General features: G+C 37.0%; 54 protein-coding genes and 2 pseudogenes (2 of these 56 cut by a window edge). 52 read left to right on the plus strand and 4 right to left on the minus strand.

Annotated elements, in window-relative coordinates:
- The 4 genes from IGK01_RS14175 to IGK01_RS14190 form a co-directional block, all read left to right on the plus strand.
- Window positions 1–307, plus strand: the 3' portion of a protein-coding gene (locus IGK01_RS14175; RefSeq protein ID WP_438840875.1) for an ATP-binding protein. Its footprint begins 2,189 nt before the window's first position; 307 of the gene's 2,496 nt are visible here — the last part of the coding sequence; its start codon lies off the left edge, out of view; it ends in the stop codon at window positions 305–307.
- 17 nt (window positions 308–324) lie between these two features.
- On the plus strand, window positions 325–2,832 hold the full coding sequence (locus tag IGK01_RS14180; protein WP_438840876.1) for a hypothetical protein: 2,508 nt from the start codon (window positions 325–327) through the stop codon (window positions 2,830–2,832).
- Between the two features lie 5 nt (window positions 2,833–2,837).
- Window positions 2,838–5,036, plus strand: coding sequence for a TraM recognition domain-containing protein (locus IGK01_RS14185; RefSeq protein ID WP_438840877.1), 2,199 nt, complete (start codon window positions 2,838–2,840; stop codon window positions 5,034–5,036).
- Window positions 5,037–5,651: 615 nt separating this feature from the next.
- Complete coding sequence (locus IGK01_RS14190) at window positions 5,652–6,368, plus strand: hypothetical protein (protein WP_438840878.1); 717 nt, start codon at window positions 5,652–5,654, stop codon at window positions 6,366–6,368.
- Window positions 6,369–6,621: 253 nt separating this feature from the next.
- On the opposite strand, the gene IGK01_RS14195 is transcribed toward IGK01_RS14190, so the two are convergent.
- A complete protein-coding gene (locus IGK01_RS14195) occupies window positions 6,622–6,765 on the minus strand; it encodes a competence inhibitor ComI (RefSeq protein ID WP_066026087.1) in 144 nt (47 codons plus the stop codon).
- A gap of 221 nt (window positions 6,766–6,986) precedes the next feature.
- On the opposite strand from IGK01_RS14195, the gene IGK01_RS14200 reads away from it, so the two are divergent.
- The 20 genes from IGK01_RS14200 to IGK01_RS14295 all read left to right on the plus strand — a co-directional run bounded on the left by IGK01_RS14200 (window position 6,987) and on the right by IGK01_RS14295 (window position 22,181).
- On the plus strand, window positions 6,987–7,454 hold the full coding sequence (locus IGK01_RS14200; protein ID WP_438840879.1) for a hypothetical protein: 468 nt from the start codon (window positions 6,987–6,989) through the stop codon (window positions 7,452–7,454).
- Between the two features lie 550 nt (window positions 7,455–8,004).
- On the plus strand, window positions 8,005–8,529 hold the full coding sequence (locus IGK01_RS14205; RefSeq protein WP_438840880.1) for a hypothetical protein: 525 nt from the start codon (window positions 8,005–8,007) through the stop codon (window positions 8,527–8,529).
- Between the two features lie 62 nt (window positions 8,530–8,591).
- On the plus strand, window positions 8,592–8,933 hold the full coding sequence (locus IGK01_RS14210) for a hypothetical protein (RefSeq protein ID WP_438840881.1): 342 nt from the start codon (window positions 8,592–8,594) through the stop codon (window positions 8,931–8,933).
- A 102-nt stretch (window positions 8,934–9,035) separates the two neighbouring features.
- Window positions 9,036–9,464, plus strand: a complete 429-nt coding sequence (ssb, locus tag IGK01_RS14215) for a single-stranded DNA-binding protein (protein ID WP_438840882.1) — start codon at window positions 9,036–9,038, stop codon at window positions 9,462–9,464.
- Window positions 9,465–9,532: 68 nt separating this feature from the next.
- Window positions 9,533–10,291: an N-6 DNA methylase gene (locus IGK01_RS14220; RefSeq protein ID WP_438840883.1), complete on the plus strand. Its 759-nt coding sequence runs from the start codon at window positions 9,533–9,535 to the stop codon at window positions 10,289–10,291.
- Between the two features lie 78 nt (window positions 10,292–10,369).
- Window positions 10,370–11,080 (plus strand): DNA/RNA non-specific endonuclease, encoded by a 711-nt coding sequence (locus IGK01_RS14225; protein WP_271523577.1) that lies wholly within the window; start codon window positions 10,370–10,372, stop codon window positions 11,078–11,080.
- Window positions 11,081–11,508: 428 nt separating this feature from the next.
- A complete protein-coding gene (locus IGK01_RS14230) occupies window positions 11,509–11,958 on the plus strand; it encodes a JAB domain-containing protein (protein WP_010736452.1) in 450 nt (149 codons plus the stop codon).
- Between the two features lie 39 nt (window positions 11,959–11,997).
- Window positions 11,998–12,411 carry a Cas9 inhibitor AcrIIA9 family protein gene (locus IGK01_RS14235; protein ID WP_438840884.1) on the plus strand — a complete coding sequence of 138 codons (414 nt, stop codon included), beginning with the start codon at window positions 11,998–12,000 and terminating at the stop codon, window positions 12,409–12,411.
- Window positions 12,408–13,736, plus strand: coding sequence for a PcfJ domain-containing protein (locus IGK01_RS14240; protein WP_347082652.1), 1,329 nt, complete (start codon window positions 12,408–12,410; stop codon window positions 13,734–13,736). Before IGK01_RS14235 ends, IGK01_RS14240 begins: the two co-directional genes overlap by 4 nt.
- 167 nt (window positions 13,737–13,903) lie before the next feature.
- Window positions 13,904–14,068, plus strand: a complete 165-nt coding sequence (locus tag IGK01_RS14245) for a hypothetical protein (protein WP_271525124.1) — start codon at window positions 13,904–13,906, stop codon at window positions 14,066–14,068.
- Window positions 14,061–14,318, plus strand: a complete 258-nt coding sequence (locus IGK01_RS14250; RefSeq protein ID WP_347082650.1) for a hypothetical protein — start codon at window positions 14,061–14,063, stop codon at window positions 14,316–14,318. Before IGK01_RS14245 ends, IGK01_RS14250 begins: the two co-directional genes overlap by 8 nt.
- A gap of 95 nt (window positions 14,319–14,413) precedes the next feature.
- Window positions 14,414–14,767: a hypothetical protein gene (locus IGK01_RS14255; protein WP_438749059.1), complete on the plus strand. Its 354-nt coding sequence runs from the start codon at window positions 14,414–14,416 to the stop codon at window positions 14,765–14,767.
- Window positions 14,768–14,906: 139 nt separating this feature from the next.
- Window positions 14,907–15,203, plus strand: a complete 297-nt coding sequence (locus IGK01_RS14260; protein ID WP_438749057.1) for a hypothetical protein — start codon at window positions 14,907–14,909, stop codon at window positions 15,201–15,203.
- Window positions 15,204–15,575: 372 nt separating this feature from the next.
- Complete coding sequence (locus IGK01_RS14265) at window positions 15,576–15,830, plus strand: type II toxin-antitoxin system RelB/DinJ family antitoxin (protein WP_271525121.1); 255 nt, start codon at window positions 15,576–15,578, stop codon at window positions 15,828–15,830.
- The gene (locus IGK01_RS14270) at window positions 15,820–16,095 is read left to right on the plus strand and encodes a type II toxin-antitoxin system RelE/ParE family toxin (RefSeq protein WP_347082646.1); all 276 of its coding nucleotides are present in this window, start codon (window positions 15,820–15,822) and stop codon (window positions 16,093–16,095) included. The genes IGK01_RS14265 and IGK01_RS14270 overlap by 11 nt, the downstream gene beginning before the upstream one ends.
- A 570-nt stretch (window positions 16,096–16,665) precedes the next feature.
- Window positions 16,666–17,028: an LPXTG cell wall anchor domain-containing protein gene (locus tag IGK01_RS14275; RefSeq protein ID WP_438749053.1), complete on the plus strand. Its 363-nt coding sequence runs from the start codon at window positions 16,666–16,668 to the stop codon at window positions 17,026–17,028.
- Between the two features lie 11 nt (window positions 17,029–17,039).
- Window positions 17,040–17,882, plus strand: a complete 843-nt coding sequence (locus IGK01_RS14280; RefSeq protein WP_438749051.1) for a WxL domain-containing protein — start codon at window positions 17,040–17,042, stop codon at window positions 17,880–17,882.
- A gap of 93 nt (window positions 17,883–17,975) precedes the next feature.
- A complete protein-coding gene (locus IGK01_RS14285; protein ID WP_438749114.1) occupies window positions 17,976–19,055 on the plus strand; it encodes a DUF916 and DUF3324 domain-containing protein in 1,080 nt (359 codons plus the stop codon).
- The gene (locus IGK01_RS14290; protein WP_438840885.1) at window positions 19,048–21,660 is read left to right on the plus strand and encodes a WxL domain-containing protein; all 2,613 of its coding nucleotides are present in this window, start codon (window positions 19,048–19,050) and stop codon (window positions 21,658–21,660) included. Before IGK01_RS14285 ends, IGK01_RS14290 begins: the two co-directional genes overlap by 8 nt.
- A gap of 167 nt (window positions 21,661–21,827) precedes the next feature.
- Window positions 21,828–22,181 (plus strand): DUF7006 family protein, encoded by a 354-nt coding sequence (locus IGK01_RS14295; RefSeq protein ID WP_023523770.1) that lies wholly within the window; start codon window positions 21,828–21,830, stop codon window positions 22,179–22,181.
- 288 nt (window positions 22,182–22,469) lie between these two features.
- On the opposite strand, the pseudogene IGK01_RS14300 reads toward IGK01_RS14295, so the two are convergent.
- Window positions 22,470–23,789 (minus strand): annotated as a pseudogene (locus IGK01_RS14300) (IS4 family transposase).
- A gap of 687 nt (window positions 23,790–24,476) precedes the next feature.
- Here IGK01_RS14300 and IGK01_RS14305 point away from each other — a divergent pair.
- The 6 genes from IGK01_RS14305 to IGK01_RS14330 all read left to right on the plus strand — a co-directional run bounded on the left by IGK01_RS14305 (window position 24,477) and on the right by IGK01_RS14330 (window position 31,729).
- The gene (locus IGK01_RS14305) at window positions 24,477–24,791 is read left to right on the plus strand and encodes an LPXTG cell wall anchor domain-containing protein (protein WP_438749043.1); all 315 of its coding nucleotides are present in this window, start codon (window positions 24,477–24,479) and stop codon (window positions 24,789–24,791) included.
- A gap of 16 nt (window positions 24,792–24,807) precedes the next feature.
- Window positions 24,808–25,623 carry a WxL domain-containing protein gene (locus IGK01_RS14310; RefSeq protein ID WP_347082642.1) on the plus strand — a complete coding sequence of 272 codons (816 nt, stop codon included), beginning with the start codon at window positions 24,808–24,810 and terminating at the stop codon, window positions 25,621–25,623.
- An 84-nt stretch (window positions 25,624–25,707) separates the two neighbouring features.
- A complete protein-coding gene (locus IGK01_RS14315) occupies window positions 25,708–26,736 on the plus strand; it encodes a DUF916 and DUF3324 domain-containing protein (RefSeq protein WP_438840886.1) in 1,029 nt (342 codons plus the stop codon).
- A gap of 13 nt (window positions 26,737–26,749) precedes the next feature.
- On the plus strand, window positions 26,750–29,317 hold the full coding sequence (locus tag IGK01_RS14320) for a WxL domain-containing protein (RefSeq protein WP_438770946.1): 2,568 nt from the start codon (window positions 26,750–26,752) through the stop codon (window positions 29,315–29,317).
- 562 nt (window positions 29,318–29,879) lie between these two features.
- Window positions 29,880–31,358 (plus strand): helix-turn-helix domain-containing protein, encoded by a 1,479-nt coding sequence (locus IGK01_RS14325; RefSeq protein WP_438770945.1) that lies wholly within the window; start codon window positions 29,880–29,882, stop codon window positions 31,356–31,358.
- 20 nt (window positions 31,359–31,378) lie between these two features.
- Complete coding sequence (locus IGK01_RS14330) at window positions 31,379–31,729, plus strand: DUF7006 family protein (RefSeq protein WP_438770944.1); 351 nt, start codon at window positions 31,379–31,381, stop codon at window positions 31,727–31,729.
- Between the two features lie 420 nt (window positions 31,730–32,149).
- Here the strand turns inward: IGK01_RS14330 and IGK01_RS14335 are convergent, their stop codons facing one another.
- Entirely contained in the window at window positions 32,150–33,469 is a 1,320-nt protein-coding gene (locus IGK01_RS14335) for an IS4 family transposase (protein WP_438840887.1), read from the minus strand.
- 155 nt (window positions 33,470–33,624) lie between these two features.
- Here IGK01_RS14335 and IGK01_RS14340 point away from each other — a divergent pair, with 155 nt between their 5' ends.
- From IGK01_RS14340 to IGK01_RS14365, 6 genes and pseudogenes are all read left to right on the plus strand, one after another.
- A complete protein-coding gene (locus IGK01_RS14340; RefSeq protein WP_438840888.1) occupies window positions 33,625–33,828 on the plus strand; it encodes a hypothetical protein in 204 nt (67 codons plus the stop codon).
- 483 nt (window positions 33,829–34,311) lie between these two features.
- The gene (locus IGK01_RS14345; protein ID WP_438749110.1) at window positions 34,312–34,674 is read left to right on the plus strand and encodes an LPXTG cell wall anchor domain-containing protein; all 363 of its coding nucleotides are present in this window, start codon (window positions 34,312–34,314) and stop codon (window positions 34,672–34,674) included.
- Window positions 34,675–34,685: 11 nt separating this feature from the next.
- Complete coding sequence (locus IGK01_RS14350; RefSeq protein WP_438749108.1) at window positions 34,686–35,528, plus strand: WxL domain-containing protein; 843 nt, start codon at window positions 34,686–34,688, stop codon at window positions 35,526–35,528.
- Window positions 35,529–35,621: 93 nt separating this feature from the next.
- Entirely contained in the window at window positions 35,622–36,683 is a 1,062-nt protein-coding gene (locus IGK01_RS14355; protein WP_438749106.1) for a DUF916 and DUF3324 domain-containing protein, read from the plus strand.
- Window position 36,684: 1 nt separating this feature from the next.
- Window positions 36,685–39,123 carry a BspA family leucine-rich repeat surface protein gene (locus IGK01_RS14360; RefSeq protein WP_438770949.1) on the plus strand — a complete coding sequence of 813 codons (2,439 nt, stop codon included), beginning with the start codon at window positions 36,685–36,687 and terminating at the stop codon, window positions 39,121–39,123.
- A 171-nt stretch (window positions 39,124–39,294) separates the two neighbouring features.
- Window positions 39,295–39,612 (plus strand): annotated as a pseudogene (locus IGK01_RS14365) (DUF7006 family protein); the annotation flags it as partial.
- Between the two features lie 28 nt (window positions 39,613–39,640).
- Here IGK01_RS14365 and IGK01_RS14370 read toward each other — a convergent pair.
- Window positions 39,641–40,216, minus strand: coding sequence for a recombinase family protein (locus IGK01_RS14370; protein WP_430395223.1), 576 nt, complete (start codon window positions 40,214–40,216; stop codon window positions 39,641–39,643).
- A gap of 239 nt (window positions 40,217–40,455) precedes the next feature.
- On the opposite strand from IGK01_RS14370, the gene mazE reads away from it, so the two are divergent.
- The 16 genes from mazE to IGK01_RS14450 form a co-directional block, all read left to right on the plus strand.
- Window positions 40,456–40,686, plus strand: a complete 231-nt coding sequence (gene mazE / locus IGK01_RS14375) for a type II toxin-antitoxin system PemI/MazE family antitoxin (protein WP_195514590.1) — start codon at window positions 40,456–40,458, stop codon at window positions 40,684–40,686.
- Complete coding sequence (locus IGK01_RS14380) at window positions 40,686–41,027, plus strand: type II toxin-antitoxin system PemK/MazF family toxin (protein WP_347082397.1); 342 nt, start codon at window positions 40,686–40,688, stop codon at window positions 41,025–41,027. Before mazE ends, IGK01_RS14380 begins: the two co-directional genes overlap by 1 nt.
- Before the next feature lie 250 nt (window positions 41,028–41,277).
- A complete protein-coding gene (locus IGK01_RS14385) occupies window positions 41,278–41,508 on the plus strand; it encodes a hypothetical protein (RefSeq protein ID WP_438749101.1) in 231 nt (76 codons plus the stop codon).
- Between the two features lie 109 nt (window positions 41,509–41,617).
- Window positions 41,618–41,848, plus strand: a complete 231-nt coding sequence (locus IGK01_RS14390; RefSeq protein WP_347082401.1) for a hypothetical protein — start codon at window positions 41,618–41,620, stop codon at window positions 41,846–41,848.
- A gap of 61 nt (window positions 41,849–41,909) precedes the next feature.
- Entirely contained in the window at window positions 41,910–43,163 is a 1,254-nt protein-coding gene (locus IGK01_RS14395; protein WP_438749097.1) for an efflux RND transporter periplasmic adaptor subunit, read from the plus strand.
- On the plus strand, window positions 43,150–43,833 hold the full coding sequence (locus IGK01_RS14400; protein ID WP_347082405.1) for an ABC transporter ATP-binding protein: 684 nt from the start codon (window positions 43,150–43,152) through the stop codon (window positions 43,831–43,833). Before IGK01_RS14395 ends, IGK01_RS14400 begins: the two co-directional genes overlap by 14 nt.
- Window positions 43,834–43,839: 6 nt before the next feature.
- Window positions 43,840–45,072 carry an ABC transporter permease gene (locus tag IGK01_RS14405; RefSeq protein ID WP_438749095.1) on the plus strand — a complete coding sequence of 411 codons (1,233 nt, stop codon included), beginning with the start codon at window positions 43,840–43,842 and terminating at the stop codon, window positions 45,070–45,072.
- A gap of 12 nt (window positions 45,073–45,084) precedes the next feature.
- Window positions 45,085–45,741 (plus strand): response regulator transcription factor, encoded by a 657-nt coding sequence (locus IGK01_RS14410; RefSeq protein ID WP_430608579.1) that lies wholly within the window; start codon window positions 45,085–45,087, stop codon window positions 45,739–45,741.
- Window positions 45,738–47,096 carry a HAMP domain-containing sensor histidine kinase gene (locus tag IGK01_RS14415; protein ID WP_438749092.1) on the plus strand — a complete coding sequence of 453 codons (1,359 nt, stop codon included), beginning with the start codon at window positions 45,738–45,740 and terminating at the stop codon, window positions 47,094–47,096. Before IGK01_RS14410 ends, IGK01_RS14415 begins: the two co-directional genes overlap by 4 nt.
- A 2,586-nt stretch (window positions 47,097–49,682) precedes the next feature.
- Window positions 49,683–50,903 (plus strand): helix-turn-helix domain containing protein, encoded by a 1,221-nt coding sequence (locus IGK01_RS14420; protein WP_137073115.1) that lies wholly within the window; start codon window positions 49,683–49,685, stop codon window positions 50,901–50,903.
- Window positions 50,904–50,965: 62 nt separating this feature from the next.
- Window positions 50,966–52,432, plus strand: coding sequence for a helix-turn-helix domain-containing protein (locus tag IGK01_RS14425; protein ID WP_074802072.1), 1,467 nt, complete (start codon window positions 50,966–50,968; stop codon window positions 52,430–52,432).
- A gap of 86 nt (window positions 52,433–52,518) precedes the next feature.
- Entirely contained in the window at window positions 52,519–52,668 is a 150-nt protein-coding gene (locus tag IGK01_RS14430) for a hypothetical protein (RefSeq protein ID WP_175401372.1), read from the plus strand.
- Between the two features lie 371 nt (window positions 52,669–53,039).
- Complete coding sequence (locus IGK01_RS14435) at window positions 53,040–53,363, plus strand: LPXTG cell wall anchor domain-containing protein (RefSeq protein ID WP_137073116.1); 324 nt, start codon at window positions 53,040–53,042, stop codon at window positions 53,361–53,363.
- Window positions 53,360–54,187 (plus strand): WxL domain-containing protein, encoded by an 828-nt coding sequence (locus IGK01_RS14440; RefSeq protein ID WP_137073117.1) that lies wholly within the window; start codon window positions 53,360–53,362, stop codon window positions 54,185–54,187. Before IGK01_RS14435 ends, IGK01_RS14440 begins: the two co-directional genes overlap by 4 nt.
- A gap of 69 nt (window positions 54,188–54,256) precedes the next feature.
- Entirely contained in the window at window positions 54,257–55,294 is a 1,038-nt protein-coding gene (locus tag IGK01_RS14445) for a DUF916 and DUF3324 domain-containing protein (RefSeq protein WP_137073118.1), read from the plus strand.
- Between the two features lie 13 nt (window positions 55,295–55,307).
- Window positions 55,308–57,671 carry the 5' portion of a WxL domain-containing protein gene (locus IGK01_RS14450; protein ID WP_224434988.1) on the plus strand. It continues 2,652 nt past the right edge of the window, so the window shows 2,364 of its 5,016 coding nt (coding positions 1–2,364); the start codon lies at window positions 55,308–55,310; its stop codon lies off the right edge, out of view.

Genomic DNA, 57,671 nt, shown 5'->3' on the forward strand with positions numbered 1-57,671 from the left:
TTTTTCTGATACGGATAATGAATCCATGAAAGAGCTGATTTCTTATAAGTTTGCTTTTCGTCCCAATGACGAGGAACAACAGAAAAAAGTGTTGTCCTTTTTCGGAATGCAGCTCAATCAGAAAAACAAGGAATTAATTCATTCTCTTGTTCAAGGAACATGCCTTTTTCAAGATCATATGGGAAGAAATCAAGCCATTGCCATTGATGTATTGTTTGCCGAGTGGATGGAAGCGATCAAAACGACGGATACCTCAGATGAAGGAACGCAACGCGCATTAGCGTTGGAACAGGATAGTCATTTTTAAGAGAAAGGAGAAGATGAATGAAGAAAAAGTGCTGTTACATGGTCTTTTTACTCGTGACTTTACTCGGTATTAGTGGCTCAAGTCCCTTACAAGTAGAAGCGAGAGAAGATGTCATGTACGTGGCTATTAGTGAGGAAAAGGGCTTCCCTGTTATAAATGAACCTGGTACCGATGATAAAGATGAAATCTATCGACGTTATGAAGATAACTCTTTTTCATTAATGAATAAAGAGTTCAAAAGTTTAAATAAAATCAATGAATTTCGTCAGAATCTCGATTCCATGATCAAAAATTGGATATGGTCGGCAGCTTCAGCTACCGGTCGCTTTAACGCCCGAATGGTGAAAGGGCTGTTCTCATTAGATTTAGCGACACAAATCAAAGCCCCCTTTCAAGAACTATCATTAGATCTTGCGGATTCATTAAGCAATGTCGCTACTACCTTTGGTATTGTCATGGTGGCATTATTTATGGTGATTAAATACGCCATGAGTGGTCGAATAATGGATTCTGTCAAAGTTTTCCTTTTGGCGATTTTAACAATGACTTCTTTCGCTTTTTTCAGTGATCCAAAAGGCAATGATGTTTTCTTTGATGCCGTGATTTCTATCGATCACCAACTAGAAAAAGCATTAGCTGGTGTGAATCCAAATTTTAAGCCGGAAGGACAAACAAAATTTGTTCCAGGTCAAAATGCGGGTGAATCAGGCGGAGAAGATATAGATAGTTTGGCGAATCGGCTCGCAGCGGAAGTCTTTTACAATAATGTCTATATTCCCTATCTCTATATGCAATACGGAACCGCAAATGAAACGGAAATCAGAGAAAAAAGTATTGAATACAACGGTAAAACGTTTGATCGTATTGGGGCGCTATTGGATAATGATTCGGCTTCAGAAGCGCAAGTTTCGTTTGTAGAAGACATTACAGACTATGAGGTAGATGAGCTTGGAAATACAAACCCTATCTACACCAATGCGAATCGTTGGGCAACACTCGCCTTTTTATACACCTTAACCAATCTCTTACAGTTTGTGATCTACGTGTCATTAGGAATCGTGCGCGTCGCCTTTCAGTTCTTATTGATTGCGATTCCGGTCTTTCTACCGATTGCGTTACTGTTTTCGATGATCGTCAACGGAAAAGATATCTTAGGGAGTTATTTTAAAGGACTAGGAACGATCATGTTTATTAAGGGTGGTATCAGCTTATTAATGGTCATTTTCATGAGTTACGTCACATTAGCCTATAGTGTGATGAATACCCATAGCAATGATCCCTTGGATCGAGTGATCGTGTTTATTGCTTGGATTGTCGCTCCTCCCTTCCTCTTTGTTTTTCGGCGATTCTTAGCGGTTGTCTTTACTCCTGGTCCTTATGCAAGCAAGCTTACGCGAATGAGTATGGCTTTACGTCATCCAATTCAAGCCAATCGTCAAGCTTCGCATGAGAAAGCACAACAGCGAGCAGCTCTTCAAAATCAACGTAAAGCTGCACAGGAACGGTATAAAAAGAAACAACAAGAAGAAGAAGGTAATGGTTCTTCTAAAAATGATTTAAACAAAGTAAAAGGAAGTAACAACCTAAAAAGTTCTCGTAGAAATGACCGGAATCAGAAACTAGATGGAAACCAAGGCGACAAAAATGTAAAAGAAAATGGAGAAACGAAGAACGAGAAGGAAGACAAGGATTTAAATCAAGCGAAAAATGGACTTACGGACAAGAACTCGATCCGTGCGACTAGGAAAGAAAAACCAGAAGATCAGTCTAGCGAAGACAAGGATCACTCACTAAAGGCTGGGAATAAAAACACCGCTCCAATGAGTGACAAACGAACCAAACGTACGATAAAAAGTGATCCAACGAATCAATCGGCGAGCATTGAACCAGAAGCTTCTAACCAAGAGTTGAAGAAACCACCTCGTGGACAGGAAGAGTCAGAAAAACGAACGAAGCGGTCAGAACCAAGCAATCAATCAGTCGCCGATGAACAGGATTTGAATTCTAAGGGGGCAAAGGTCAATCGTCCGTCTGTTAATTCAGTGAAAAAACCACTGTCTGAGCAACGAAAACAACGACAAAATCAAGCGGATTCTTTGGAAAAAAACAAGCAAAATGGAGCGTCTGTTTCTGTAGGTGATCGACAAATTGACCCTTCAACAGGTGAAATCTTATCGGATTCTACTGCTAAATCCCAAGGGGAAACGGCACAGACGGTTCAGTCGGTCTCTTCTGGGGCAAGTAAGAAACGAAGCGAACGAGGGAACCAGTCAGGTTCTCGGACTGAACTAACGAACAAGAATAACCAAGGAAACTTATCATCAAGTAATGAATCAGGTGCTAGTAAAGCCACGCGTCCAAGTGAACAAACGACACAATCGGTGAAGCAAGTGAAGAAAACCAACGTGTCAAAACGAGGGAACTCTACTCAACCGAAGTCGACAAAGAAATCGAAAAGACAAGCGAAAGTAACTGAAGCAACGAAGGAAAATAAACAAGAAGTTCGTCAACCAAGGAGGAAATAGATGAAATGAGTATATGGAATCAAGGAGTATTTGATGCGACTTTTTCCAATAATTCTGCACCTACTGGTGGTGGCTCCCAAGAACCAAATGGAAAGCTTAGTCAGTTAACACTGGTTCTTACTGGTGTCTTATTACTCTTCTATCCGTTCACATTCGTGGGGCTAATTCCTTTTGGTGGATTGTATTGGATGAGCTGGAAAGAGAAGAAACAACACTTAGGTAGACGTGAGTATGTGCCATTTTTTGAACGTTTCTTAAAGGTGTCTTCTCTGATCTATGGGAGTAGTTTTGTACTCAATTTACTGTTGGCACTCGCACTAAATCCACGTGCGTATCTTAGCTGTTACAATTTATTTCCACTTAATTTCTTGCCAACAAAACTGCCATTTACATTGGGCAGTTTTGTGGTTCTATTACTTGGTGGACTCACACAATGCGCTTTTTTATGTGTCGTCGTGGGATTTGTCAGTAAACGAAGTGTTCGTTCGATGGACGAAGAATTTACTAAACTTCGAAATAGTAGAGAATACCAAGAGCGAAAAGAGCGGAAATTTGAAGTGGCAAAAGAGGAGCAACGTCGATTTAAGGAAGAACAGGAACAGCTCAAAGAACTAGAAAATGAAGAAAATAATAGTCATAGAGAGCGAAGAAAGAAGAAAATAGATGCGAACCATTCAGGAGATTTATTGGTGGGTGTAGATGAATTTGGTCATCGAATGACCATGGATTTTTCTGAACTCAACCAACATGCGACCTTCAGCGGAACGACCGGAAGCGGGAAAACAACCTTGAATATGATCTTTGTGGACTATGCGATTGCGCATAATATTCCGGTACTTTACATCGATGGGAAAGGCGCAAAAGATACGTTAGAGTCAATCCAAACGATCGCAAAGAAGTATGACAAGCAGGTCAAAGTCTTTAGTGATACGAATAATGTTCGCTACAATCCGATCAAACATGGTAACAGTGTCATGGTTCGTGATCGACTAATCACACTTGCGGAAACGGAGAGTGTCTTTTATTCAGGGGCAGCTAAGTCGCTTATTCAAGCCACCGTTCAGTTTTTGGACCTGTTTGAAATCGATCGAACGTTGCACCAATTATCGGAACATTTCTTACCAAGAAATGTTTTGATGCAGTTTTTGAACGTCCAATTGGCAATCAAAGAAGACCTTCTTTTTATGGCGGTAGAAGAAAAGGAAGAGAAGAAAAAGAAAAAATCAACGAAGAAAAAAGAGACTAAAGACAGTGAGAATGACGAGGAGCAACGGAAGAAAAATCGGTTAGAAGAATTAGATGTTGATGCAGAAACAACTATCGAACCTGTCGGAGAAACGCTAATTGAAATCAATCCGGAACACTTGCCGTTAGAAGATTTGTATTATCTTATCCGTCGATTTCGGTATCTTCTTCCTGAAAAACAAAAAGAAATGTTTAAAAAGTTGTTCATGCGCTATGAACATAAAGACAATCCCTTTTATCTTTACGCAACGTCAGAAGCACTACAGACAAACGTCAATATGTTGATTGACAGTGAACTAGGACACTTATTTGACACGTCAGAAAAAGGTGTAGAAGAGTTGGATTTGTTGAAAGACAGTAAAAATAATGAGGTCATGTTCCTGACTTTGAATGGTCTGGTATACAAAGATTACATTAAAACGCTCGCACAATTTTTCGTCACAGAAGTGAACTATTTAGCTTCTGAAAACTATATCTATAGTAATTTTGAACCCTTTTTATTGATCTGTGACGAGCCTTCAGTTTATTTGAACGACTCCTTTTTAGATGCAGTGAACAAAGGAAGAGGTGCTGGACTACACACAATTTTTAGTCCACAGATGTTAGCAGATATTGATCGAATCGATCCAATCCTTACACGCCAGCTTATAGGAAACTGTAATACCTACTTCATTGGGCAAGTCAATTCAGGAGAAGAAATCGATACGTGGACGTCATTGATCGGGACCTATAATGATATTGAAAAGACGTCGATGGTGGAACAAGAATATGGTTATAGTGATTTAGAGAAGACCGATTGGATATCTTCTAGAGGAACGGTTCGTAATGTTCGCAACTTCATTGTCCATCCAGATGAGTTACGAGACGTTCGACAAGGAGAGTTCATTGTCTATCGAAAATCGAAAAGTATTCGAGAACAAGCGAGTCGTGTCTACGTTGTAAATGCAGCGAACCGTTGATTTTCAGCAATGTTTTTTGAGAATCCACCGTGAATCCACCGAGAAACCGGCGAGAATCCACCGAGAATTGGAGTCCGTGGGCGCCTTGCCGCAAAACGTTGTCACACCAAGGTTTATTCTTTCTTTTTGCTAAAGCAAAATTCCTGACCATTTACGTTCAACGTGGGAAAAATCCCACTTATTAACGTAAATGGTCAGGAACCGAAAAAATAAACCTGTGACAAATGCGGCAAGGCGCCCACTAAACGCTAAAAATTAATGACTATCTGATGAATATGTAAAAGCAAAACTTTAGGTGGTGTTGTGGTGATGGTAGTGATGAAAAGGATCAACCCCCTCCCCCCATTCATGGGGGTCTCAAACTATCACCCTCCGCCCTCTTTCAATCTTTGAAAGAGGGGACTTACAACTACCCCTTGCGCCTGCGCCCCTTCACCAAATCTTGAAGGGACTGTCACAGAACATAAGCCCAAAAGAGAGAGAGAACAATTGACGGAGTCTAATCTGAAGGAAAGGATGATAAGAATTCGAGAACTACTTTATAGTAAACATGTCGAGGTTAAAAAAGAGAATGCCGAGTGGCTAATATTGAACGTATTACATGAACTAAGAATCATGACAGCTAAACAAATAGTCAGGATGATGAATCAAGAATTTCCATATAGCTTGGCTTCACTATATAGAAGATTAGCTACACTGAAAAAATTAGACATGATTGATTATATAACTATTCAAGAAGACCAAAATATACGTTACTTTTTTCTGACAAAAAAAGGTCATAACTCGATAGGTGGAATTTATAGTTTCCCAAAAGTTCCTGAATACAATTTGAACCACCATATTGAAGTCACTAACTATCTCATTGAATCCATGGACTTGGCAAAGAAAAAGCCAACGTTTATACTGGCTCAATCGGAACGTAGACAGATGTACGAGAAAAAAGATATGTCTAAAGCAAAAAAAGGAACACTGTTTCATGTTTCAGATTATGTTTTACGATTTGAAAACCAGATGGCAGAAGTTAGTAACTGGCATTTTGAAATTGAGCTAACACTTAAATCACAGAATCGATATACGAAAGCAATTTTTCCAAAGTATCTTCGGTTGCTTACACAAAAAAGAAATGCGCAATTGATTTATGTCACACCAAGTAATATAATTTATAACTCCTTAGATATGTTTAAAGAATATTTTATGCTCAAGAAACAAGACGAAGAGCTGAAATCAATCGATGCTTCTGCTTTTGATCGTCTTCATATTGTATCGAGTAAAGAATTCAATGGAGTATTGAAAAAAATGTTAGAAGAAAATGATTTTATAAATGAGCGTTGAACTAATTTAAAGGATAAGTTTTTTTGTTGCCCCGACACTCCGACCGCCACCACCGTTTACGGGGCAACAAAAAAAGGAAAGCAAGCTTTCCGGTTTTGGCATTTATGTAGTTTTTTTAGCAGTATCGTGGTATAATCAATATGTAAAGAAGAGTTGCGCTAACAACTCTCCCTATGACAGCACCGTTTAAAGAACGGTGACCGCTAACTGTATATCTTAAAAAGAAATAGCTAGTCCTCGGCTAAAGTGACGGCTATTTCTTTTTGTCGTTGTTTACTATCGCTAGAATACCAAAAATGATTGTTGCGATTAAAGAACCGAAACTAATCATTAATGCTAGCGCTGTTTCAACAGGCAAAAGGCGTCTCCTTTCATAAGATTTCGGAAGTACGATCATACGCACCACCTCACTTTCGATTGGATAGCCACCGTCATTAAACTTTACTGTCACCTACTATTATACCATAAAAACCAGTATGAATCCTTAACTCTAAGGCATTCATACTGGTTTTTTGTTTGTTAGTTAGACGTATTTCTTCCTTCGCTCCAACCGCCACCACCGCTACGGAAGAAGCCATATATCTACTACTTAAAAATCTAAAAGAAAGAGGAATGATGATGGATAAAGATTTTATTCAACAGGTTGAGAGATGTTTAAAACAATTAGGAGAAACAGAAGATCGAAGTGAAGAATTAGTGGGAGATGAAGCAATGAAACTATTTACACTCTATGAAAATAAATACGAGGATGTTAGTGATGACAGTGTAGATATTTGTTTATATAGGGATATGGAGATTGAAGTTTTCAATGAGGCACTACCATTTTCCCCTCAAACAGAAGAAGAAAGAAAGTATCTTTTAGCTTTGTTTGAAGATTCCAGTTTCACCGTTGATTCTCCTTCACAAAATGTTGTTTCAGTATCGAATAAAACAAGCGGATTTGAAGATTTATCAAAAATAATCAAAGAATATCAACGATTGAGAACCAAGTATCTAAACAAATATGGTGTCACAACTTACTATGAACAAGTTTTAGAGGATGGATCAATCACTTTGCTACACAAACGAGTCCCTATTAATGAGTAGTTAAGAATCAGATATTGTGATCATTCTAAGATATGAATTCTCTCCTGGAAAGGTCAAAAGAGTCAAATCAAAGTTCAAGTGATAAGAGAAGCGGAACCTCATTGCAAGCAATGATTTCCGCAAGAAGTAAGATTCCGCATGCGGAATCTTTTTTAGATTTTAAAAAATGTCAGGGCGATGGGCCTTTATTTCACCTTCTCGCTGTTGTTTTGTCTCATGTCGATCTGAAGCCGCTGCTATCGGATTGGCGAGAGTGCTTATACACCTTCCGCATTCAGAAAAAAAGGGGCGGAAAAACTTTTAAGAAGCTCACTTAAAACTTTTCCCTACAGCACTCCCCTTTTTTCTGCCTGCTACAGGTGTATGGAACAAGCACGCCAAACCGCTATCAGCTCAGCTCGAAATGATCCAAGATCAAACAAAGCTAAGAGGAAAAGAATAAATAAAGTACCATTGACATTCTTAAAAATCAAATTCTTTTCGCCTCCCACAAATCGCTTGCTGAAATGAACTTTGGGGAACAAAAAACGACAAATAAGGAGAGATTCGCATGGAAATAACTGCAAATAATATCAAAAGAAGTTTGAGAGAGCAAGGAATTAATACGAAAAACCTACGCATTCGGGTTGAAATGGTGGGCTACGGAAGTACTTCTATCAGAGTAAAATTGCATGATTTAACGCTAGAAACGGAAACGATTCGTTACGAGATCCAAAAACAGTGGGGGAGCATTCGATATGACGAAAAAGTACAAGGTGAGATTTTAGAGGGCTGTAATACGTACGTGTTTTGTGAGTACGAAGAGGAAGTCTTAGAACAAGCGATTGAAGAGAAATACGAGCAAGCAGAAACCATTTATCGGCACTTAGAACAGCTAGACACATATAACGGTGAACAAATATTTGAAACAGAGAGCGTGAGAGCCGTTGCCTTTTTCAAAGATAAATCAATTTCATTAATGATGAAAGACCGTTCAAGTTCGATTCGATACCGCAGACACCCTATAAATAGTGTTTATGATTTAGCACACGCGCTTGTTTTACTTGAAACAATTGGTCACTTCGGCAAACTCTAAACTAAAGAATCAGGAAAGGAGACATACGAAAGGGTTCTATAACCCTTTCGTATCATCAAAAGATGAAGATAAATGAAGGAAAGAAGTATAAATGCAAAAATTCTTTTGTCTTTCAAGAAGAAGAAATTAGGCAAGGGGATATTATTGGTATCAATGATATCGAGTCGCCAATATTAGTCGATTGCGAAGTGTATCGTGAAGATGGGCGGGGCATGAAACGATTCAGAACGATTGAAATCAACCTGGCACGCTTAGAACAATCGATCGATTTTGCGAGTGAAGCGACTTTTTACGGCGACTGTGAGGAATGCCACCGACTACTTGATTATTTACCAAGGGGGGCTTGGGGCGTAGGTTATGTTTGCGCTCCTTGTGCAAAAAGACTAAGAGGAGAGTATGAGTAACGTCGTTAATGAGATTAGTAGAACAATGATTCAATTCATTTTATTCTTTATCATACTTTTTATAAAATTTTAGCCAAAAAAAATAGAAAAGAGGAATTTATTATGATTAACAATGTAACTTTGGTAGGACGTTTAACAAAAGACCCTGATTTGCGCTATACGTCAAGTGGCAAGGCGGTAGCAAGTTTTACACTAGCAGTCAATCGAAGATTTACGAACCAGGCAGGACAGCGTGAGGCGGACTATATCCAATGTGTCATTTGGGGGAAATCAGCGGAAACCTTAGCAAATTATGCAAAAAAAGGTTCATTAATCGGGATTGTTGGACGTCTTCAATCAAGAAGTTATGAAAATAAAGAACAACAACGTGTTTATGTAACTGAGGTTGTCGTCGAAACTTTCCAATTACTTGAACCAAGAACAGTCAACGAACAACGCCAAAGTAGCCAAAATAATCAACAAAACGATAATAGTGATCCAAACTTTGAAGGTGCAGCAATTGATATTTCAGATGATGATTTACCATTCTAAGATTAATGATTTAACTAAAAAGGAAAGATCGGCAACCGCATATGCGGTTGCCGAATAAAGGAGAAAATATGAATTATAAAGATGAGATCTCAAAACGACTAAAAAATATATCTGGAAAGCAGAATATATCTACGATTTTCTTTGATTGGGTTCACTTAATGGCATACACCGTATCAAATAGTGTAGATAAAACACAATTTGATAGCCGAGAAGCTGAATGTGTCGAGATAATCGGAAAATACACGAAAACGGAGAGTGATGTTTTTGTAAAATGTTTCTGTTTATTAGTACAAGCTTTTGATCGAAAAGTGACGGATTGGCTCGGTGAAATTTATATGGATCTCGAAATTAGCAACAAAGATTCCGGACAATTTTTTACACCTTATGGGATTTCAAGGCTAATGTCCGAACTAACTTTAACGGAAAATGAACCGTTAATCGAAGAAAAGGGATGGCTTGGTTATTATGAGCCAGCATGTGGCGCAGGTAGCATGATAATCGCATTTACGCAGGCAATGGAACGTAAGGGGTATAACTATCAACAGCAATTACGTGTGTGGTGTGAAGATATCGATGAAAATTGTCTGTTAATGGCGTATGTACAGCTTTCATTGCTTGGCGTAAATGCCGTATGTGAGGTAAAAAATTCGTTATCAGGAGAAAAATTTTCAACTTGGTATACACCCTTTCATATGATCAATCCAAAATACCTATTTCCTGAAAAAAACAGTGATCAAGAGAAGAAAATAAAACCACTGCTTCAGATAGAAGGCAAACTAGAAGAATGGACACCACCAACTGACGCCGAACAACTTATTTTATTTTAATTAGTTTCATGGAAAGAAGAAGGACGCTAACGCTCCCTTCTTCTTTGCTAAAGCAAAATTAAAAAAAGGAGAAAAAAAGTGAAGAAATTAAAGATTCTTTTTACGACTTTAATTGGTTTGATTGGTTTATTTATAGGCGGTGGGATGATAAATGTCGATGTAGAAAACATGATCGAGTCTTTTATGATCCAAACCAATAGCCAACCGGTAAAAGAGCTTGGGGAAATTAAAATTGACGAGATAAAAAGCATTGTAAATTTGAACGGTAATTATGCGAGTTTCACACTAGAAGAATTGGAATCAACTGAACCCTGGCACACGTTTTCGGATCTAGATTCATTGAACAGAGTAGGAGTTGCGGATGCGTTGCTACATAAAAGTATGATGCCTTCAGAGCCAAGAGAAGATATCTCAATGATTTATCCGACTGGTTGGAATCAAAAGAAATTAGATGATGGTAATTGGCTTTATAATCGCTCGCACTTACTCGGATTTCAACTAACTGGCGAAAATGCAAACTGGAAAAACCTATTTACTGGCACACAAGAATTAAATCAGATTCACATGGTCAAGTATGAGAATGAAATTGCGCAATACTTAAAGAGTACAAATAATCATGTACGTTATAGAGTAACACCTATTTTTGCGGATACAGAGTTAGTCCCACGCGCTATCCAATTAGAAGCGAAGAGTATTGAAGACAAGCAGATAAATTTCAACGTTCTGATACCAAATATACAGACAGGAATAATCATTGATTACTCAACAGGAAAAGCGACAAAAGAATAAGTAAAAAACAAGAGATCAAGATCAAAACCAAAAGGCAAGTTCAAGGTCAAGGGCTTAAATTTCAAAGCGATTTTCAGCTCGTTCGTCCGATGTCTTGATTAAGCTCCATTTCTTCCCAAATCACTGTTACCCTCAGCGTCACTGCTTATACACCTTCCGCATTCAGAAAAAAAGGGGCGGGAAAAGTTTTGAGAAGATCACTCAAAACTTTTCCCTACAGCACTCCCTTTTTTTCTGCCTGCTACAGGTGTAGGGCATAAGCACGCCGAGGATAACAGTTGGAAGAAATGGAACGAAGTTTAATCAAAGAAAGGAGCGAAATTTAACGATCTGAAAATTGAAATTTTTTAAAACCTTTTCGCCTCAGAAAAACGTTAAAAAAAATGTATGTTGAAAACCCAAAACCTTAAAAGAAATGAGCTGAATTTATGGAAAAAGTCTATGAAATCGTCAAAATCAAGCAAGAATGTCGTGTTTATGAAGAGTTTCCACCGTTAAAGATTACCTCGTCTTATTCAATTGCAAAGTGGTTGCAAGATGAAATTGGCTATGACACACAAGAAAATTTAGTGCTGTTATGTTTAGATACCAAGAATAATATTAACAGTTACTCAATCGTCCATAAGGGAACGTTAAACTATACTACTTGTCACCCAAGAGATATCTTTCAACGTGCGTTACTATCAAATGCTTGTCGAATTTTAATCGCACATAACCACCCCTCGAACAAGCCGAATCCAAGCAAGGAAGATGATATTGTGACCGAAAATATTGAATCGTGCGGAAAAATGTTAAATATCGAGCTTTTAGACCATATTATTGTCGGACAAAATACTTACTACTCGTATCGAGAAAATAATCGGATAGGTGCTTTCTAGTTTATGGAAAGCACCACACAATAAGAAAGGAGAATTGAAATGAATGAATTAATAGAAAAGGCACATGCCAAGATGATGGAAGAAATGAGTGAGGAACGTCCAAGGTCGGAAGATATTATACACAATTGGTTGTGCCAACAGGTACAAGTAGATAATGAGCTTTTAGAGGGGATTCTAAAGAAAGGGAAAGGTATTAGAAAGGCAATGCAGTATTGTTACTCGCAGGCAATGAAGCAAGCAATTGGAGGGTGCGCACTAATTATCCATGATGATGTTTTTCAATGGGTGACAGATTACTTTAAGAGTGAAGAAGTTGAAATAAAGCAACCAAAGATGAGCGTAACGAATCCATCAGTAACAGTAAGTAAGCAATGCGAAAAAGAAAACCATGTTCCTAAAAAAGAAACAAAATCACCGGAAGGAGAGCAATTAAGTTTGCTAGATTTTCTATGAAAAATGCGAATGATTATGCTAAAAATTGTCTGAAACCGCCAAAAGCATTCTTTGATTGGTGCTATGAACAAATGCCAACGTACGTATGGAAAAATAAGGAAAAAGAAATTATTGCTTCGGAGAGAAACCATAATGACGTACGTGAGAAAAGGTTAACTAAAAAATCGAGACTAACTTTTTACGACAGAAAAGAAAATTTCATGACTGTTCTTTGTACGAAAAAGCGAATTGAAATACAGACTTACACAATCGTTTCAAAATTTGAAAATGGAAAACAAATTTTTTTAAGCTACTTGTTAAACCTAGAGCAGTTAGCAAATGATAATCATATAAAAATTGGACTTAGAAATATAGATCATTATGAATTTGGTCTAACGAATACTGGAACAATGTTCAGCTATAGTACACAGTATCTGCTTTTATATCAAAATAATTGGTTAAATCGTATAGGTGAAATTTCTGAATTAAGATATTTAGACTTAGAAGAAGAATATCCAGAAGAGTTACCTCATATTTATAAGTATCGACGATTAATCGAATTTGCACAGAAAATAGGGGCATGTGAATTAGCTTCGGAAATTATTGCGCAAAGATTAGATATGCGTAAAGTAACTGTTAACTGGTTAAAAAGGAATAAAGAATTTTTTAAAAAGAGCGATAGAAAATATAGTACGTGGGAATTAAAAAATGAGATAGAGAATAGAGGGAGTAAGTTAATCGACGGTGCTGAAAAATATTTGTCAAGTCGACTATTAGATGAGGTTCCTAATGGATTATCTTTAATTAGATTTCAAAACTATTTAATTAAGCATAAGGTGAATGCTAGATACTATGTAGATTACATTAACACCTTAAAAGATTTGAATATTTCATTAAGTGAAAGTCACATACTTCCCAAAGATATCTATAAAGCACATGACGAGGCAGTAGCTAGGTTGAATGCAATGAAAAGGGAAGTTGTCCGCAAGGAATTTGCTAAACGAGCGAAAGAGCTAAAAGAATTAGAAATGAGAGTTCAAGGTTATCAATTTCTATTGCCAAAAGATGCAAAGGAATTAATTGAAGAAGGAAAATCTTTAGAGATGTGTGTCGGTGGGAGTAGCTATATTAATAGCCATGCCAATGGTGAAACGACAATAGTATTTATTAGGAGGGCTACTGAGTTAGATAAACCTTATTACACCTTAGAGTACAGAGATGAAAAAATCATACAATTACATGGTTACAAAAATAAAAATGCAGATAAATTTCTACAAGAAGCCAGTAATGAATGGTTAAAGAGAGTTAACGAGTTAATCGGAGGGGAGATACGACATGTTTCGTAACGTCTTAGGAAACAAAAAAAGCCTATCTTAATCGGTAGTTAAGATAAGCACGCAATATAGCCTACAGCGAAGCATTGCTCCTTTAGTATAACAGTATCTAAAGGAGTAATGCAATAGGTATCATAAGACGGAATTAAGTGAAAAACGAAGCAATAGGAGGAGATTATATGTACAAAATCAAGTTAATTGGAGTACAGTATGTCGTGTTTAAAAATGGTGAGAAGATAAAAGAATTTCCGACTCTTAAAGAAGCGGAATCTTACGTAGATAAGTTGACTATCTACCCTGAAAAAAATAGACGCGATCCAAAGGAGTTGGTTATTTATGACTAAAACTCTCGATGGGAATCATGCAAAACAGCAAATCTATTTATCTTTAAGTGAATTAGTCGATTTATTAATAGATAAAAGAGTTTTAGATGAGAAAGTTGCTAGCACGTTGATGACTAATCATAGCTATCGATCAAATGCCCTGGAAGAGGAAGGACTACCTACCAGCTTATTATTTGATTTGATAAAACTAACTGGACGAAAACTAAGAGTATATCCGAGTACAGACAATACAATCTACTGGTTAGAGTAGGGAGAGAATCAAATAAATATGATTATCATAATTCTTTCAATATCCATCAATTTAATTTACTAACAGAGGAAATTAAATAGAAAGAGGGTTAAACCATGTTAAAAGTAGGAGATTTAGTCCTGTGGGGAATAAACGTCAATCCTGCGTGGCATATAGTTGTCGAAAGAACTCAATTTAAATCTGCAACACAATATAGTTTTGTAACGCTAACCACTGGTACTGTTACTACTGAGTGGGTTGATACACTAGAGGATTTGTACGAACGTTATAAAGGCTTCATTACCTCACATATAAGTCCTGATTTTTCACCAACAATTGAAGAGGTAAAAAATGAAAAAAGTAAAAGAATGAAAGTAGCGTTGGAAAAAGATATAAAAATGATGGATGAGTTGGGCTATCAACTTGATGAACAGAAACTGAAAGAAATAACCGAATGGTTAGAACATTAAAAAAATTATTCTAACGGAAGATATTACCAATAATAGAAGAAATATGTTAAGACAATTTGAGTTAAACCAATATATTCCGAAAAGCGAATATATACACTAACTAAAATTACAAATAAAAAAGTTAACAGGAGATGACACTATGAAATTAATCGATATTTACGATAATAATAGCTTAAAGTATATGGGGTCTTTTGAACACACCGATAAAAATATTATCAATTATGTAGCAGCAATCCCACAGTTCAATTTTATACGATTAGTTGAATTATCTAGTGATGAGATAGTTCTAACGACAATCGGCAATTTCCTTGACTATGTACCTGATCAAAATTGGTTAGAAAAAATTCGACCTAGCTTGATTGCTAAACAGATGAAAGAGGATGTTATAGATGAAGTGGTAATAATTGATCGATACAAAGATGATGAATATTTCTAAAAAAATGGGCTTACAAAGGAAAACGATAGGTAAGGTCACCATTTTAAAAAAAACAAATCATGATATGATTGTTTTGCATAAAAAGAACATTTGAACACTGAAGCCTTAGAGTAGTAGGATACTCTAGGGCTTTTCTTTTTGTCTAATCTCCCAGTGTTTGTTTTCCTTCTTGTTACGAGTATTTAACCAGCAATCGTATATGGCTACTAGTAAGCCGAAAAGAATGTGGAACATAAAACTAAATAATTAATAAGGAGGTAGGGCGGATAGAATGATTAAAGAAAAAAAGGAGTCAATTCTCATTTTGTAAAGCGTTCGCTTTATAACGCTACACAAAAATGCTATACTTATAATATGAAAGGTGTGAGAAAAATGGCTCAAATTAACTTTAGAATTGATGATGAATTAAAAGAAGAATCTAAAGAGATCTTTGACTCTCTTGGAATTGACTTGACAACAGGGATTAAAATATTTTTAACTAAAGTTGTTCGTGAAAAAGGAATTCCTTTTGAAATGACTGTACGAAAAGATAATCTTGCGCAAGCATTAGAAGAAATGAACAATGAAGATTATAAGTCATTTGATAGTGTAGCTGAATTAATGAAAGACTTAAACGATGAAGATTAAGCGAACTCCTACTTTTAAAAGAAATTACAAGACCCTAAAGAAAAAGCATTATGACATGCAAAAGCTAGAAATTGTCTTAGAATTACTTGTCCAACAACGAACAGACGTACTTTATCAAAAGTATAGAGACCATGCATTAAAAGGAAATAAACAAGGACTTAGAGAATTGCATATTGAAAAAGATTGGCTACTTGTATACGAAATAAAAAACGATGTTTTAGAATTATGGTTACTAGCTACTGGAAAGCATGACGATGTTCTTTGAAGTGTCATAAACGATCAACCGTATGATTAAAAAATTAAGCGATAAATAAAAAAGAGGAATCCTTTTATCCAAGGGTTTCTCTTTTCTCATAATCTGTCTCAATTAATTAGACCAGAAAGTTATTCTCTTTAAGGGACAACAGAGTATACTCTATTGGGTTCCTACCAACTATCTAAACGAGCTTAATTAAGTCAACTCTCCATGAACAATTAACTTAATCAAACTTTAGTTTTCCACCTTTTAGAAGGGTTGCTCTGAAAAATAGTGAATGCGTTATTTGACTGAATCTAGATTTCGTAACGATTTATGACCAAAAAATATTTTCTAAATTTCATGGATCAATCAAAAGTATCCAGAGAAAAAATTGCTGTACGCTCTTTTTAATGATTCTTTTTTAATATTCGTTTTTCTAAATTTGCATACCGAAGTGAAAATTTCGATTATTTATTTTGGTGAGAATCTTGTAATATAAGAGATGCAAATAAGGCTTCAAGTTGATCCTTATTTTGTTTAATGATTTGCATCAAAAACCAAGATTTTTGAGACATCTAAGAATATAGGGGGAGGGATATGAAACACCAAAAAAGATACATACTAAGTATGGGTATGTTACTGATTCATGTGTATGCACCGTTAGTTGTTCATGGAACAGAAATACGTTCGGTGGAAACAGAAGGTACGATTGGTTTTACTGGCATATATGAAACACCAGGAACACCAGAGCCAGCACCGGAAGGTGCGATCAAACCAGATTTACCAAAAGAAATTGCTCAACACCCCTCAGGGGTCAGTCACCCAACAGCCAGAAGATTACCGAAAACAAACGAGGAAAAGATGCGCATTTGGTCAATGTTTGGTCTCTTGCTTGTCATCATAGTACTTGGCTTTTGGTTTTGGCGGCACAAAAAGAAAAAAACAAATAAAAGAAAGTAGGATTTAAATACATGGAATTCGTTAGATTAGTAACCATTGCAGCATTAAGCTCAACCATTTTTGTTGGAGGAATCACAGCCTTCGCAGCTGAACCACCCGAGGAAACATCAAAAGAAGTACGTAATGTCACTACGGATGGAACGATTGAATTTACACCAAATGAAGAGGAAGACCTAGTCGTTATTCCACCAGAAGATGGGCCAGATGTAGACATTGAGCCTGAAGTGCCAGGAACGACCGGACCTTTATCGATCATGAAAGCTGTCACGATGAATTTCGGTCCACAAGTGATCTCGAATCAGGATCAAACCTACAATATGATTGCAGAAAAGCAACAAAAAGCGGGTACGACGGGTGAAGAAAATAAAGTCCCTTATGTCAGTTTTGCGCAAGTACAAGATGTCCGAGGAACGAATGCTGGTTGGGACCTGCAAGTACGTATGACCGACTTTAAAGCAACGAAAGAAACAGTCAATGATACCTTGCTTGGGGCAGAGATTTCATTGGTAAGCCCAAGAATTCAGTATGAAGGAAGCACGGCTGGAAATGCACCAGTAGCTCATACAAGTGGATTGAAATTGATCCCAAATGCTTCTGCTGTATCCGTGATGACCGCAGAAAAAGATAAAGGTGCTGGTGTTTCTTCCGTTGTTTGGGGCAATCAAGCAGACTTAAACGCACAAGAAGCGGACGATAAGGTTGACGTGGTGACAAATAATGCGATCCAATTATTTGTTCCTGGTAAGACAGCGAAAGATGCGGCACAATACAAATCCACACTAACTTGGGAATTATCCAATATACCTGATAATAATGAAGATATTGATAAATCAGGTGAAAATGGCGCCGTATAGTTTTGACGAAACCGAGGGTTTCAGCTGATAGAAGTGAACGGTGTAGCGTTACAATTTTGTAGCGCTACTTTCTTTAAAGAAAGGAGTAAATGAATGAAACAAGCAAGTACATATCGAAAAAATAAAATCCAACAAGCAGGGCTAGTATTGCTTATGGTGTTCGTCAGTTTGTTGGCACCAATGCGCGTAGGGGCAGAAGAAGGAACCTTAAATTTTTATGTGACACCGGAATTCTCAGATAATCAAACAGCAGGTAACAAACGTTACTTTCAGTTAACCCTTGCGCCAGATACGACAGAAAAACTAACGTTGAAACTACAAAACGCAAACGCAGAAGCAAAGAAAATCAAAATCACGCCACATACTGCTTATACGAACGTGATGGGGGTTGTAGAATACGGGCAAGACGCGGAAAAAGCAGATCCAACACTCAAGCATTCGCTTGCTGAATTGATCGAACATCCCGAAATCATCGAGCTTGGTGGTAACGAAACGAAAACAGTGACACTTGATCTGAAGATGCCTAAAGAAGCCTTCGAAGGCTTCTTAGCGGGTGGCTTACGAATCGAAGAAGTCAAAGAAGACACAACGGAAGAAACAAGCGACGAAGAAGGGGTCGCCATCCAAAATGAGTTTGCCTATATCATCGGTGTGGTGGTGAGTAATAACCAAGACGCCGTGCAACCTGATTTAGAGTTGGTAGATGTTTTTGCCGATCAACTCAACTATCGTAATGTCATCAGTGCGAATATACAAAACTTCACCCCAACATTCGTGAATCGCTTAGAAGTTGAAGCCACGGTACAAAAAGTGGGGGAAGAAGAAATTTTATACCAAGCCAGTCAAGAACAGATGCAAATGGCGCCAAACTCCAATTTCAATTTTCCGATTTCTTTAGAAGGCGATCGTTTTCGCAGTGGTGAATATTTGTTGAAAATGACGGCACGCTCTGGGGAAGAGGAATGGCAATGGGAACGGAAATTTACCATTGATGCGGATGAAGCGAGAGCATTGAATCAACAAGATGTCACGATTGATACGAGTCTCAATTGGTGGATGATCGTCGCTATACTTTTATTGCTATTTTTAGTAAGCTATTTTCTTTTTATTTTTTATAAAAAGAAAAAAATGAGAAAGAACAACCGAAATGAGAGGTGGCAAGACATTGAATAGAAAACTAAGTGACTTATTCAGTATCTTGGTAATTACCATGCTACTCTTACAAATAAGTTTTAATCAAGTAGAAATGGTTGATGCAGATACGCAATCTAGTAATGATGTAGAACCTGTTGAGACATTTAATGCAGAGCAAAATAGTTTATTAAATACAGTTAGCGCAAGAGCAAATTTAGAAAACAATGGAGAAGAGATTCAAGAATTTTCATTTGAGGTAAAATCATTCCGGACTGTAATTGGTCAACCCACTACTTTCAAATTTACTAGTAAATTGCCTTCGAATGAAGTATTGATCCGAATTCCTGAAAACGGAAAAATTATAGAAAATCAGTTTTCTAATGGAGAATCAATTCACCATTCTCATGGTGAATATTGGAGTCTATCTACTAACGATGAACAGAAATCTTTTGAAGTATCCGTTCTTTTTGAAATTCCTGGAAACTACTTTCTTACGCTTGATAACGATGCAGATCATGTCTATGTGGAAGTACAGGATTCTCCTTCAGTAATGAGAACGGAGAAACTCAACGAGTTAGAAGAAGCTGAAATAATTAATCAATCAGAAGAGATGACCGAACAAAATAATACAAAAGACAGTATTAATAATTCAACAACTATTCAACCGGTGATTGCTGTAGAAGAAAACTTATCTATACCAGAAGAATTGATTGTAATAGAAGAAGAACGTATTTTGGAAGAAACAAGAGATATTCAAAATCGATCTATTAGCAGTGTAAATAATTGGAGCCAATTTAGAAGCGCATGGAACTCTTCTACTGTCACGATAATATTTCATGGTAATATATCTTTTTCTAGTTCCATTTTAGGAGATTCTCTTAATACAAGATTATCATCCATAACACTTAATGGAGGGACTCTTAATTTTCAGAACTCCGGATATAGTTTAGTAATGAGTGGTGTAGCAGGTCTAACTATAAATTCTACACTAACTGATTGGCCAGCTCAAATTGGAAGAGATTCTCGTACAGCTCCCCTCATTATTCATAATGGAAGTGGGCTAATAGAAATTAATCATTCAAATATTACTATGTCAACTGGTACGGCAGGCTCTATAATATCTGGTCAGAATATAAATTTAAATGGAGCTATAAAGATTAGAGCTGACACAGCTGGCGGAGCTAGTGCAACAGTGCGTGCGACAGGAATAGAGTTGGTTCGGAATGGTACTCTGAAAATCATATCTAATAGTCATCAAAATGGATGGATTCTATCATCCACTAATTCTGGTTTAAGACCGGTTCTTTCAACTGCTGGGAGTACAATAATTATTCAAGCAAATAGGTTCTCTATGGTAGAATCAAGGAATGGAACGGGTTTAGGTTTAAATTCTTGGAATAGTATAGATGTCATGCTTAGTGGATTAAATGGAGCGACTGTTGTGAATAGCAATAGTAATCCAAATGATTTTAATGAAAGGTATCTTACTACGTTTAATGACCGTCGATATACCGGTATGATCTTTAATGCTAGTGGTGGTGGATGGGTCACACCTCCTGTTTCTTACAATCTCTCTTTACAAGCTAATCCCGATGTTGGAGGAAATCCGAGTGCAACAAACACAACACTAACGCAAGGAAGTACGACAACATTAAACGCAAATCCCAACAGTGGTTATCGCTTTGTACGCTGGGAAGTTGTATCAGGGACTGGGGCGAATATCGCAAACGCAACTTCAGCTACCACTACCTTCACGATGGGGAGCGCAAACACGACAGTACGTGCTGTATATGAAGAAATCACCTACAATTTGACCCTTGAAGCCAGTCCGAGTGATGGGGGAAATCCGAGTGCAGAGGCTAGTACTTTAGCTCAAGGAAGCACAACAACATTAAACGCAAATCCCAACAGTGGTTATCACTTTGTACGCTGGGAAGTTGTGTCAGGGACTGGGACAAATATCGTAAACACAACTTCAGCTACTACTACCTTCATGATGGGAAGTACAGATACGACGGTTCAAGCTGTTTATGAAACAATTACCCAAGTCTCACCAGTCGATCCTTTGGATCCAGAAGTCGAAGTGGACCCAGAAAATAAACCAGATTTGCCTGAAGGTCAAGGGCTGTTGAGTATTGACTTTGTTTCGCAATTCAACTTTGGGTTACAAGCTATTTCTGCTCGTGATCAAACGTATTATGCTCAACCACAACGTTTAATGAATGAAGATGGAGTAGTTAGCGAGAAAGAAGAACGACCAAACTTTGTGCAGATCAGTGATCGACGCCCAGAATCTGAGCGTAACGGCTGGGAATTAGCAGTGACACAAAAAGAACAATTTAAAGGAAAAGAAAACCAAGTATTGAATGGCGCTAGTATAACTCTATCAAACCAACAAGTTGTTACTGCTCAAGGGAAAACTGCTCCAGAACTTCAATCTGTCCATTCCCTAATACCTGGAAATCGCCAAACATTGATCAAAGCTCAAGGTAGTGAAGGAATGGGAACTTGGATCTACCGGTTTGGTGATGCAGAGACGGCAAAAGAGAGTGTTGCACTCAATGTTCCAAAGGGGGCGAATCCAGAAGCAACTAGTTATTCGACAAAGTTGACGTGGGAATTAAGTGCAGTTCCTTACAATTAGAAAAGAATACCGTTTTTTCTCTAGTTTTATCTTTAGAATCTCTGATAAATCAAATTTTTATCCAGAATGATGATCTACAATACTGTATATAGATCAATAAAAAAGTAGAAAATTTTATCAAATCAATCAGAAATGAAGGAAAAGGGCAAGAGAAAGGAGCACACAACATGAACCCATCTCTAACGAAAGATGAATATATGCGTCAATTTCAAGAAAATATACCACAAGATAAAAGAAAATCAGAAGAACTGAATGTTTATCTGGCACAACAGTTCGAACAACTTGACCAATTGACAAGCACAATTTCACCAGAAAACTTTTGGGAAAATCTTCCTATAGTTCTAGGAATTGACGCAAAATTAAGTCTAATCACCGAGCTAATTCATTATGACTATAATAAATTACCAATAAATGAAATCTTACGAATTGTTGAGAAAGATTATCGCACGTACTTCAAGGAACTTTGTGGGAATAATTTAAGTACAAATAATTACTATTCGATGGTATACAATCTGAAATGAAAATAGGCTAAAAAATTGTCCAGAAAAAACTTTCTGGGCAATTTTTTTTTGTATACTTTAGAAAACTCATTTTCCATCATAAAATCCCTTAAATAATTTATGTTCAGTTAATCAATACATTCAAGAGATAATATGGGTCCAACAAGGTATACCCCAATGTCATTAAGTTAAGACAAAAAAACAAATAATAGTCTCAAGTATATCGCTTTTTTCTTATTAACTTGACTAATTTTATATTTTCGAGCAACACAATAAAACGTCCTATATGGTATAGTCCGATTTATAATATTAGGCAATACGATATAAAAAACCAACAAATTTCTTTTTTGTTATATTTCTCTGGTTACTCCGATTCTGGCGTACGGGGAGGAAATATCTTCTTATCAAAATTTCTACATTGACGGTTTGATCAAGAAAAAATCTTTTACAAATGCCTATAGCTTGTGTGAAATTAAGCTGATAGAACTGCTTTAAAGGAGCTGATAACGCCACTACCTGAGCAATTTCCATTGAAAAGTTGTATATAATGAGACGAGCGTAAATTTCTTGAATAATAAACTCTAGTTTCTTTGAGTGGAATTGGTTTAAACCTAAGGCATATTTTAATTCTCTAAAGGAAGTTTCAATTCCCCAGCGTAAGTGATAAAGTACTTTTAAATCTTCGCTTTTAAAAGTGAAGGAATCAAGATTCGTGACTAAAGATTCATAACTATCCTCACTCAACTTAATCCGAACGACTCTGAGACTAACGGGATAGCTTTCTTTTGAATCGGATGGGAGATAATCAAAGCTGGCTTTTTTACGCACAAATTGATAGCTCTTGTCAGTTTTGATTTTATTTGTCTGTCTTCTTGTTAACCAAAGGTTAACCTCTTTATCAAATGTTCCTTTTTGAGGTAATCCAAGTCCTTTAAGAAAGCCATTACTTTTGGTATCTTTTACTCGAATTACGAATTTTTGACCACTTTTTCTAATATGTTCGTACACGTTAAATGACTCATGACCACGATCTGCAATAATAATTGTTGGCTTTTCAAAAGTAAACTCATCAACCATTTGGCACAAACTGCTCCGTTCGTCTAGCTGTCTAATTTTTTGGAAGTTTACCGATGCATAGTATTTATTTAATGGGTCCTATAAAGCATTGAGATAAAAAGATCCTACAGATTTATCAAACTTTCCGATGGTGTAATGGGATTCAGGATCGTTTTCATCATAAGGAATATTAATATCGGAGCCATCATGAGCCAATAGTTGGTACCCTTTATATTGCTTGTTTTGGTTACTTGAAGGAATGGTTCGGTGGAAGAGTTGTTTGAAAGCTTCAATCTTTATTTTACTTCGAGCCTGTACAAATGCGGAAGCCGTTGGCGTTTGAAGTGTAAAATCAAAGTAAGAGAGTAATTCACTAGAAAGACTTTGTCCACCGAAAGAGAGAATAATTTTGAGAGTGGTCTCAAAAGATAATTTTCTATTTCGTGAAAAATCAAGCGGAGATTGAGCAAAAATTTCAGGTTGATTTGTAATACAGCGAATTTGATCTTCTAAATTTTGTTTGATTTTATGAGCTGCTTGAAGTGTGGATGAAATGTTGATAGTATTAGACATAAGGGCACCTCCAGAATAAGTAGCGCTATGACGTTTTATTATTGTTAAAATAATTGTATCAAGAGAGTGTCCTTTTACATAGAAAAAATAAAGCAGGGAAACTTAAATGTTTTCCTGCTTTTTGCCTTAACTTAATGACATTGGGGTATACTCTATTGGGTTCCTACCAACTATTTAAACGAGCTTAATTAAGTCAACTCTCCATGAACAATTAACTTAATCAAACTTTAGTTTTCCACCTTTTAGAAGGGTTGCTCTGAAAAATAGTGAATGCGTTATTTGACTGAATCTAGATTTCGTAACGATTTATGACCAAAAAATATTTTCTAAATTACATGGATCAATCAAAAGTATCCAGAGAAAAAATTGCTGTACGCTCTTTTTAATGATTCTTTTTTAATATTCGTTTTTCTAAATTTGCATACCGAAGTGAAAATTTCGATTATTTATTTTGGTGAGAATCTTGTAATATAAGAGATGCAAATAAGGCTTCAAGTTGATCCTTATTTTGTTTAATGATTTGCATCAAAAACCATCGTTTTTTAGAATTTATATTCGCTATTTATATTCTGAAATAGAAAGACTAATTTAATAACTTTTTTAAGACATTTGATTCTATCGAATGTCTTTTTTTTTGTCTCCTTAAAAACGATGAATTTTGAGAAGAACATTAAAGGAGGAGGGAATATGCGAAAAACGGTCGGCCAAATAATCGTTCTATGTTTCCTAATAATAGCGATGCAGTTTCCGTTGCTGGTTTACGGTACACAGGTCCAATCCGTTGAGTCAGAAGGATCGATTGGATTTACCGGGGCCTATGAACCAATCGGTCCGCCAGCCCCACCACCTAGCACTAGCCCACAAAAGCCAGACGGTACTTTGCCGAAAACCAATATGATTGATAGCTCACTTGGACTATGGATCGGCAGTTTCTTAGTGGGTAGCGTTTTATTAGCCTTAGGGTACAAAAGAAGAAAAGCAACACAAAAAACAATTAAATGAAAGTAGGAATTTAAGAATGAAATTTATCCGGTTAGCAACTGTAGCTGCATTATCAACAACCATTTTTGCCGGAGGCGTACAAGCCTTCGCCGAAGAAACTGTTCAAGAGAAGGAAACACAAGAAGTTCGCAAAACAACCACTGAGGGTCAAATCACCTTCACGCCAGGAAATGATGACACAGTCGTTGATCCTGGACCGGATGGTCCTGATGTAACTATTCCGCCAGTCACTGGTCCTGATGGAGAAAACAAAGGACCTTTAACAATCGCAACTGTGCCAACAATGAACTTCGGTTCACAAATTATCTCAACTACAGATGAGCATTACAATATGGTCGCTGAAAGACAACAAAAAACAGGAACAACCGGTGAAGAAAATAAAGTTCCTTATGTAAGTTTGGCACAAGTCCAAGACACCCGCGGTACCAATGAAGGATGGGAATTAAGTGTAAGTTTAACAGAATTTGAAGCACCTACGGATACATTAAACAAGGTATTAAAAGGCGCAAAAATCACGTTATTCGATCCGGCCCTACGCTACAGTATCGATGATGCAGCTCAAGCACCGAGCATTCATGCAAGTGGATTGGAATTGATTCCAAATAATGATGCCGTACCGATTATGACGGCAGCTAACCAAAAAGGTGCTGGTACCTCGACGGCTGTTTGGGGAGATCATGATGCGATTGCAAAACAAGTAGAAGATGGCGCAGCTGTTGTAGAGAATGAAGCGATTCAATTATTCGTTCCTGGTTCGACTGCTAAAGATGCGGTAACGTATACCTCTACCTTGACATGGGAATTAGAACTAACACCTGAAAATGACCTTTAAGAAGTAACAATTTCCATGTTCCATTAGTCACTAGTAGCGTTACAGATCTCTGTGGCGCTGCTTTTTTTAGAAAGGATTAAAAAAATGAGACACAAACAAATTACGCAAAGCGGGCTGTGGCTCCTAGTGATACTTTTCCTTTTCTTGCCCATTTCAGCCCAAGCTGAAGAGACGGCCTTAAATACACATGTCACCCCGCTTTTTCCCGAAAGTCAAGTCGATGAAGGTAAAGGGTATTATGAGCTATTACTCGCTCCTGGTCAAAAAGAGACCTTGCAGCTGAAAGTCGGTAATTCCAGTTCAGAACCAATCAATGTCCAGGTGACACCGCATACGGCGTATACCAATACTTTGGGAAATGTCGAGTATGGCAAAGATGCCGAAGAAGCAGATCCAACCTTGGTTCACTCCTTGGATGAACTGATGACTCCTTCGGAGGTCATTACACTCGCAGGAAAAGAAACAAAGGTCATAGACATTTCTTTACAGATGCCTAAAGACGCCTTTGAAGGGTATTTAGCTGGTGGTTTACGAATCACCGAAGTAAAAGAAGAGGAAGAAAGTGAAGCACCAGAAGGAGAAGGGGTAGCGATCAAGAATGAATTTGCCCATGTGGTAGGTGTGGTCGTCAGTAATACCCGAGACTCGGTGCAACCGGAGTTGGAACTATTAGATGTGTTTGCGGATCAATTGAACTATCGCAATGTGATCAGTGCCACGCTACAAAACTTCACGCCCACCTTTATCAATCAATTGGCGGTGGAAGCTACCGTGAAACGAGCAGGAGAGAGCGACGTTCTCTATGAGGCCAGTAAAGAGAAGATGCAGATGGCGCCCAATTCGAATTTTAACTTTCCGATTTCTTTAGAGGGAGATCGTTTTCGAAGTGGGAACTACGTGTTAGAACTAACCGCAAAGTCGGGAGACAATGAATGGTCCTGGACTCGTGAGTTTACGATCGATGCCGACGATGCCCGTAAGTTAAACCGCGAAGACGTCATGATCGACAACAGTCCGAATTGGTGGATGATCGGTGCGCTCATTTTGTTAACTCTATTGGTCGTGATTCTGCTTTATCTCGCTCTAAAGAAAAGAAGGCAAGAAAAAGACTAAGGAGGAATGTAGCGTGAACTTTCGCAAACAAGCTTTGGTATGTACTACACTCTTACTATTGGCACATGTGATACCATTGGGAATCACACGAGGCTATGCAGAAACGAATGAATCCATAGATGAACAGACACTCACTGATTTTCGTAGCCATATACCAGATTATGTAGCAATGAGTACCGCTGTTGCACCGGTTAAAGAAGCACCGCCAGTGGTTCAAGAGTTTTCATTTGTAGAAAAGACTTTTCAGACAGTCACGAATCAACCAGTTATTTTGCGTTTTACAAGTACTTATCCTGCAGATGAGGTTCTGGTGCGGGTACCGAGGGAAGGGCAAGTACTGGCAAATCATTTTTCTGATGGAGAGTCTATCACTCACTCCCATGGAGAATACTGGACGCTTCACACAAAAGAACGACAGACTGAATTTACACTTCCTGTGGTGTTTGCGACACCGGGAAACTACTTCTTAACTGTCGATCATGACGCAGATCATTTCTATTTAGAAGTAGAGGAAAGTACTCTGAAATCAGAGGACCAGAAATCTTCTGACTTAAAGGATCAAGAGAATACTGGCCTCGAAGAGCAGCCATCAGAAAGTCAAGATGTAGAAGTGATGAAGGATATTCCTGTTGCAGTTCAATCAGTCGTGGCAGCTGAGAAGAACCTATCGATACCCGAAGAACTAATTCAAACAGAAACAAATCGGATTTTGGAAGCCTCTGTTGATCCTCAGAGAAATACAGCTACACCTAGCAATTGGTCTCAATTTAGAAGTGCATGGAATGACCAAAGAACTGTCTCAATAGTAATTACTCAGTCAATTTCCTATTCTAGCTCGATTTTAGGAAGTTCATTAAACACCAGAAACACCTCGGTGAATATTATAGGCAGACCCGCAACTCAAGCTCATGCAGTACTCAGTATGTTTGGCTCTAACAATAATTTAGAACTGAGTGGAGCAGCTACTTTAACATTAAATGGTTTGTCTTTAATGGGTGCAAACAGTGCAAACACCAATGATCCTATTATTAAACATAATGGCAGCGGTCTAGTTGAAATAAATAATATACTTGCATCATATAATAGCAATCCATCTATTATTCATGCTCAAAATATTAATCTAAGAGGATACTTTGAATTGAATTCACCTTGGGGTGGTCCTGCGATATCTTTGGTTCGTAGTGGAACACTAACTATAACTCCAGCACCAGATAGAAGAAGCAATATATCATCTAGGAGTGCTGTTGCCAATAATCGTATAAAACCTATTGAATCTGACTCTTCCAGCAGGATTATAATAAATGCAAATAGACTGACAATGGCAATGAATGTTTCTACGCCTAAGTCATCCTGGCATTCTGTCAATGCCACTCTCACTGGGGTGAATGGCTCACAAGTACTAACTAGTGAATCGGATCCAAATGATTTCGAAGAACGTTACACCCAACTGTTCGGAGAATCATGGTATAGCACACTTATATTTAATGGATCTGGGAGTTCTTGGGTCACTCCCCCGCGCCCTTCCTATGTACTTTCCTTAGAAGCGAGTCCTACTGTTGGGGGAATGCCTATGGCAGAAACAACAACGATTATTCAAGGGGAGACAACCATGATTCATGCGAATCCAGCGGAGAGGTTTGACTTTCTTCGTTGGGAAATAGTATCCGGAACCGGAAGCCGTATTTTAAACCCCACAAATGCAACGACTACTTTTACAATGGGGACTACTGATACAGTTGTACAAGCAGTCTATCAAAAGAAACAAGGGGGAGACATAACGGTTGAATATGTTGATAATGCTCTAAAGGAGTTGTCAGAGACAGAGATTATCAGCGGACTGATTGATGAAGAATATGAGACTGAGGCTAAAGAAATTGACGGATATACTTTAACTGAAGTGCCCAAAAATGCATCAGGAAGATTTACCGAAGAGGCACAGACTGTTACTTATGTATATACTAAAGATATTCTAGATCCTGTGTTACCAGTCGATCCATTGGCACCCGAAAAAGAAGTTGATCCAGAAAATCCACCAGAACTTCCTGAAGATCAAGGGACACTGAGTATTGATTTTGCGTCACGCTTTTCATTTGGAACCCAAGGCATTTCTGCGCAGACCAAGCGCTATTATGCACAACCCCAACACTTGTTGAATGCTGACGGAAGCATCAATGACGCAGAAGAGCGACCAAATTATATCCAAGTCAGTGATCGTCGCCCAGAAGAGGAGCGTCACGGTTGGCAATTAGCAGTTACACAAAATAATCAGTTTACGGATCGTCAAGACAATCAACTTAGAGGCGCACGTTTGTTGCTTAATAACCAACAATTTGCATCTGTCCAAGAATCTAACGAACCAATGCTTCAAAATCAAGACGGGATTGTGCTGATCCCAGAAGAAAAAACGCTTCTTGTGACCGCGCACGATGGTCAAGGAGCGGGGACTTGGATTTATCGTTTCGGCAACAGGGAAAGTGCAGGTGAAAGTGTCGCCCTTGAAGTTCCACCAACGGCGAACCCAAGAACAGCTACCTATCAAACGACCCTTACGTGGGAATTGAGTGCAGTTCCCGACAATTAGTTGAAAAAGAAAAGGGCTGCGGCTCTTTTCTTTTTCTTCACAGAAAGAAAAAATTCAGAATTTATTTTATCATTTAGTCTTTATTACCAAAGACTATGTGTGGAGTAATATTTTTAGGGCTATCAGAAAAAGAGTGCATCATAGCTCAGACTCTGATCAATCAAACTGGCTTTGGACGTCGAATGATCATGTAATACATATAAGTAGAAAAAGATTATTTCGATGAGATGATCCAATTGGTCGGTAATGAAAAAGGTTACCAATTTTCTTTTTTTACGCGAAGGAGGTATTATGATAAGAAAGAAGCACTGATTCATGAAGAAAAGCCTTTTTTTGTTTGTGGATCAGTTAACTATGGGGAAAGAACTGACCATCCTTTATAGATGATTTTAGCGAATCAATTATGTTTCCTAAGCCATATCAAAGTAATGAATCAAGTCCCAAAAAAAGTACGCACAGGAAGGCTTGAATTAACAACTTTGCCCACAAGAGAAACAATCTAACGAACATTGTGTGGTTATTGTGAAGGGAAAAGGAACAAAATGAAAAAGTGAGGATAGGTATGCGCGAATTACAAATTGCTTTTATTACGAATGCCGAGATCCGTCGCTGGATGCGGATTTTGACTATTATTGAACGAGAACACCACTTTACGATTGTTGCGGTGAGTGAACGCTTGATGATCTCGCAACGAACGATGGTCAAAGATATTCAAGCAATCAAAAGTTACTTTGGGAAGACCATTGAATTGCTTTCACTGTATAACGGTTTTCATTTTGACGAACGTGACCGGGTAGGATACCAAGAAAAGAAAGAACAACTGTTAGAGAACGAAGTTCTCCTTGATATTGTCGGGACGATTTTTTACGGAGAGCCTATCGCATTAGCTGACTTGGCACACCAGTACAGTTATGCCGAAAGTACGTTGCGTCGGTTTTTAGTGAAAATTGAACCGCTCTTAGCTGAATATAATCTAACATTGACTCTTACCCCCGTGAATTTTGTAGGGGAAGAAGCCGACATCCGCAAGTTTTTTTTTGATTTTTATTACAGCAGTGAACAGACCCCCTTTACGATTCGTCCGCCCGAAGGGCTGCATGCATTGGTTCTGGATGAACTATCTAGCAAGCTGGGGGATTATGAGCTGGGGACAGGGACGACCGTTTCTGCTTTTTATTACCATCTTTATATCACGATGGTTCGTGTCAAACAACATCAGTTTATTTCATTGCCTAAGTGGTTGAAGAACGTCGATTATCAGGAAAAAGATTTTCAGCTACTTTATTCTTTACAAGCGAGGATCCATGAGGAATATGAGATCTATCTGCCAAAGGAAGAATTCGCTTGGGTCCATCTATCGATCATTTCCAAGCGAACGATTCATCGAGTAGATCAAGAACATACATTCAGTCAACGATTCAATCAGTGGGATGGCCTTGAACAAGTGGTATCAGATTATCTGTCGGATCCCTTCTTTGCACAATGGGATACCGACACGTTAGGGGAATTTATGACGTCGTTTTTAGTCTCACGTCTGATCAATGAAGCGTTAAGTCCGGTATTGAATAAAGAGTTAGAAGAAGTCCGTATCATGGCCAAGCAAACCTATGGACAGATCCATGAGATCAATTCCTGCTTCTTACAAAAGCATGCACAGACACTTCGCTTTTCAGCAGTGACCTTTGAAGATGTGGCCGTCAGTTTTACGTTATACATGGATATGTTGTTTCATTATTACCAACCCGTCAAGCAGGTTTTGTTTTTACTGGAAGGAGATTATTTGGTGGTGCAATCGATTCGACTGCAGGCCCAGGAGCTCTTAGGTAAGCATTACAATTTACTCTTTCTTCCACTGCAGGAATTGACGCAGGAAAGCTTGAATGATGCGCAAATTGATCTGATTGTCACCAACTACCGACCGTACCTTTTGGATTACGCACTGGAAACCGAGTATATCTTGATGAATAGTCTTCCGACGGCGCAAGACTGGACACGGGTCAAACATCGATTGAATCCATTGATCGACCGGATTGTTTTTTAAAAGAAAGAAGGAAAAGAAGCATGACAGGATTTACGACAAAGGAGGCCTATTTACAGGGCTTTCATAAAACTTTTGAAGCAGCAGGAAAACGAAAAAGCCCAGTCCTAAAGGACTATTTACACAGGCAAACGGACCGATTGGAGACCCTCATAGCACAAATCTCTCAAGATAATTTTTGGCAAGTCTGGCCAGAGATCTTAGGGATCGATGCGAAGCTGGGAATTGTTTCGGAAGTGCTTGTCTTTGATAATTTTTCGGATGAGGCCATTATTCGAATGGTTGAAACGGATTACCGCACCTATTTCAAAGAATTATGCGGATATGATCTCAGTATGGAACCGAAACATTCCATAATTTTCAATGTTCTATGATTGTTTAATGGGTAGATCGTCCAAATTATTACGAAAAAGATTTTGTAGAGTGTTCAAAAAATTACATTTTGAACACTCTTTTTGATAAGTATTGTTCCAGAAAAAAATTTTTCAACTCTATAAACACGACTAAATAATCTTTTAGTGAAAAATGTGAGTAAAGCTTCTTGTTCAGATAGGGGTATGATCAAAATTAAAAGTTATTGCTTCTTATTTATTGTTCTTTTAGCAGTTAACGTAATTAGGTTCAGTAAGATATTTTCCTAGAGACCAACAGAGTATACCCCAATGTCATTAAGTTAAGGCAAAAAAGTAAATAATAGTCTCAAGTATATCGCTTTTTTCTTATTAACTTGACCAATTTTATATTTTTAAGCAACACAAAAAAACGTCCTATATGGTATAGTCCGATTTATAATATTAGGCAATACGATATAAAAAACCAACAAATTTCTTTTTTGTTATATTTCTCTGGTCACTCCGATTCTGTCGTATGGGGAGGAGATATCTTCTTATCAAAATTTCTACATTGACGGTTTGATCAAGAAAAAATCTTTTACAAATGCCTATAGCTTGTGTGAAATTAAGCTGATAGAACTGCTTTAAAGGAGCTGATAACGCCACTACCTGAGCAATTTCCATTGAAAAGTTGTATATAATGAGACGAGCGTAAATTTCTTGAATAATAAACTCTAGTTTCTTTGAGTGGAATTGGTTTAAACCTAAGGCATATTTTAATTCTCTAAAGGAAGTTTCAATTCCCCAGCGTAAGTGATAAAGTACTTTTAAATCTTCGCTTTTAAAAGTGAAGGAATCAAGATTCGTGACTAAAGATTCATAACTATCCTCACTCAACTTAATCCGAACGACTCTGAGACTAACGGGATAGCTTTCTTTTGAATCGGATGGGAGATAATCAAAGCTGGCTTTTTTACGCACAAATTGATAGCTTTTGTCAGCTTTGATTTTATTGGTCTGTCTTCTTGTTAACCAAAGGTTAACCTCTTTATCAAATGTTCCTTTTTGAGGTAATCCAAGTCCTTTAAGAAAGCCATTACTTTTGGTATTTTTTACTCGAATTACGAATTTTTGACCACTTTTTCTAATATGTTCGTACACGTTAAATGACTCATGACCACGATCTGCAATAATAATTGTCGGCTTTTCAAAAGTAAACTCATCAACCATTTGACACAAACTGCTCCGTTCGTCTAGCTGTCTAATTTTTTGGAAGTTTACCGATGCATAGTATTTATTTAATGGGTCATATAAAGCATTGAGATGAAAAGATCCTACAGATTTATCAAACTTTCCGATGGTGTAATGGGATTCAGGATCGTTTTCATCATAAGGAATATTAATATCGGAGCCATCATGAGCCAATAGTTGGTACCCTTTATATTGCTTGTTTTGGTTACTTGAAGGAATGGTTCGGTAGAAGAGTTGTTTGAAAGCTTCAATCTTTATTTTACTTCGAGCCTGTACAAATGCGGAAGCAGTTGGCGTTTGAAGTGTAAAATCAAAGTAAGAGAGTAATTCACTAGAAAGACTTTGTCCACCGAAAGAGAGAATAATTTTGAGAGTGGTCTCAAAAGATAATTTTCTATTTCGTGAAAAATCAAGCGGAGATTGAGCAAAAATTTCAGGTTGATTTGTAATACAGCGAATTTGATCTTCTAAATTTTGTTTGATTTTATGAGCTGCTTGAAGTGTGGATGAAATGTTGATGGTATTAGACATAAGGGCACCTCCAGAATAAGTAGCGCTATGACGTTTTATTATTGTTAAAATAATTGTATCAAGAGAGTGTCCTTTTACATAGAAAAAATAAAGCAGGGAAACTTAAATGTTTTCCTGCTTTTTTCCTTAACTTAATGACATTGGAGTATACCCTGTTGGTCTTTTTACTTATTCTTGATGTAATTGAGTTTCTAATAGGTCAACAGAGTTGGGCAACAGTTTTTTTTAAAGGAAGTAATTTTTTGATTTTAGATGAGAATTTTTCTATTAATCCAGATAAATCATTAGTAATATTTTATAATTCTGTATATAAAAAGAGAAAGCTTTTTGAAGAAATTAGAGAAGACAACTTTCTTTGATACAGATGAATTATTTTGAGGAAATGAGGATATAGGAATTATGTTAAATTAGAAGAATAAAATAAATCGCTAGCTTTTTTACAGAATCTAATTTTTCTATTTAGGGTACATTGTAAATAGACATATTTAAGGAATCAGAATAATTAACATTTATCAACAGAACCTACAAATAAATATTTTATGGAATTTAAATGAGATAATAAAAGAAAACAAATTTTTCACTATTGTCTGAAAAAATTGTTTTCTTTTAAAAATATAAAATGTTATACTATTACAAATTAAATGCTTATATAATAGTATGTTTTTGCTAAAAAAATATCAAAAACCTTCGTTTTTAAGAATGTTAATATGTTATTTATCTTCTTTGATAGGAAGCCTAATTTAATCACTTTTTCAAGACATCTGATACGATCGGATGTCTTTTTTTTTCGTCTCCTTAAAAACGAAGATTTTTGAGACATCTAAAAATATAGGGGGAGGGATATGAAACACCAAAAAAGATACATACTAAGTATGGGTATGTTACTGATTCAAGTATATGTACCACTAGTAGTTTATGGGACAGAAGTACGCTCTGTGGAAACAGAAGGTACGATTGGTTTTACTGGCATATATGAAACACCAGGAACACCAGATCCAGCACCGGAAGGTGCGATCAAACCAGATTTACCAAAAGAAATTGCTCAACACCCCTCAGGGGTCAGTCACCCAACAGCCAGAAGATTACCGAAAACAAACGAGGAAAAGATGCGCATTTGGTCAATGTTTGGTCTCTTGCTTGTCATCATAGTACTTGGCTTTTGGTTTTGGCGGCACAAAAAGAAAAAAACAAATAAAAGAAAGTAGGATTTAAATACATGGAATTCGTTAGATTAGTAACCATTGCAGCATTAAGCTCAACCATTTTTGTTGGAGGAATCACAGCCTTCGCAGCTGAACTACCCGAGGAAACATCAAAAGAAGTACGTAATGTCACTACGGATGGAACGATTGAATTTACACCAAATGAAGAGGAAGACCTAGTCGTTATTCCACCAGAAGATGGGCCAGATGTAGACGTTGAGCCTGAAGTGCCAGGAACGACCGGACCTTTATCGATCATGAAAGCTGTCACGATGAATTTCGGTCCACAAGTGATCTCGAATCAGGATCAAACCTACAATATGATTGCAGAAAAGCAACAAAAAGCGGGTACGACGGGTGAAGAAAATAAAGTCCCTTATGTCAGTTTTGCGCAAGTACAAGATGTCCGAGGAACGAATGCTGGTTGGGACCTGCAAGTACGTATGACCGACTTTAAAGCAACGAAAGAAACAGTCAATGATACCTTGCTTGGGGCAGAGATTTCATTGTTAAGCCCAAGAATTCAGTATGAAGGAAGTACCCCTGGGAATACGCCAGTAGCTCATACAAGTGGATTGAAATTGATCCCAAATGCTTCTGCTGTATCCGTGATGACCGCAGAAAAAGATAAAGGTGCTGGTGTTTCTTCCGTTGTTTGGGGCAATCAAGCAGACTTAAACGCACAAGAAGCGGACGATAAGGTTGACGTGGTGACAAATAATGCGATCCAATTATTTGTTCCTGGTAAGACAGCGAAAGATGCGGCACAATACAAATCCACACTAACTTGGGAATTATCCAATATACCTGATAATAATGAAGATATTGATAAATCAGGTGAAAATGGCGCCGTATAGTTTTGACGAAACCGAGGGTTTCAGCTGATAGAAGTGAACGGTGTAGCGTTACAATTTTGTAGCGCTACTTTCTTTAAAGAAAGGAGTAAATGAATGAAACAAGCAAGTACATATCGAAAAAATAAAATCCAACAAGCAGGGCTAGTATTGCTTATGGTGTTCGTCAGTTTGTTGGCACCAATGCGCGTAGGGGCAGAAGAAGGAACCTTAAATTTTTATGTGACACCGGAATTCTCAGATAATCAAACAGCAGGTAACAAACGTTACTTTCAGTTAACCCTTGCGCCAGATACGACAGAAAAACTAACGTTGAGACTACAAAACGCAAACGCAGAAGCAAAGAAAATCAAAATCACGCCACATACTGCGTATACGAATGTGATGGGGGTCGTGGAATACGGACAAGACGCGGAAAAAGCCGATCCAACGCTCAATCATTCGCTTGCTGAATTGATCGAACATCCCGAAATCATCGAGCTTGGTGGTAACGAAACGAAAACAGTGACACTTGATCTGAAGATGCCAAAAGAAGCATTTGAAGGATTCTTAGCAGGTGGCTTACGGATTGAAGAAGTCAAAGAAGACACAACAGAAGAGACGAGTGACGAAGAAGGGGTCGCCATCCAAAATGAGTTTGCCTATATTATCGGTGTGGTCGTGAGTAACAATCAAGACGCCGTGCAACCTGATTTAGAGTTGTTGGATGTCTTTGCCGATCAACTCAACTACCGTAATGTGATCAGTGCGAATCTACAAAACTTTACGCCGACATTTGTTAATCGTTTGGCCGTCGAAGCTACGGTACAAAAAGTGGGCGAAGAAGAAATTTTATACCAAGCCAGTCAAGAACAAATGCAAATGGCGCCGAATTCGAATTTCAACTTTCCGATTTCTTTAGAAGGCGATCGCTTTCGTAGTGGGGAGTATCTATTGAAAATGACGGCACGTTCAGGAGAAGAGGAATGGCAATGGGAACGGAAATTTACCATTGAAGCAGATGAAGCTCGAGCATTGAATCGTTCAGATGTCACGATTGATACAAGTATTAATTGGTGGATCGTTGCAGTGATTAGCCTGATTATTCTGTTGTTGTTGATTATCATTTGGCTACTTATTAAGAAACAAAGAGCTGAAAAAAATGAGGAGAACCAGTAAAATGAAAATAAAAAAGGTCTTAGTCGTGGCAAGTACTAGTCTTCTTTGTTTTCATTCGATCTTTTTTCCAGTGATTTCAACGAGTACACCTATCTTCGCTATCGAGCAGTCCAAAGCACTACCGAAAGAACCTGAATTATTGGATCCACTGGAAAATACGACAGAAACACAGGCGCCTACTTTTTCATTCGAAGAAAATAAAGAGTCATATACGGCAGGTCAACAGTTCTTCTTAGTCATACATGTCAGTCAAGAAGTTTCCGAGTTTGTGATGGATCTCCCGAAGGGAGTCAGTATCGTAGAAGACCAGCAATCTACCGATATTCAATTCGCCAATATAGAAGGAAATCAGTGGCAGGTGAAGGCGAATTCTCCACAAGTGACCTTTTCCATTCCACTAGTTGTAGAAAAAGAAGGAACATATGAAATAACGGTTGGAAAATCAAAAACGATGCTTAACATTCAACCAGAGGAGAGTCAACAAACGACTGATCAAGAAATTATTTCTTCAGAAGAAAAAGAACCATCGAATATTGTAGAATCAATAGTAGAGGATGAAATGAATACCAATCAGGAAACTGAAGATCATCGGGTCGACGCTGCTAAAAATGGGATGTGGGGAACCGTGAGTTGGACCTGGGAATCGTCCGCTCGTACGATTACCTTGCAGGGAGGAACTGCTGGATCTTTAAACTCAAGCCCATGGAGAATCCATACAGATGTTGTAAGAATTATAGTCGGGAATAGAGTGATCCTGCCGGCAAATTCAGGTTGGCTATTTTGGTCATTGCCAAATTTGGAAAGAATTGATAATGCGGAAAGATTTGACACCTCAAATGTCACTAATATGAATAATATGTTTGGTGGAAGCCCTAGCTTAAAAACGTTAGATCTTTCAAACTGGGATACATCGAACGTTACCGATATGGGATTTATGTTCAATGGTGCAAGGAATCTAGAAACCTTAAATGTTTCCAATTGGAATACGTCAAATGTTACTAGTATGAGAACGATGTTTCAGAATGCTGAAAGTCTAACAGGGATAGATGTTTCAAGCTGGAATACATCGAGTGTTACCGATATGGGATGGATGTTCAATGGTGCAAGTAATCTAGAAACTCTAAATGTTTCCAATTGGGATACATCGAACGTTACCGATATGGGATTTATGTTCAATGGTGCAAGGAATCTAACAACCTTAAATGTCTCAAACTGGAATACGTCAAATGTTACTAATATGAGAGCGATGTTTCAGAATACCGAAAGTTTACAAGTGATAGATGTTTCGAACTGGAATACATCGAATGTTACTGATATGACGAATATGTTTGCCGGTAGTAATCGATTGGTAATGTTAAATTTATCTCATTGGAATACGACAAATGTTTCTGAAGCTACTAGTATGTTTTTTAATACGACCAATCTTTCAGAGCTTCATCTAGGCACAAGGTCTCGATTTGATCATTTGGCGAGTCCGCCTACTATGCCTACCATTACTTCTTCGGATAACTATACTGGTAGCTGGGTTTATTATTTGAATCAAGCAAATACAATTCCTGAAGCCTATATTACCTCTTCTTCAGCTAATTTTTGGCGGGAATACGATGGTAGTAATCCAGGTACTTATCAGTGGCAAAAAAAAGGATCAGTAGCCGTTCATTACAGAGATATCAATGATCAAGAAATTATCGCTTCAGAAATCATTACTGGTGGGATACGTGAACCATTTCAAATTGAAGAAAAAGCAATTGAAGGGTATAAGTTACAAGAAATTCCAGATAATACTTCCGGTCGATTTACTGAAGAAGAACAACCCGTCATTTTTCGATACATGAAAAATACAGTAAATCCTGTAGATCCATTAAATCCAGAAATTGAAGTTGACCTAGAAAGTAAACCAAATCTACCTGAAGATCAAGGACTATTAAGTATTGACTTTGTTTCATCTTTTAACTTTGGTTCACAATCTATTTCGATTAATGACCAAACCTATTATGCACAACCACAGCGCTTACTAAATGAAGATGGGACGGTTAGAGAGACAGAAGAACGCCCAAACTATGTTCAGATCAGTGATCGACGCCCAGAATCTGAGCGCAATGGTTGGGAATTAGCAGTCACGCAACAAGAACAATTTAAAGGGAAAGAAAACCAAGTATTGACTGGCGCTAGTATAACTCTGTTAAACCAACAAGTCGTTACTGCTCAAGGCGGAACCGCTCCAGAACTTCAATCCGTTCATCCCCTAATACCTGGAAATCGCCAAAGATTGCTCAAAGCACAAGGTAGTGAAGGTATGGGGACTTGGATCTATCGGTTTGGTGATGCAGAAACAGTAAAAGAAAGTGTGGCACTCAATGTACCAAAAGGAGCGAATCCAGAAGCAACTACTTATTCGACCAAGTTGACGTGGGAATTAAGTAGTGTGCCTGACAATTAGAAAAGCATTCCATTTTCTCTCCTTTTACTATAACTTTACAAACTTTGATAAATCAAAAAATTGTTATCCAGAATGCCGATCTAAATACTGTAGTTAGATCCATAAAAATGAAGACAAAAGGAAAGGAGAATGTAAGATGAAACCACTCTAACAAAGGATGAATATCTACGTCAGTTTCAAGAAAGAATGTCACATGACAAAAAAGAAAACGAAGAACTGAATGCGTACTTAACACAACAGTTCGAGGAACTCAATCAATTGATAAGCACGATTTCACCAGACAATTTTTGGGGAAATCTCCCTAAAATTATAGGGATTGATGCGAAACTAACACTAATGGCAGAAATAATTTGTTACGACGATAGTAAATTGCCAATAAAAGAGATTTTGCGGCTTGTAGAGACGGACTACCGTACGTATTTTAAGGAACTTTGTGGCAATGATCTGAGTGCAAACAATAAATATTCGATGGTATTTAATGTAGTATAAATTTCTATGAAAAGGAAACACCTAAGAACTACTTAGGTGTTTCCTTTTCCACTATCTTACCAAGATAACGATAAATGGTTGTTCGAGAAACATTCCATCGTTCGGCAATCTTCTTAATAGGCGTACCGTTATCTACTAGAGTCTTCAGTAGTTCCAAATCCTGAGAGGTTAACTTCTCAGGGCGACCACCAAACCTTCCTCTTGCACGTGCAGCTTCTCTTCCAGCAGCCGATCTTTCTAAAATCAAATTGCGCTCAAATTCGGCAAAAGCCGCAAACAAATGAAACATAAGTTGTCCCGTAGAGCTAGATTTGTCCATTGTAATATTTTCTTGAAGACTATGAAAACTCACACCACGTTCATTCAAACGATTAACGATCGAAATCAGATCTTCCATATTTCTTCCCAGCCGATCCAAACGCCAAACCACGAGAGTATCTCCAGAACGAACAAAATCGATGGCCATTTCCAATCCTGGTCGATTACTTTTTGCTCCACTCATATGATCGGTGAAAATCTTTTCACAACCAAATTTGTTTAAACTATCTTCTTGTAAATCTAAATTTTGTAATCCAGTAGACACTCGAGCGTATCCTATTTTCAAAAAAATCACTCCTAACTAAAATCTATTGTAACATAACTTTATCTATATAGATTAAATGAACATAGATTTTGGTATGGGTTTATGAACACTAAAAGTATAGAAAAATTTAAAATTAAGGTGAAAAAATGAAGTGTCCAGAAACGGACGGTTTTATGTACACCGAATACATAAATAAATATTTTAAAACTATTGCGTTACTTAGTGTTGTTTATTATCATTAAATAAAAGAGGTGATATCTATGCTTATTACAAAATCTAGATTACAAGGAAGTTCTGTAGTGATTACTCTTCCGTCTGATAATGGTAAAAAACCTTCAGATAACCAAGAATATATCGTTGTATATTCTGATGATGGAACAATTACGTTAGTTCCTAAAATCGATGATCCATTTAGTGGAGGAGAAGAATCTGAGTATTATGAAAAAGATGAATGGGAAGATTTAACTCCTGAAGGGAGAGAAATTTTATAGTGTCAGAAGATAAAAATTACATTCCTAAAAAAGGGGATATAGTTTGGATTGATTTTGATCCTTTAACAGGAAACGAAATTCAAAAGAGACGTCCAGGATTAGTTGTTTCTCGATATGAGTTTAATCGGAAGACAATGTTTGCGGTAATTTGTCCAATTACTTCTACTATAAAGAATCTACCGACGCGCTATTCTCTTCCTGAAGATTTAGATACAAATGGGCAAGTACTTATTTCGCAATTAAAATCACTAGATTTCAAGAAAAGAAAACTCAAAAAGGTAGAAAATTTACCTTTACAAGATATGGCTAAAATTGATCAGATTATCCAGTATATATGTTAAATATTGTAAATCTAATTACGATACTTAAGGCTGTAGACAAACTCTTATATTCGGAGTGTTGTTTGCAGTCTGAACAATCCAATGATCACTTGGATTGTTTTTTTGTGTGTGAAATTTAAGCGTTATCTTTTTGTTCGGAAAAATTACATAAAAAACAGATTAGCTTTAGAAAGAGAATAGGTCTGTAATGTATGATAGTAAATATAACAAGAGAAACATAACTAAAACAAATAAAAGAGGATGGTTTTTTATGATGAAAAAAGGAACAAAGTATAAAGGGTATCTAGTATTAGTATTTTCGATCGGTCTTTTAGCAGCATGCAGTTCAGAGACCAAAGATACAAGTGAATCAGAGATGCCCAATGTAAAAAGTGAGCGAAAAGTAACCGTGGATGGAAAGGAATGGACTGAACGTGTATTGGATGATGGAATGGTTGTTCGGACGCCAGATGAAGAAGAGTCGGAAAAAAGCGAAGATTAAGTATAATTTGACTATTCTAAGAGCACTTTTTTTATGATTGATCTTAATGAAGGAGCAAAAGTATAACAAGAGAAACATAACTAAAACAAATGGAAGAGGATGATTTTTTATGATGAAAGAAGGAACAAAGTATAAAGGTTATCTGGTATTAATATGTTCTATCGGTCTTTTAGCAGCATGCAGTTCAGAGACCAAAGATACAAGTGAATCAGAGATGCCAAAAGTAAAAAGTGAACGAAAAATAACCGTGGATGGGAAAGAAGGAACAGAAAAAATTTTAGATAATGGAACGGTTGTTCAAGAGTTTGAGGAAGAAGTCTCGGAAAAAGAAGAAGAATGAGCTTTGGATAGAATTATATAAGCGCTTTTCTAATGACTGATCTGAATGAAGGAGTAGGTACATGAAGCCTAAAAAAAGAAAAAAATTCAACCGAAAATGGTATTTGCCAGTAGCAGTCATCACCGTTTTACTAGTGGTTGGTGCAATCAGTATAGTTGCTTCTAGTGGGAAAACAAAAGAAGAAAATTCAGAAACAAATATTGAAGCCCGGTCTGTCAAATCCCTTATTGATGAGGTGAAAGCGGCGAATTTGATTTTAGCAGGAAAAGTCATGCCAAACAATAGCAACAAAATCAAAATTGATCCAGAACGAGGAACAGTGAAAGATATTCTGGTAAATGAAGGAGATGTCGTAGAAAAAGGGCAACCTTTGTTTACATACCAAACGGATCAACAGAGAAAAGTTGTGGAAGCTGAAATGGACGTAGAAATCAAAGTGAGAGCAGTAGAACAAGCACGAGTGACTGCAAATCAAAAATGGACAGCACATAACCAAAAAGTAGCAGAGCTTGGAAAAGCAAGACAAGATTATGCGAAGGAAAAATCCGAAGAGTTACAAAGTACGATCAAAGCATTAGAAGGAGAAATCACTGGTCTACATGCAGAAGCTATTGCTGGCGACAATGAAGTGAAGAATGCCGAAACAGAATTAAGAAGGGCACAGTTACTTCAGGAAAACGAAAAAGAACGACTGAATGAAGACACAGTGACAGCTGATCACTCAGGAAGAATCAAATCGTTGAATCGTGACTTAGTCAATCAATCAAAAGAACGTCAAAAAGAAGATAATTTTATGGAGATCCTTGATGATTCGAACTTGTATGTGGATGGTCAAGTCACTGAATTTGATCGTGAAAAAGTCGCTGTCGATCAGCGAGTTGAAATCATGGATCGTAAAGATCAAGAGAACACTTGGCAAGGAACCATTGTGCAGGTGGCAAATTTAACAAGTGATGCAAAACAAGAGGATCAAAAAGAAGAGAACCCTAATTTATCTAAGTTTCCTTACAAAGTTAAGATCGATCCAAAAGAAGAAATGCCACTGATTGGTTCCAATGTGTATGTCAATATTTTACCACAAGGTTTTGTGCCAGGAAAAGTGATCATCAACCAAAGATACCTCATCGAAAAAGATGAAAAATATTATGTATGGAAAGTCGAAAATAATCGGATCAAAGAGCATGAAGTAAAGGTTAATCTGATGGATGATGAACTTGCAGAAATAGTTGAAGGATTGACTGTTGAAGATCAACTTGCTTTGCCTCAAACAGGAATGGTCGAGGGAATGGAGGTTGGTGCAAGTGTTGACGCTTAACAACATTCAGAAGTCATATTGGCAAGGCGGGAAAGAACTAAAAGTCCTTAAAGATATCTCTTTGCAAATCAATGAAGGAGAATTGGTCGCAATTATGGGGCCATCGGGGTCAGGAAAGTCGACGTTGATGAATATCATTGGTTGTCTGGATACGGCTACATCAGGGGATTATATCGTTGAAGGAACGGATGTCAAAACATTAGCGGACAATTCATTAGCTGATTTTCGTAATGCAAAAATCGGCTTTGTTTTCCAGAATTTCAATCTCATGCCAAAATTAACCGTTTCGCAAAATGTGGAAATGCCCTTAACGTATAAAAAAGTCAATAAAAAAGAGCGGCGTAAGCGTGCCTTAGATATGTTGCAATTAGTAGGATTAGAGGATCGAAGTGAATTCAAACCGATGGAATTATCAGGAGGACAAAAGCAACGTGTCGCAATTGCGAGAGCTTTAGTGACTAACCCTAGTTTTGTTTTAGGTGATGAGCCGACAGGGGCACTTGATACAAAAACCAGTAGCCAAATCATGGACCTTTTTAAAGAATTCCACCAAGCAGGAAAAACAATTATTCTAATTACCCATGAGCCAGAAATCGCAGCGTTATGTCAGCGAACGATCACTTTACGAGATGGTCAAATAATCAGCGACGAACAGAATGAAGTGAGGTGATCAAGAATGGAAGAAATCAGATTTGCCTTACAATCGATTTTTGCTCATAAGATGCGTTCGGTATTGACTATGCTAGGTGTCATTATTGGAATTGCTGCAATTATTTCGATTTTCAGCATCATCGGTGGAAACACCGAAAAAATGAAACGAGAAATGATTGGTGGTAACAATAATACGATGAACATCCAATACGATAAAAAAAGTTCATTCCAAAGTGGAAACCTATTTGGGGGAGGCCTATCAGAAAAGGAAGAAAAAAAACCGTTATACCTTCCGTTTTTACGTGAAGATGTATTAAATAAAATTAATGAGATACCAGAGGTCTTAGCAAGTGGCTTGTCATATCAAAAAGATGGGAAAATCTATAGGAAAGCAAAAGGGGTTGACGCCAAAGTATCTGCTGTCACTTCTTCTGTTGAGGATTTGGAGCAGTTAAACTTCATCAAAGGGGAAGGATTTGCTGCCCAAGCCTTCAAAGAGCAACAACAAGCGATTTTTCTTGAAGATTCCTTGTATGACGAATTATTTCCAAATGAAGAAGGGATCGGACAGTTTGTCGAAGTGAATGGGGTACCATTCAAAGTTCAAGGTGTATTTAAATTAGATCCCAATAGTAGTAATCTATTTAGCTTTGAGAAAAGAGCTTACGTTCCTTTGCAGCAAGCACATAAACTATCTGATGAGTTAGATATTGTGCCACTTGTCACGATCCAAACAAATAATACCGATCAATTACAAGGCGCTGCAGAAAAAGCAGCAAAGATTCTTAATCAACAGATCCCACCATCCGATTATGAATATGGGGTAATGAATCTTGGCGAATTTGCTAGAGAATTGGAACGGATGAACCAATCGAGTTTTATTCTTTTAGCAGGTATAGCAAGTATCTCGTTATTAGTGGGGGGAATCGGTGTGATGAATATCATGTTGGTCTCTGTCACGGAAAGAACGAAAGAAATCGGGATAAAGAAAGCACTCGGTGCAAGAAGAAAAGTAATTTTAAAACAATTCTTAGTAGAAGCGGTCGTCTTGACTTTGATTGGTGGGATACTGGGGATACTTATAGGCTTACTAAGTGGCTATATCATCACCCAGTCGCTTGATTTTCCTTATATCGTGTCCACACTATCTATTATCGTTAGCTTAGTTTTTTGTTCCCTAATGGGTGTGATATTTGGCTTATTACCAGCGATGAAAGCATCCAAATTAAACCCTATTGAGGCATTACGCTTTGAATAAGGAGAGAGTGATATGGAAAGAATTTTAGTGGTTGAAGATGAATATATGATCAATCAAATCGTGACGGAATTTTTAAAAGAACGCAAGTATGAAGTTTATTCAGTAAGAAGTGGCGAACAGGCATTGGAAGCTTTTGCGGAGCTAAGTTTTGATTTGATCCTATTGGACATTATGTTGCCTGGGATAAGGGGGACGGATGTTTTAAAGAAAATTCGGGAAACGTCGGATGTGCCGATCATCATGCTGACTGCCTTGGATGATGAATATACGCAGTTGCTCAGTTTTTCCCATTTGATCAGTGACTATGTCGTCAAACCTTTTTCCCCACTTATTTTGATCAAACGGATCGAAAATGTGTTTCGGATGAATCAAGGAAATCCCCACATCACTATCGGGGAGTACGCCATTGATCTTGATGGTGGTCTTGTAAAATACCAAGAGGAAGAAATCCATTTAACAAGAAAAGAGTATGATATTTTAGTGATTCTAATAAGAAACAAAGGGAAAATCATCACGCGAGAACAATTAGTACATCAAGCTTGGTCGTATGAATATCAGTTGGAAAGTCGAATATTAGATAATCATCTAAAAAATATCCGAAAGAAAATGCCACTTTTATCAATAAAAACGATCAAAAATAGAGGTTACCAGCTTGAGGACACCCCATGAGTATCATGTTGAAAAACTTTCTCTTTTCTGGGATCATCATTTTTCTAGTTTCGATTCTTTCGTTGATTGTCTTATATTTTACGATGCCAGTCTACTATGAACGAATGAAGCTGAACGAAATAAACAAGGAGTTCAATCAAGTGGCAAAGAGTATAGAGAATAAAGACTTAGCTACCATGCAAAAGGTGGTTGATCAATACTGGCTTGAAAGTGGAAGAGAACAAAGTCTGGATGTCATATTGCTTAATAACAATGGTCTAGTCATGGGTCCCTTCTTTGACGAGAATGTTGAGTATTCAGAAATAAGTATTTTTTCTGATGAAATGAGTCTTTATCAAGAAATTACTGATAAAGAAGGTCACACTTATTATTTAGTTGGTATATACTCAATGCAACCAGTCGCAGAAGCAAGTCAAGTGTTACTTCATTTATATCCATTTATCATCATTGTCTCACTAATCATTGGGGGCATCGGCGCTTACTACTATAGTATTTATTCGACAAAAAAAATCAAAGAGATATCCAAAGTAACAGAAAAAATGATCGAATTAGATGCGGATATTCGTTGTGATGTCAAAGGTACGGATGAAATCTCACTTTTAGCGCAAGATATCAACCATCTATATGTTTCTTTGATCCAAACAATTGAAGTGTTAGAGCTTGAAGTAGCTAAAACGAAAGAATTGGAACAAGCAAAGTCAGAGTTTATGCAAATCGCTTCTCATGAATTGAAAACACCTGTTGCTTCATTGATGGGGTTGATTGATGGCATGATCTATAATGTCGGAAAATTTAAAGACAGAGAGCGATATTTAGAAGTTTGCAAAAATATTTTGCAAGAACAAACAGAAATGATCAATAATATCCTCTTTGCCTCAAGAAACAATTTGCCTTCAGATGATGTGGTCTATGAAGAAGTCTCAATCAAAGAAATGATCGAACATAAATTGACTTCTTTCCGGATACTTGCTGAAGCAGAACAGAAAAAACTAGTCGTTAATCTAAAAGGGGAGAAAATCATCGGTAATAAAAATGATATTGATAAAATTTTAGATAATCTACTAAGTAATGCCTTCAAATATACGAAGCATGAGGGAGAAATCAGTCTGTTTTTTGATGGTAAACAATTAGTGATTGAAAATGAAGTGAATCAGATACTTACGGAGGAGGAATTAATTAAGATTTTCCAACCTTTTTATCGACCGGATTTTAGCAGAAGTCGAGATACTGGAGGTTCTGGTTTAGGATTGTTTATCGTACAACAACTTTTTGAAAAATATGGCTGGGAGTATTCATTCAAGTCAACTGCTAATTCAAGGATGTGCTTTTCTGTCATTTTTGTTGAAAGCAGCTAACAACCAAATTGCACAACTGCTATTTGCCAGGGACTTTGATTTTTTATTTTTACACACTCAACTGGAATGTACAAAACCACACTATACCATACCACTAAATAGTAAAGAACAACCCCATCCAAAAACTCACAATGTACTAGAAACTCTTGTAGAAAATTTAGTCCCTGGTGAGTAGCAGTTGTGCAATCAGGTTGTTATATAAAGTAAGAAAACAAGCGGTAATGATTTATGTGGACCGAAAAAAATTTGTTCTAATTTAAAAATAAGGACAGCTCATAAAAATGACAGTTGTATCGTAAACATAGATATTTTTATATTATATTGTCTTTGAGTACATGGAAGTGGATAACTAATCAATTATTTTAATTGTATATCGTTTTATTTCTTTACTAATTTTATAAGGGAACCAATTTGAACATTTTCCAATTATTTGAATGAAGCATTTAAAAACTCTAGGTAAAACAATATCAATTCTCTTTCTGTTTAGTGAGATAATTGTATAGCTTCTTAGCAGCTTTTTTCAATTACAATTTGTAGCACTCAAATACCATTATATTTGATAAATTGTATTGTACTTAAATTGGAAGACACATAAATCGTTATTTATTCTGTAGTGATGTGCTATTAAGTAGTATTTTTTTGTTTAATAGGATATCGCTATTTTAATAATATTTAAGGTTTAAAAAAAATTAATAGAAATGATTGCACTAATTAAGGATAATAGTTCACAAATTAATTTGATTTATTTTCAATTTTGCAAAAAATTCTCAGCTATTGACACGTAGTATATATTATATGACTAAGTGACAGTAACTCGGTATCTTTTCAGTTAGTATATAAATATCGAAGCAAAAAGTATGGAAAATAAGTATTTTTTAACCTTTATATAGAATTAACATAAACACAGAATAGTAGATATTCTTTAAATTATATTATATTAAATAGATAGTATGATATCAGTTTACAAATTTTAAATAATGAGATAATTTTCACAGGTTCAACAGAAGGTGCAAATAATGATTTTTATTTGAAGTATATTTCGGATAATGTAAATAAAAACATTTTAAAAAAGATAAGGAGTGAAATGAGTCTTGAGATTTTGATAACGATTGCTTATCGATGTGTATTATTATACCTGAATCCTTATTATTAAATTTAACCAGTAGAGTCATAATATTCGATTCTTTCTTCTATAACAATGTAGATAATTTCTATTATTTGATATTGCAAGGTTTTGTTGTAAACAAACTATTGTCGTTTTATTTATTCTTAAATAAAAAGGAAGCGTTTACTTGACGGTGTTACGCGTGATAATAAATGAAGATTAAACAAATTTTAGAATAATATATCATAGTGTCACAGTAACTATTTTAATGGGTGATTATCAATACTTTGAAGTTTCTAGTTTGGTATTTCAATGGAAATTGATTAAAAAAGATTAATGAAGATACCTAGAAAGAGAAATTATCTTCTGAATTATTATTTGCTAAAACTATAGTATTAATTTCTTCAGGATCCAGTATTTCAGTCTTTCTATAAGAAGGTTTCTCTAATCAAACTAAAAAAAGATAGTGAAATAGAAATTTCGAATTCACTTTAAAACCTTGAATAAAATAGATCCGAGTATATCGAAAAAATGGCTTATCCGCTTAATAATCAAAAATGAATGGGATTCCAAATGAAACTATTAGAATATCTATTCTTGGTGAACAAGGAACCAAAGTAATTCGTATTCATTTTCCATAAGAAGCAAAAAGGGATTGGGATAAGTTGCCTAACAATCAGATAGCCAGTCAAATAGTTGAGAATAATCGGTTAATAACGAGTCGAACAAGAAAGAGAAGGTTTTAACTTTAGACGATAGCGGATTTTATGAAGGTCATAATAAAGAAATATCAGAGTAAATTAAAACAGATATAGATATATTTAAGAATGTAGATCGAGTCACAAACTCAGTTGAGTATATTGATGATTTAAATAATAATTCAGTAGACGAAAAATGTATACAGAACAACTTTATATTATATTCTTCATTAAAAATTCTCATCAGAGATTTAATTATTCAGGAAATAAACACGAGATTAATTTCGAATCAAATATTTTCACACTAACTGCTCTATTTATAAGTTCTGAGAATAGCAGTTTTTGAACGAAGTGAAGTGCATATTGAAGCTTCGATTATTTTTAACAGTTGGAGGTGGATTCTGTCAATTACAGTGAGAGATAAAACTTATCATTCACAGCCTCAACGCTTAACAAAAGTAGCAGGACAAATTAACGATAATTGAGGAACGTACAAATAAAAAATCGACGTGTAGATAATGAAGAAACTGAAAGTATATTATTGATTTCTGAAGAAATGATGGACCTTATTACTAGTAAGAATATGTAAGGAGTCAGTATCACTTTGATAATGAGAATAATGTAGGTTAGAGTACATTTTTTTAAATATCGCAAGCTTCTGGAACTAAATCTACAAACTATTAAACGACTTTTACACGGTATCTCAGTATAGTACCAGTAAACGAATAATAAAAACTGTGAAAAGAGACCTTTTCCTATTTTACGAAAGGAGAATATCTATCAATGAAGCCTTTGTTTGAGCATTTGATTTGTAAAAAAAAGATCCGGAGATGGTTTAATTTATTGAATCTATTAGAACAAGATGAATATGCAACGCTGAATACGCTTGCAAAAAAAACTAATTATACACGGCGAACAATTTTAAATGATGTCCAAGAATTAAAAGCCTATTTTGATTGCTCGATTCTTTGGATTGGAGATGAAACAGGGTATCATTTTTCCTTACAAGATCCCAATACTTATGAACAGAAAAAACGTGCTTTATTAGCCGAAGAACAATTTTTTTTCTTTTTTGACTGCATTGCCAGTGGACAAGAACTATCTAATGCCCAATGGGCAAAAAAACTAAATGTGTCAAGTGCCAGTTTTGGCCGGATGAAGCATCAATTCCAATCTTTTTTAACCAAGCAGTACAAAGTTAAGCTAGATGCTAAGAACAACTTTTTTGTGGGGGAAGAAGTGACGATCCGTCAGCTACTCTATGATTTTTATTTTTCGTTGCCGGTCTATCCAGAGGTGGCTATAGAAAAAATCAAACAGTTATGTAAGATACAAACAAGAGTACAAAAAGGAGCGTGGCAGATAGATGAAAAACGAATGAACCAATGGATAGTTATTGCGCAATTAAGAATAACACAGAGATGCGAGCTAAAAAAAAATGAGGAAACTTCTCTCCAAAAAATGCTTGTACGAGCATTCAATTATCAAGTCACAATTTCGTTACCAAATCAAGAAAAAGCAGCACTATTTCTTTTATCCTTAAAGGAGGAACAGTTTCTTAATCCAATGCTACAAAAGAGGTTTTTAAGAGAATTTTCTCTGCCAAATGTCTCTTCTTATATGTTAATACAAACAGATGAGGAACTTGCTTCTCAGTTTCTTAGTACCTACTTATCATTAATGCACCTTTTTTTTCAATTATTGCCCTGTCATAAAAGTAGGGTTATTCGTCAAAAAGAGTTCTATTATAAATCTCTCTACGTTACCTATCGATTGTCAGGATCCAATGCACTAAAGAGATGGATAAAAAAGGAAGTAGAATCAGAATTACTCCAAGCTGGCTGGTTAGTCGTGAACATATCTGCATTTGATAAGACTTCTTATCAACATTTTCTTGAAGTGAGTAATCTCACGGAAATAAATCAGAAGGAAAGAGTCTTAAAGCTATCTCAGTTCCCCAGAAAAGAAGAGATACAGAAGGCAATCTCCCGATACTTCGCATAAGTATCATGGCATATTGTAATCAAAGACAAGATATATAATTAACAAAAGGAGGAACGGAATCGATGCGTCAACTCCAATTAGATTTTATGGTGAATTCTATGAGTACTAGATGGATTCAAATATTAAATAATATTGAAAAAGAACCGAATTTTACGCTTGTTGCATTATCGAAAAGACTTTCTGTATCACAACGGACGCTAGGAAAAGATATTAACGGCATTAAAGAGTATTTTGGGGAACATATTATCTTATGTGCTAAACAAACCGGATATAGATTTGAAGAGGTTAACCATGACTGCTATATGGACAAAAAGGCAGATTTGGTAAAATCGGAGATACTTTTTGCTGTAATTGGTCAGATTTTTAGAGGCGAATTAAAACCTTTTCAAGAACTAGCCCTTGAATATAACTACGGGGAAAGTTCATTTCGACGTTTTTTACTTCGGGCTGAAAAGCCTCTCAAATCCTATGATTTAAAACTTAGTTTGAATCCTGTCACGTTAGTTGGAGATGAAGAGAATATCAGGAAATTTTTTTATGATTTTTACTACTTGGGGGAATACACAACGCATACGATACAGCCACCCAAAATTATACACTCATTAATTCTGGAAAATTTATCCGATTATTTGGGCGATTATGAAGTTGGTACTGGGGTATCTGCTGCAGAATTTTATTTTTTGGTATATCTTATGATGAACCGAGTCCAGCAAGGAAAACTCGTGACCCTTACTTTTTTTAAAAAGCAAAGGATTACAAAAGCAAAGGATTTTATCATGCTGTATTCTCTTCGAGATTTGTTAGCTAACGCATTTAATATAAATATACCTAAGGATGAGTTTATCTGGCTTTATTTAATACTTGTGGCGCAGCGCACGATTAATCAGATTGAACGAGAACGACATTTTTACAGCCTATTTAATCAACGGCCTTTAATAAAATCAGTCGCATGGAAGTATTTTTCGAATTCTCAGTTTGAAGGCTGGGATCGTAAGATTCTCACCGATTTATTATCTTCATTTTTGGCTTCAAAAAGCCTCACCTACACTCTTCATCCTATTTGGAATAAGCAATTAGCAGAAGAAAGAGATCAAGCTATTGTGAACCACTCACAAGCCTATCAAACAAACCGTCAATTTTTACGCCAGCATCAGAAGGTGCTTGGATTAGGTGAACAGTTCTTTGAGGATGTCGTTGTCGAATTTACTTTGTTCACTAATCTGTTACTTAGAACTTATTATCCTAAAAAGTCTGTTTTATTTTTATTAGCAGGTAATTCTATTGTGGTCCAAACGCTTTACCAGCAGGCCAAGCAACGTATAGGCCACAATCATCGGATTCAATTACTTCCCTTGCAAGAATTGACGTCAGATCGAATTGATGCTGAGGAAATTGATTTAGTTGTGACGAATTATCGTCCCTATCTCTGGGAGTATTCATTAAAAAAAGATTATTTGTTGGTAAATACGATTCCAAGTGAGAATGATTGGACACGTATAACTAAGCAACTAAATCGGCACTTATACTAAATTTTTTCTTTGGAAAAATAGAAAGATATTTCTACATTATTTCAATAATACGGAAAATAAGGAGAATGCCGCATTCTCAGGAAATTATGAACCCAATCGTAGAAATAGAAATAATCTTAAAAGAAGAAGTAACCTTAAAAGAAGAAGTAACCTTAAAACAAGATAATTATAAAAATGGAAGTTCAAACTTAAAGCGTAATTATAAGAGCGAAATATTTTCTAAACTTGCTTTATAAATAAATTAAACGATAGTTTATTAAAAAAGTATAACATATGCTGATTTAGTAGTGACTTGTGATTAAAAGAAGACATGGTAGTACTCTTTGTGAAAAAACTTATCCCTATTATGATGCGTTAAGACAATTATAAATACAAAATTATTTCTCGATTTTATTCGAACGTATTTACAATTCGTAAAATACTCACATGTGAGAGAAATGTTTATAGATATTTTTTCATTTCCTTATATTACGAAAATAATGGATTTTATTTAATGAAAATTTTAGGTAAAGTATCAGTTGCAGAGAGGATATATCTAAAAACCGATCTGTAAACATACAACCAAAATATGATGGGTTATATATCGGTTTGTAAAAGGAGGAGGGAAATGAAAAATGCAAAAAAACTTGTTAACAACAATATATTGTTACTTCTATGCATACCGTATAGGGTAGAAGCCGCCTTGATTCAGTCGACTGAGTCCGAAGGATCAATTCAGTTTTCAGGATATTACGAGCCAATCGGTACACCAGATCCACCACCGGTTTTAACCACCCAAACAGGCGGTAAGCTGCCGCAAACAAACACTATTGTGCAAAACCACTCACTGATTTTAATAGGTTGGTTAATCATTATTCTAGTTGTTATTATCAGTGTAAAAATAAGACTAAGAAAATCAAAAATAAAAGTTGAAAGAGGAAATCACATATGAAATTTATTCGGTTAATAAGTGTTACTGCATTATCTACTACCATTTTAGCTGGAGGCGTTCAAGTGTTTGCTGATGGAGAACAGAAAGAAACAAGCGAAGTCCGTAAAACGACAACCGAAGGTCAAATCACATTCACCCCAGGAAATGATGATACTGAAGTGGATAAACTACCAGAAGGTCCAGACGTAACAATCCCACCTATTACAGGACCAGATGGACAAAATAAAGGACCGTTAACGATTGCGACGGTGCCAACGATGAACTTCGGCTCACAAATTATCTCAACTACCGATAAAAATTACAATATGGTTGCAGAAAGACAACAAAAGGCAGGCACGACGGGCGCAGAAAACATGGTCCCTTATGTGAGTTTGGCACAAGTCCAAGACACACGTGGTACGAATAAAGGATGGAAACTAACGGTTAGCTTGTCTGAATTTGAGGGACCAAAGGATACACAAAATTCCATACTTAAAGGCGCGAAAATCACCTTATTTAATCCAGAACTAATTTATAGCGTTGAAGACCTTGAACAAAAACCCGAGGTACATGCTACGGGCCTTGAGATTTTACCCGGGGAAAAGGCTGTGCCAGTGATGACAGCGGCAGCTAAAAAAGGTGCCGGATCAACTTCCGTTGTTTGGGGGAACTACGCGACCATTGCACAACAAGTCACAGCGGGAGCGGACGTAGTCGAAAATGAAGCAATCAAACTATTTGTCCCAGGTTCAACTGCAAAAGATGCCGTGACGTATCGCTCCACACTGACATGGGAATTAACTACAACTCCAGAAAATCCAGATCCTAAGAGTATAGAAATCTAAAAAAAACAATTTGTTTATCAAATGACAAACTAATAGTATCACAGCACCTTGTAAGAAAGGATTCATAGAATGAAACCTACAAAAAAGAACGATAGACACCTGTGGATACTCGCTATTCTCTTCTTTTTCTTTCCGACGTCAGTTCAAGCAGAAGAAACGGCGCTAAATATTTATGCCACACCACTTTTTCCAGACAGCCAAGTAGATGAGGACAAAGGCTATTACGATTTGAATCTAGCCCCGAATCAAAAAGAAACCTTGCGTTTGGAGATTGGGAATACGAGTGCAGAACCCATAAGGATTCAGTTGACACCGCATACGGCGTATACCAACGTGTTAGGACACGTCGAATACGGCAAAGATGCCGAAGAAGCGGATCCAACCTTAACCCACTCCTTGGATGAGCTGATAACTACTTCCGGTGTCATTGAATTAGCTGGAAATGAAAAGAAGACGGTTGAGATTCCCTTACAGATGCCAGAAGAAGCCTTTGACGGCTTTTTAGCAGGTGGGTTACGCATTGCCGAACTAAAAGAGGAAACAGAAGAAACCAATGAAGGAGAAGGCGTGGCCATTAAAAATGAATTTGCCTATGTGGTTGGTGTGGTCGTCAGTAATAACAGAGACTCAGTGCAACCGGAGTTAGAACTATTAGATGTGTTTGCAGATCAATTGAACTACCGCAATGTGATCAGCGCCACTTTACAAAACTTTACACCCACTTTTGTCAATCAATTGGCGGTGGAAGCTACCGTAAAACGAGCAGGGGAGAACGAGGTTCTCTATAAGGCGGAGAAAGAAATGATGCAGATGGCACCTAATTCCAATTTCAATTTTCCAATTTCCTTAGAAGGAGACCGGTTTCGAAGTGGGAACTATATCTTAGAATTGACGGCTACTTCTGGAGACAATGAATGGTCATGGACGCGTGAATTTACGATTGAAGCTGATGAAGCCCGAAAGCTAAATCGAGAAGACGTAACGATTGATTCAGGTGTCAATTGGTGGATGATTGGAGCGATTATTTTGCTTATTTTAATACTTGGACTTGTGCTTTACCTGATGAGACAAAAGAAAAGAACACGTGAAAGCGAAAAAGAAGTATAGAGAGGAGGATTCCATGAGAAAGCTAATGAAAAAAGGAATGCTCGTTTTAGGGACGACGATTCTTATTCTACATGCATTCCTCCTGCCAGTAGGCAGCGTCTATGCGGAAACTACGGAGAAAAAAGAAGCGGGGCAGATACAGAAAGAAGAACAGTTGGAACTTCCAACCATGAAAAACTACCTGGAAGTGGAAGAAGAAAGCGAGCCTCGCTTTTATTTTCCTCACTCTCGCCTGCAAGGAACGGTTGAAGCGCCATTGAAGGTGACCTTTTTCTCAGATCAAGAGGTGTCAGAGGCAAGGATTACTCTTTCGAAGGAAGCAAAGCTGGGAAAAGATCAGTTACAAGCTGGGATTACCATCGATCAAGAAGAAGAATCAGGTGAATGGGTGATTCAAGCGGAGCGTGCGCAACAAACGTTTGTACTTCCTGTGGTATTTGAATCTGAAGGCAACTATGAGGTGTCGGTCGAAGAAGCAACTGCGACACTTGAAATATCGAAAAAGGAAGAACCGGAGACTGAAGATCAATCAGAAACGAATCAGGATTCGTCTGATGAAGCAAATGAAGAGACGAATACAACGAAACAATCAGAAGAAAAAGAAGCGCTTATAGCAACCGAAGAATCGAATGAAGAATCAATTCCTTCTAAGAACAAAAAATTCGAAAAGACAGTCTTTGAAGGAAATACGGCAGAAGTCGCAACAATGGCTGCATTTAGAGAAGCAGTTGCAAATCCTGAAGTCGGAATTATCTCTGTTCAAGCGAGTTTAACTGAAACTACAGCAAATATCATGACGATCGATCGACCAATCAAGATACAAGGAAACGGTCATACGCTGACTTTTGGTAACAATAGTTTTTATTTTCAATTAGCAGAAGTGAGTGAACCAATGACCTTTCGGATAGAGGACGCAACAATCACAAAGACTGGCACTACTCCTTTAGTCAATGCAACAACGCAAGTTAGTCGCAATTGGGTATTAGAAATAGAAGATGTAGCAGAAGTCAACGCAAATACGATGCGACTTGCTTCTATGCCAGATGGAACGATTATTTTTACAGGTGGGAACTCCAATTTTACGCGGATAATTTCTTCTGCGGCTTTTATTGAAGCAAAAGAAGTCAAAGCTGTAAATCAAGCACAAGTGACAATTAGCCGAGGTAATATGACTATCTTCTTTTCTTCAGCCCTAGTATCGGCGCCAAAACTTGTAATAGAAGCTGGCTCAGCAATTACGATTATGACAACTGGTGGGACGGCAAATACGATCGATTTAAGAGGAGAAAAATCCGAAATAGCTTTACAAACAAATGGGAAGTTATCTATAAGCACGTTTGGAACTCCAGCAACTCCGACCATTACAACAAATAATGCTATTATACTCAGCGGCGCAAGTCCTAAAATTTCGGTTAATTCAGCTAGTGAGCTAACGGTTACAAGCACGGCTGCTAAAAGAGGCATATATCTATCTGGAAATAATCCTAAAATAATAGTTGTTGATTCAAAATTATCTGTGACCTCTGCTACACACGCAGCAATTAGTCTAATAGGTAGTGAGCCATTGTTTTCGGCCACTAAAAGTAATAGTGACATTCGCTCAACAACAGGAGCGACACTTGCCTTGACTGGTGATTCACCTAAAGTTGATTATGAGGAGGGGACCGGGAGTTTTACAAGTACTACAGGTCAAAGAATAAACTTAATTGGCGATAATCCACAGTTGTCATTAAATCAGACACAATTTTTTCTGACAGCTACTACAGGTCGAGGTATCTACTTACAAGGAATAGTTCCACAGGTATTAATGAATGAGAGTAGCATTGAAATGACGGATACTGATCCTTCTCAAGCAATGATTTTACGAGGAACAGATGCGTTACTTTCTTTGAGAAATAAAAGTGAGATGTCCATCAATGGTGGTGGAACTGGGACGTTAGAAAACGTTGCAATAGGAGACAATAATGCGCGTCCAGAGCTTTCCGTTACAGGTGGCTCAAAGTTGTCCGTTACAACATCCAGTGCTACTCGATCTCCGACAGACACTTTAAATAATGCTATTCATTTAAGAGGAGTAGAACCAAAAATAAATATTACCAGTGGGTCAGAGCTCAATGTTTCTGTAACTTCTAATGCACGCCGCGGACTATATTTAAACGGTACAAATGCGGAAGTTAATTTAAATGACAGTCACTTAGATATAAATACAATATCCGGTCGAGCACTCAATCTAAATGGAGAAAGTAGCACGCTAAATGCTAATAAATCAAATCTAAAGCTTAATACTGCAGAGGGTGCAGGTATATCTCTATCTGGACACAATGCTTTAGTTAATACACAATCTAGTCTTATTGATTTTATTGGTACAACTGGTTAT

Origin of the sequence: Enterococcus sp. AZ080, assembly GCF_051714945.1 — a bacterium.
GTDB lineage: Bacteria > Bacillota > Bacilli > Lactobacillales > Enterococcaceae > Enterococcus_B > Enterococcus_B pernyi.

Excerpts from the sequence above, each read along its gene's own strand:
- IGK01_RS14180 (WP_438840876.1), top strand. The coding sequence starts at position 325 with ATGAAGAAAAAGTGCTGTTACATGGTCTTTTTACTCGTGACTTTACTC.
- IGK01_RS14185 (WP_438840877.1), top strand. The coding sequence starts at position 2,838 with ATGAGTATATGGAATCAAGGAGTATTTGATGCGACTTTTTCCAATAAT.
- IGK01_RS14190 (WP_438840878.1), top strand. The coding sequence starts at position 5,652 with ATGACAGCTAAACAAATAGTCAGGATGATGAATCAAGAATTTCCATAT.
- IGK01_RS14195 (WP_066026087.1), bottom strand. The coding sequence starts at position 6,765 with ATGATCGTACTTCCGAAATCTTATGAAAGGAGACGCCTTTTGCCTGTT.
- IGK01_RS14200 (WP_438840879.1), top strand. The coding sequence starts at position 6,987 with ATGGATAAAGATTTTATTCAACAGGTTGAGAGATGTTTAAAACAATTA.
- IGK01_RS14205 (WP_438840880.1), top strand. The coding sequence starts at position 8,005 with ATGGAAATAACTGCAAATAATATCAAAAGAAGTTTGAGAGAGCAAGGA.
- IGK01_RS14210 (WP_438840881.1), top strand. The coding sequence starts at position 8,592 with ATGAAGATAAATGAAGGAAAGAAGTATAAATGCAAAAATTCTTTTGTC.
- ssb (WP_438840882.1), top strand. The coding sequence starts at position 9,036 with ATGATTAACAATGTAACTTTGGTAGGACGTTTAACAAAAGACCCTGAT.
- IGK01_RS14220 (WP_438840883.1), top strand. The coding sequence starts at position 9,533 with ATGAATTATAAAGATGAGATCTCAAAACGACTAAAAAATATATCTGGA.
- IGK01_RS14230 (WP_010736452.1), top strand. The coding sequence starts at position 11,509 with ATGGAAAAAGTCTATGAAATCGTCAAAATCAAGCAAGAATGTCGTGTT.
- IGK01_RS14235 (WP_438840884.1), top strand. The coding sequence starts at position 11,998 with ATGAATGAATTAATAGAAAAGGCACATGCCAAGATGATGGAAGAAATG.
- IGK01_RS14240 (WP_347082652.1), top strand. The coding sequence starts at position 12,408 with ATGAAAAATGCGAATGATTATGCTAAAAATTGTCTGAAACCGCCAAAA.
- IGK01_RS14245 (WP_271525124.1), top strand. The coding sequence starts at position 13,904 with ATGTACAAAATCAAGTTAATTGGAGTACAGTATGTCGTGTTTAAAAAT.
- IGK01_RS14250 (WP_347082650.1), top strand. The coding sequence starts at position 14,061 with ATGACTAAAACTCTCGATGGGAATCATGCAAAACAGCAAATCTATTTA.
- IGK01_RS14255 (WP_438749059.1), top strand. The coding sequence starts at position 14,414 with ATGTTAAAAGTAGGAGATTTAGTCCTGTGGGGAATAAACGTCAATCCT.
- IGK01_RS14260 (WP_438749057.1), top strand. The coding sequence starts at position 14,907 with ATGAAATTAATCGATATTTACGATAATAATAGCTTAAAGTATATGGGG.
- IGK01_RS14265 (WP_271525121.1), top strand. The coding sequence starts at position 15,576 with ATGGCTCAAATTAACTTTAGAATTGATGATGAATTAAAAGAAGAATCT.
- IGK01_RS14270 (WP_347082646.1), top strand. The coding sequence starts at position 15,820 with ATGAAGATTAAGCGAACTCCTACTTTTAAAAGAAATTACAAGACCCTA.
- IGK01_RS14275 (WP_438749053.1), top strand. The coding sequence starts at position 16,666 with ATGAAACACCAAAAAAGATACATACTAAGTATGGGTATGTTACTGATT.
- IGK01_RS14280 (WP_438749051.1), top strand. The coding sequence starts at position 17,040 with ATGGAATTCGTTAGATTAGTAACCATTGCAGCATTAAGCTCAACCATT.
- IGK01_RS14285 (WP_438749114.1), top strand. The coding sequence starts at position 17,976 with ATGAAACAAGCAAGTACATATCGAAAAAATAAAATCCAACAAGCAGGG.
- IGK01_RS14295 (WP_023523770.1), top strand. The coding sequence starts at position 21,828 with ATGAACCCATCTCTAACGAAAGATGAATATATGCGTCAATTTCAAGAA.
- IGK01_RS14305 (WP_438749043.1), top strand. The coding sequence starts at position 24,477 with ATGCGAAAAACGGTCGGCCAAATAATCGTTCTATGTTTCCTAATAATA.
- IGK01_RS14310 (WP_347082642.1), top strand. The coding sequence starts at position 24,808 with ATGAAATTTATCCGGTTAGCAACTGTAGCTGCATTATCAACAACCATT.
- IGK01_RS14315 (WP_438840886.1), top strand. The coding sequence starts at position 25,708 with ATGAGACACAAACAAATTACGCAAAGCGGGCTGTGGCTCCTAGTGATA.
- IGK01_RS14325 (WP_438770945.1), top strand. The coding sequence starts at position 29,880 with ATGCGCGAATTACAAATTGCTTTTATTACGAATGCCGAGATCCGTCGC.
- IGK01_RS14330 (WP_438770944.1), top strand. The coding sequence starts at position 31,379 with ATGACAGGATTTACGACAAAGGAGGCCTATTTACAGGGCTTTCATAAA.
- IGK01_RS14335 (WP_438840887.1), bottom strand. The coding sequence starts at position 33,469 with ATGTCTAATACCATCAACATTTCATCCACACTTCAAGCAGCTCATAAA.
- IGK01_RS14345 (WP_438749110.1), top strand. The coding sequence starts at position 34,312 with ATGAAACACCAAAAAAGATACATACTAAGTATGGGTATGTTACTGATT.
- IGK01_RS14350 (WP_438749108.1), top strand. The coding sequence starts at position 34,686 with ATGGAATTCGTTAGATTAGTAACCATTGCAGCATTAAGCTCAACCATT.
- IGK01_RS14355 (WP_438749106.1), top strand. The coding sequence starts at position 35,622 with ATGAAACAAGCAAGTACATATCGAAAAAATAAAATCCAACAAGCAGGG.
- IGK01_RS14360 (WP_438770949.1), top strand. The coding sequence starts at position 36,685 with ATGAAAATAAAAAAGGTCTTAGTCGTGGCAAGTACTAGTCTTCTTTGT.
- mazE (WP_195514590.1), top strand. The coding sequence starts at position 40,456 with ATGCTTATTACAAAATCTAGATTACAAGGAAGTTCTGTAGTGATTACT.
- IGK01_RS14385 (WP_438749101.1), top strand. The coding sequence starts at position 41,278 with ATGATGAAAAAAGGAACAAAGTATAAAGGGTATCTAGTATTAGTATTT.
- IGK01_RS14390 (WP_347082401.1), top strand. The coding sequence starts at position 41,618 with ATGATGAAAGAAGGAACAAAGTATAAAGGTTATCTGGTATTAATATGT.
- IGK01_RS14395 (WP_438749097.1), top strand. The coding sequence starts at position 41,910 with ATGAAGCCTAAAAAAAGAAAAAAATTCAACCGAAAATGGTATTTGCCA.
- IGK01_RS14405 (WP_438749095.1), top strand. The coding sequence starts at position 43,840 with ATGGAAGAAATCAGATTTGCCTTACAATCGATTTTTGCTCATAAGATG.
- IGK01_RS14410 (WP_430608579.1), top strand. The coding sequence starts at position 45,085 with ATGGAAAGAATTTTAGTGGTTGAAGATGAATATATGATCAATCAAATC.
- IGK01_RS14415 (WP_438749092.1), top strand. The coding sequence starts at position 45,738 with ATGAGTATCATGTTGAAAAACTTTCTCTTTTCTGGGATCATCATTTTT.
- IGK01_RS14420 (WP_137073115.1), top strand. The coding sequence starts at position 49,683 with ATGAAGCCTTTGTTTGAGCATTTGATTTGTAAAAAAAAGATCCGGAGA.
- IGK01_RS14425 (WP_074802072.1), top strand. The coding sequence starts at position 50,966 with ATGCGTCAACTCCAATTAGATTTTATGGTGAATTCTATGAGTACTAGA.
- IGK01_RS14430 (WP_175401372.1), top strand. The coding sequence starts at position 52,519 with ATGAACCCAATCGTAGAAATAGAAATAATCTTAAAAGAAGAAGTAACC.
- IGK01_RS14435 (WP_137073116.1), top strand. The coding sequence starts at position 53,040 with ATGAAAAATGCAAAAAAACTTGTTAACAACAATATATTGTTACTTCTA.
- IGK01_RS14440 (WP_137073117.1), top strand. The coding sequence starts at position 53,360 with ATGAAATTTATTCGGTTAATAAGTGTTACTGCATTATCTACTACCATT.
- IGK01_RS14445 (WP_137073118.1), top strand. The coding sequence starts at position 54,257 with ATGAAACCTACAAAAAAGAACGATAGACACCTGTGGATACTCGCTATT.